Source organism: Thermodesulfitimonas autotrophica (genome assembly GCF_003815015.1).
GTDB lineage: Bacteria > Bacillota > Desulfotomaculia > Desulfotomaculales > Ammonificaceae > Thermodesulfitimonas > Thermodesulfitimonas autotrophica.
In genome coordinates this window covers 281,458-339,128 of record NZ_RKRE01000003.1, presented here as the reverse complement: position 1 = coordinate 339,128, position 57,671 = coordinate 281,458, and the positions used below count along the sequence as shown (strand labels likewise).

Annotated in this window: 55 protein-coding genes, 1 tRNA gene and 1 riboswitch (2 of these 57 only partly in view); of the genes, 12 read left to right on the top strand and 44 right to left on the bottom strand. The window is 60.6% G+C overall.

All coding sequences use genetic code 11. From position 1 onward, the window contains the following. From rpoB to EDD75_RS09130, 6 genes are all read right to left on the bottom strand, one after another. Positions 1-2,115, bottom strand: the 5' portion of a protein-coding gene (rpoB, locus tag EDD75_RS09155; protein ID WP_123931333.1) for a DNA-directed RNA polymerase subunit beta. The gene continues 1,311 nt to the left of window position 1, outside the view; the window shows 2,115 of its 3,426 coding nt (coding positions 1-2,115); it begins with the start codon at positions 2,113-2,115; its stop codon lies off the left edge, out of view. Positions 2,116-2,305: 190 nt separating this feature from the next. Beyond that, positions 2,306-3,382, bottom strand: coding sequence for a redox-regulated ATPase YchF (gene ychF, locus EDD75_RS09150; protein WP_123931332.1), 1,077 nt, complete (start codon positions 3,380-3,382; stop codon positions 2,306-2,308). 92 nt (positions 3,383-3,474) lie between these two features. Then, positions 3,475-5,568 carry a ferrous iron transport protein B gene (gene feoB / locus EDD75_RS09145; protein ID WP_123931330.1) on the bottom strand — a complete coding sequence of 698 codons (2,094 nt, stop codon included), beginning with the start codon at positions 5,566-5,568 and terminating at the stop codon, positions 3,475-3,477. Next, positions 5,569-5,814, bottom strand: a complete 246-nt coding sequence (locus EDD75_RS09140) for a FeoA family protein (RefSeq protein WP_123931328.1) — start codon at positions 5,812-5,814, stop codon at positions 5,569-5,571. Between the two features lie 442 nt (positions 5,815-6,256). Then, complete coding sequence (locus EDD75_RS09135) at positions 6,257-6,466, bottom strand: YlzJ-like family protein (RefSeq protein WP_123931326.1); 210 nt, start codon at positions 6,464-6,466, stop codon at positions 6,257-6,259. A 23-nt stretch (positions 6,467-6,489) separates the two neighbouring features. Continuing rightward, positions 6,490-7,206, bottom strand: coding sequence for a ClpP family protease (locus EDD75_RS09130; RefSeq protein WP_123931323.1), 717 nt, complete (start codon positions 7,204-7,206; stop codon positions 6,490-6,492). 271 nt (positions 7,207-7,477) lie between these two features. Between EDD75_RS09130 and EDD75_RS09125 the strand changes: the two genes are divergently transcribed. Continuing rightward, the gene (locus EDD75_RS09125) at positions 7,478-8,929 is read left to right on the top strand and encodes a metallophosphoesterase family protein (protein ID WP_170157788.1); all 1,452 of its coding nucleotides are present in this window, start codon (positions 7,478-7,480) and stop codon (positions 8,927-8,929) included. A 56-nt stretch (positions 8,930-8,985) separates the two neighbouring features. Here the strand turns inward: EDD75_RS09125 and EDD75_RS09120 are convergent, their stop codons facing one another. From EDD75_RS09120 to EDD75_RS09105, 4 genes are read right to left on the bottom strand one after another with little or no spacing between them, the layout of a single operon-like run. Continuing rightward, on the bottom strand, positions 8,986-10,413 hold the full coding sequence (locus EDD75_RS09120; protein ID WP_123931319.1) for a sugar transferase: 1,428 nt from the start codon (positions 10,411-10,413) through the stop codon (positions 8,986-8,988). Between the two features lie 31 nt (positions 10,414-10,444). Next, complete coding sequence (locus EDD75_RS09115; protein WP_170157787.1) at positions 10,445-11,611, bottom strand: glycosyltransferase family 4 protein; 1,167 nt, start codon at positions 11,609-11,611, stop codon at positions 10,445-10,447. A gap of 13 nt (positions 11,612-11,624) precedes the next feature. Further along, a complete protein-coding gene (gene rfbD, locus EDD75_RS09110; protein WP_123931315.1) occupies positions 11,625-12,464 on the bottom strand; it encodes a dTDP-4-dehydrorhamnose reductase in 840 nt (279 codons plus the stop codon). A 17-nt stretch (positions 12,465-12,481) separates the two neighbouring features. Further along, positions 12,482-13,306 (bottom strand): MqnA/MqnD/SBP family protein, encoded by an 825-nt coding sequence (locus EDD75_RS09105; protein ID WP_123931313.1) that lies wholly within the window; start codon positions 13,304-13,306, stop codon positions 12,482-12,484. A 152-nt stretch (positions 13,307-13,458) separates the two neighbouring features. Here EDD75_RS09105 and EDD75_RS09100 point away from each other — a divergent pair, with 152 nt between their 5' ends. Further along, positions 13,459-14,079 (top strand): hypothetical protein, encoded by a 621-nt coding sequence (locus EDD75_RS09100; RefSeq protein ID WP_123931311.1) that lies wholly within the window; start codon positions 13,459-13,461, stop codon positions 14,077-14,079. On the opposite strand, the gene EDD75_RS09095 is transcribed toward EDD75_RS09100, so the two are convergent. The 3 genes from EDD75_RS09095 to sigI form a co-directional block, all read right to left on the bottom strand. Beyond that, positions 14,076-14,735 (bottom strand): rhomboid family intramembrane serine protease, encoded by a 660-nt coding sequence (locus EDD75_RS09095; RefSeq protein ID WP_123931309.1) that lies wholly within the window; start codon positions 14,733-14,735, stop codon positions 14,076-14,078. The two genes, EDD75_RS09100 and EDD75_RS09095, sit on opposite strands and share 4 nt — an antisense overlap. 103 nt (positions 14,736-14,838) lie before the next feature. Continuing rightward, positions 14,839-16,047, bottom strand: a complete 1,209-nt coding sequence (locus EDD75_RS09090) for an anti-sigma factor domain-containing protein (RefSeq protein WP_123931307.1) — start codon at positions 16,045-16,047, stop codon at positions 14,839-14,841. A gap of 18 nt (positions 16,048-16,065) precedes the next feature. Then, positions 16,066-16,767, bottom strand: a complete 702-nt coding sequence (gene sigI / locus EDD75_RS09085) for an RNA polymerase sigma factor SigI (protein WP_123931305.1) — start codon at positions 16,765-16,767, stop codon at positions 16,066-16,068. 252 nt (positions 16,768-17,019) lie between these two features. Between sigI and EDD75_RS09080 the strand changes: the two genes are divergently transcribed. Then, positions 17,020-18,105, top strand: a complete 1,086-nt coding sequence (locus EDD75_RS09080) for a DUF763 domain-containing protein (RefSeq protein ID WP_123931303.1) — start codon at positions 17,020-17,022, stop codon at positions 18,103-18,105. Here the strand turns inward: EDD75_RS09080 and EDD75_RS09075 are convergent. After that, entirely contained in the window at positions 18,100-19,248 is a 1,149-nt protein-coding gene (locus tag EDD75_RS09075) for an iron-containing alcohol dehydrogenase (RefSeq protein WP_123931301.1), read from the bottom strand. The two genes, EDD75_RS09080 and EDD75_RS09075, sit on opposite strands and share 6 nt — an antisense overlap. A 62-nt stretch (positions 19,249-19,310) precedes the next feature. Beyond that, a complete protein-coding gene (locus EDD75_RS09070; protein WP_123931299.1) occupies positions 19,311-19,835 on the bottom strand; it encodes a nitroreductase family protein in 525 nt (174 codons plus the stop codon). A gap of 136 nt (positions 19,836-19,971) precedes the next feature. Between EDD75_RS09070 and EDD75_RS09065 the strand changes: the two genes are divergently transcribed. The 4 genes from EDD75_RS09065 (at position 19,972) to EDD75_RS09050 (ending at position 24,712) form a co-directional block, all read left to right on the top strand. After that, complete coding sequence (locus EDD75_RS09065; protein WP_123931297.1) at positions 19,972-21,441, top strand: hypothetical protein; 1,470 nt, start codon at positions 19,972-19,974, stop codon at positions 21,439-21,441. Beyond that, positions 21,431-22,441 (top strand): glycosyltransferase family 2 protein, encoded by a 1,011-nt coding sequence (locus tag EDD75_RS09060; RefSeq protein ID WP_123931295.1) that lies wholly within the window; start codon positions 21,431-21,433, stop codon positions 22,439-22,441. Before EDD75_RS09065 ends, EDD75_RS09060 begins: the two co-directional genes overlap by 11 nt. 89 nt (positions 22,442-22,530) lie before the next feature. Then, complete coding sequence (locus EDD75_RS09055) at positions 22,531-23,571, top strand: lysylphosphatidylglycerol synthase transmembrane domain-containing protein (protein ID WP_170157786.1); 1,041 nt, start codon at positions 22,531-22,533, stop codon at positions 23,569-23,571. Positions 23,572-23,575: 4 nt separating this feature from the next. After that, positions 23,576-24,712, top strand: coding sequence for a mannosyltransferase family protein (locus EDD75_RS09050; RefSeq protein WP_123931291.1), 1,137 nt, complete (start codon positions 23,576-23,578; stop codon positions 24,710-24,712). Between the two features lie 1,930 nt (positions 24,713-26,642). Here the strand turns inward: EDD75_RS09050 and EDD75_RS09045 are convergent. From EDD75_RS09045 to EDD75_RS08975, 15 genes are all read right to left on the bottom strand, one after another. Continuing rightward, the gene (locus tag EDD75_RS09045; protein ID WP_123931289.1) at positions 26,643-27,008 is read right to left on the bottom strand and encodes a DUF192 domain-containing protein; all 366 of its coding nucleotides are present in this window, start codon (positions 27,006-27,008) and stop codon (positions 26,643-26,645) included. Positions 27,009-27,026: 18 nt separating this feature from the next. After that, entirely contained in the window at positions 27,027-27,956 is a 930-nt protein-coding gene (locus EDD75_RS09040) for a type II secretion system F family protein (RefSeq protein WP_123931287.1), read from the bottom strand. Positions 27,957-27,967: 11 nt separating this feature from the next. Further along, positions 27,968-28,921, bottom strand: coding sequence for a type II secretion system F family protein (locus EDD75_RS09035; protein ID WP_123931285.1), 954 nt, complete (start codon positions 28,919-28,921; stop codon positions 27,968-27,970). Between the two features lie 12 nt (positions 28,922-28,933). After that, positions 28,934-30,268, bottom strand: a complete 1,335-nt coding sequence (locus tag EDD75_RS09030; protein ID WP_245963165.1) for a TadA family conjugal transfer-associated ATPase — start codon at positions 30,266-30,268, stop codon at positions 28,934-28,936. Positions 30,269-30,301: 33 nt separating this feature from the next. Then, positions 30,302-31,504: a response regulator gene (locus EDD75_RS09025; RefSeq protein ID WP_123931283.1), complete on the bottom strand. Its 1,203-nt coding sequence runs from the start codon at positions 31,502-31,504 to the stop codon at positions 30,302-30,304. Between the two features lie 41 nt (positions 31,505-31,545). Next, positions 31,546-32,322 carry a Flp pilus assembly protein CpaB gene (gene cpaB, locus EDD75_RS09020; protein WP_170157785.1) on the bottom strand — a complete coding sequence of 259 codons (777 nt, stop codon included), beginning with the start codon at positions 32,320-32,322 and terminating at the stop codon, positions 31,546-31,548. Between the two features lie 12 nt (positions 32,323-32,334). Beyond that, on the bottom strand, positions 32,335-33,237 hold the full coding sequence (locus EDD75_RS09015) for a pilus assembly protein TadG-related protein (RefSeq protein ID WP_123931279.1): 903 nt from the start codon (positions 33,235-33,237) through the stop codon (positions 32,335-32,337). A 12-nt stretch (positions 33,238-33,249) separates the two neighbouring features. Further along, positions 33,250-33,636, bottom strand: a complete 387-nt coding sequence (locus tag EDD75_RS09010; RefSeq protein WP_123931277.1) for a TadE/TadG family type IV pilus assembly protein — start codon at positions 33,634-33,636, stop codon at positions 33,250-33,252. A gap of 5 nt (positions 33,637-33,641) precedes the next feature. Continuing rightward, positions 33,642-34,193, bottom strand: a complete 552-nt coding sequence (locus EDD75_RS09005; protein ID WP_123931275.1) for an A24 family peptidase — start codon at positions 34,191-34,193, stop codon at positions 33,642-33,644. A gap of 97 nt (positions 34,194-34,290) precedes the next feature. Further along, positions 34,291-34,455, bottom strand: a complete 165-nt coding sequence (locus EDD75_RS09000) for a Flp family type IVb pilin (RefSeq protein WP_123931273.1) — start codon at positions 34,453-34,455, stop codon at positions 34,291-34,293. Between the two features lie 69 nt (positions 34,456-34,524). Continuing rightward, on the bottom strand, positions 34,525-34,686 hold the full coding sequence (locus EDD75_RS08995) for a Flp family type IVb pilin (protein ID WP_123931272.1): 162 nt from the start codon (positions 34,684-34,686) through the stop codon (positions 34,525-34,527). A gap of 207 nt (positions 34,687-34,893) precedes the next feature. Then, the gene (locus EDD75_RS08990; protein ID WP_123931271.1) at positions 34,894-35,532 is read right to left on the bottom strand and encodes a response regulator; all 639 of its coding nucleotides are present in this window, start codon (positions 35,530-35,532) and stop codon (positions 34,894-34,896) included. Between the two features lie 62 nt (positions 35,533-35,594). Then, positions 35,595-36,737 (bottom strand): sensor histidine kinase, encoded by a 1,143-nt coding sequence (locus EDD75_RS08985; RefSeq protein WP_123931270.1) that lies wholly within the window; start codon positions 36,735-36,737, stop codon positions 35,595-35,597. Then, positions 36,728-37,906, bottom strand: a complete 1,179-nt coding sequence (locus tag EDD75_RS08980) for a glycosyltransferase family 4 protein (protein ID WP_245963164.1) — start codon at positions 37,904-37,906, stop codon at positions 36,728-36,730. Before EDD75_RS08980 ends, EDD75_RS08985 begins: the two co-directional genes overlap by 10 nt. 203 nt (positions 37,907-38,109) lie before the next feature. After that, complete coding sequence (locus tag EDD75_RS08975) at positions 38,110-38,478, bottom strand: CGGC domain-containing protein (protein ID WP_245963163.1); 369 nt, start codon at positions 38,476-38,478, stop codon at positions 38,110-38,112. 159 nt (positions 38,479-38,637) lie between these two features. After that, positions 38,638-38,771: riboswitch (SAM riboswitch) on the top strand. An 82-nt stretch (positions 38,772-38,853) separates the two neighbouring features. Here EDD75_RS08975 and EDD75_RS08970 point away from each other — a divergent pair. The 3 genes from EDD75_RS08970 to EDD75_RS08960 are packed head-to-tail and all read left to right on the top strand — an operon-like array spanning position 38,854 to position 41,233. Continuing rightward, a complete protein-coding gene (locus EDD75_RS08970) occupies positions 38,854-40,071 on the top strand; it encodes a homocysteine biosynthesis protein (RefSeq protein WP_123931267.1) in 1,218 nt (405 codons plus the stop codon). Further along, a complete protein-coding gene (locus tag EDD75_RS08965; RefSeq protein ID WP_123931266.1) occupies positions 40,072-40,473 on the top strand; it encodes an NIL domain-containing protein in 402 nt (133 codons plus the stop codon). Between the two features lies 1 nt (position 40,474). Next, complete coding sequence (locus EDD75_RS08960; protein ID WP_123931265.1) at positions 40,475-41,233, top strand: UPF0280 family protein; 759 nt, start codon at positions 40,475-40,477, stop codon at positions 41,231-41,233. Here EDD75_RS08960 and EDD75_RS08955 read toward each other — a convergent pair. The 3 genes from EDD75_RS08955 to EDD75_RS08945 are packed head-to-tail and all read right to left on the bottom strand — an operon-like array spanning position 41,190 to position 46,611. Next, a complete protein-coding gene (locus EDD75_RS08955) occupies positions 41,190-42,371 on the bottom strand; it encodes an HD domain-containing phosphohydrolase (protein WP_170157784.1) in 1,182 nt (393 codons plus the stop codon). The two genes, EDD75_RS08960 and EDD75_RS08955, sit on opposite strands and share 44 nt — an antisense overlap. Continuing rightward, entirely contained in the window at positions 42,368-43,561 is a 1,194-nt protein-coding gene (locus EDD75_RS08950; protein ID WP_123931261.1) for a response regulator, read from the bottom strand. The genes EDD75_RS08955 and EDD75_RS08950 overlap by 4 nt, the downstream gene beginning before the upstream one ends. Then, positions 43,558-46,611: a PAS domain S-box protein gene (locus EDD75_RS08945; RefSeq protein ID WP_123931259.1), complete on the bottom strand. Its 3,054-nt coding sequence runs from the start codon at positions 46,609-46,611 to the stop codon at positions 43,558-43,560. Before EDD75_RS08945 ends, EDD75_RS08950 begins: the two co-directional genes overlap by 4 nt. A gap of 233 nt (positions 46,612-46,844) precedes the next feature. On the opposite strand from EDD75_RS08945, the gene EDD75_RS08940 reads away from it, so the two are divergent. Continuing rightward, positions 46,845-46,929, top strand: a tRNA-Leu gene (locus tag EDD75_RS08940). Positions 46,930-47,117: 188 nt separating this feature from the next. On the opposite strand, the gene EDD75_RS08935 is transcribed toward EDD75_RS08940, so the two are convergent. The 7 genes from EDD75_RS08935 to tgt form a co-directional block, all read right to left on the bottom strand. Further along, the gene (locus tag EDD75_RS08935; protein ID WP_123931257.1) at positions 47,118-48,479 is read right to left on the bottom strand and encodes a PFL family protein; all 1,362 of its coding nucleotides are present in this window, start codon (positions 48,477-48,479) and stop codon (positions 47,118-47,120) included. 87 nt (positions 48,480-48,566) lie between these two features. Continuing rightward, complete coding sequence (locus EDD75_RS08930) at positions 48,567-48,848, bottom strand: ACT domain-containing protein (RefSeq protein WP_123931255.1); 282 nt, start codon at positions 48,846-48,848, stop codon at positions 48,567-48,569. A 13-nt stretch (positions 48,849-48,861) separates the two neighbouring features. Next, positions 48,862-49,764 carry a protein translocase subunit SecF gene (gene secF / locus EDD75_RS08925; protein WP_123931253.1) on the bottom strand — a complete coding sequence of 301 codons (903 nt, stop codon included), beginning with the start codon at positions 49,762-49,764 and terminating at the stop codon, positions 48,862-48,864. 23 nt (positions 49,765-49,787) lie between these two features. Next, positions 49,788-51,029, bottom strand: a complete 1,242-nt coding sequence (secD, locus tag EDD75_RS08920; RefSeq protein WP_245963140.1) for a protein translocase subunit SecD — start codon at positions 51,027-51,029, stop codon at positions 49,788-49,790. An 18-nt stretch (positions 51,030-51,047) separates the two neighbouring features. After that, positions 51,048-51,707, bottom strand: coding sequence for an HD domain-containing protein (locus tag EDD75_RS08915; RefSeq protein ID WP_123931251.1), 660 nt, complete (start codon positions 51,705-51,707; stop codon positions 51,048-51,050). Positions 51,708-51,735: 28 nt separating this feature from the next. Further along, entirely contained in the window at positions 51,736-52,020 is a 285-nt protein-coding gene (yajC, locus tag EDD75_RS08910; protein ID WP_123931983.1) for a preprotein translocase subunit YajC, read from the bottom strand. Positions 52,021-52,096: 76 nt separating this feature from the next. Next, positions 52,097-53,230: a tRNA guanosine(34) transglycosylase Tgt gene (gene tgt, locus EDD75_RS08905; protein WP_123931249.1), complete on the bottom strand. Its 1,134-nt coding sequence runs from the start codon at positions 53,228-53,230 to the stop codon at positions 52,097-52,099. Between the two features lie 240 nt (positions 53,231-53,470). Between tgt and EDD75_RS08900 the strand changes: the two genes are divergently transcribed. Then, positions 53,471-54,025 carry an HPP family protein gene (locus EDD75_RS08900; RefSeq protein WP_211328165.1) on the top strand — a complete coding sequence of 185 codons (555 nt, stop codon included), beginning with the start codon at positions 53,471-53,473 and terminating at the stop codon, positions 54,023-54,025. A 50-nt stretch (positions 54,026-54,075) separates the two neighbouring features. On the opposite strand, the gene EDD75_RS08895 is transcribed toward EDD75_RS08900, so the two are convergent. The 4 genes in view from EDD75_RS08895 to EDD75_RS08880 are tightly spaced (at most 19 nt apart) and all read right to left on the bottom strand, a layout consistent with a single transcriptional unit that may run on beyond the window. Then, positions 54,076-55,284: an ABC transporter permease gene (locus EDD75_RS08895; RefSeq protein WP_123931245.1), complete on the bottom strand. Its 1,209-nt coding sequence runs from the start codon at positions 55,282-55,284 to the stop codon at positions 54,076-54,078. Beyond that, positions 55,281-55,961: an ABC transporter ATP-binding protein gene (locus tag EDD75_RS08890; RefSeq protein ID WP_123931243.1), complete on the bottom strand. Its 681-nt coding sequence runs from the start codon at positions 55,959-55,961 to the stop codon at positions 55,281-55,283. Before EDD75_RS08890 ends, EDD75_RS08895 begins: the two co-directional genes overlap by 4 nt. Then, positions 55,958-57,202, bottom strand: coding sequence for an efflux RND transporter periplasmic adaptor subunit (locus EDD75_RS08885; RefSeq protein ID WP_123931241.1), 1,245 nt, complete (start codon positions 57,200-57,202; stop codon positions 55,958-55,960). The genes EDD75_RS08890 and EDD75_RS08885 overlap by 4 nt, the downstream gene beginning before the upstream one ends. A 19-nt stretch (positions 57,203-57,221) precedes the next feature. Beyond that, positions 57,222-57,671 carry the 3' portion of a YIP1 family protein gene (locus tag EDD75_RS08880; RefSeq protein ID WP_123931239.1) on the bottom strand. Its footprint extends 258 nt past the window's final position, so 450 of the gene's 708 nt are visible here — the last part of the coding sequence; its start codon lies beyond the right edge, outside the window; its stop codon occupies positions 57,222-57,224.

Here is a 57,671-nt window from a genome sequence, read left to right as displayed (position 1 = left end):
TATCAGGATGGCGTCTTCGTAGTTATAACCCTCCCAGGGCATGAAGGCTACTAAAAGATTCCTCCCCAAGCTAAGCTCGCCGTTACTCGTGCAGGGGCCATCGGCGATCACCTCGCCCGCTTTCACCCTGTCCCCTACGTTCACAATCGGCCGCTGGTTGATGCAGGTTCCTTGGTTGGACCGGTTGAACTTCAGCAGCGGGTAGCGCGCCACAGTTCCGTCGTCACAAGCGATGCTGATCTCCGTTGCCGTCACCTTTTTGACGACACCATCTTTTTCAGCCAGAACCACCGCTCCCGAATCACGGGCCACCCGGCCCTCGATGCCCGTGCCGATAAGCGGCGCTTCGGCAACGAGTAAAGGCACCGCCTGACGCTGCATGTTGGCGCCCATAAGCGCCCGGTTGGCGTCGTCGTGCTCGAGAAAAGGAATCAGTGAGGTGGCAACACTGAAGACCTGTTTAGGCGAAACGTCTACATATTCGACCTCTTCAACCGGAACTACCAGGATTTCGCCCTTATAACGCGCATTGACGCGCTTTTCGAGGAAATAGCCGTTCTCATCCAGGCGTACGTTCGCCTGGGCAATTACGTGTTCCTCTTCTTCATCGGCAGTCATATAAACGATCTCGTCCGTAACCCGCTTATGCTCTCTATCCACCTTGCGGTACGGCGTCTCAATGAAACCGAACTCGTTTACGCGTGCGTAAGTAGTGAGCGAGCCGATAAGACCAATGTTCGGACCTTCAGGTGTCTCAATCGGACAGATCCGCCCGTAGTGGGAATGGTGCACATCCCGCACTTCAAATCCGGCCCGCTCCCGGCTGAGCCCCCCCGGACCTAACGCCGACAACCGCCGCTTATGGGTGAGCTCGGCGAGTGGATTGGTCTGGTCCATAAACTGGGAAAGCTGGCTTGAACCCAAAAACTCCTTGATCGCCGCAACCACCGGCCGGATGTTGATGAGGTGCTGGGGGGCGACCGCCTCGATATCCTGGATAGTCATGCGCTCCCGGACGACCCGCTCCATCCGCGCCAGGCCGATGCGAAACTGGTTCTGCAAAAGCTCGCCAACCGAGCGCAGCCGCCGGTTGCCTAAGTGATCGATATCGTCCGTCTGCCCCTCGCCCCGCATCACCTTCAAAAGGTAACGGATCGTGGCGACGATATCTTCCTTGGTCAGCTCCCGGATAAACTCGCGGTCCCGCGGCACCATCTTCTTGAGGTACGGGTCGAACTCTTCCGGCCCCTCGCCGCGGTAACGGTAGAGCACGCCATGGCCGAGCTTCTTATGGAGCTTGTAGCGCCCCACATTTCCAAGATCATAGCGCTTCGGATCGAAGAAAAGGCTCTCTAAGAGCCCACGCGCGCTTTCCACCGTTGGCGGCTCGCCCGGGCGGAGGCGCTTGTAAATCTCGATAAGCGCCTCCTCATCGGTTCTGGCGGTATCCCTGCTCAGCGTCTCCTGAATGACCTTATCATTGTCGAAAAGCGCCAGAATCTCCGCATCGGTAACGTAGCCCAGCGCCCGGACGAGAGCGGTCACCGGGACCTTCCGGGTCCGGTCCACCCGGACCCAGAGCAGGTCGTTCACGTCCGTCTCGAACTCGAGCCAGGCACCCCGGTTCGGGATGATGGTGGCCGTAAAAAGCTTCTTACCGCTTGGATCAAGCTGCTCCCCGAAATAGACACCCGGAGAGCGGACGAGCTGGCTTACTACCACCCTTTCCGCGCCGTTGATGATAAAGGTTCCTTTATCAGTCATCAACGGGAAATCGCCCATAAAGACGTCCTGTTCTTTTATCTCGCCCGTCTCGGTATTTATCAGGCGTACCTTCACCCGGAGAGGCGCCGCGTAGGTTACATCCCGGTCTTTGCATTCGGAAACGGAATACTTGGGTTCACCAATACTCGACGCCAAAAACTCTAAAACCAGATTGCCCGTGAAATCCTTAATCGGCGAAATATCGGCGAGCGCTTCCTGCAGGCCTTCCTCCAGAAACCAGCGGTAAGACCTCTTCTGAACCTCGATGAGATTGGGGATCTCCAAGATCTCCTTGAACTTGGCGTACGTAACCCGGTCACCGGCAGTCGGGACTGCAACCGGCACTCCCATACCTCAACCTCCTGAAAGTTTTTAAAAAAGAAAATAGCTACCTGACGCTTCCCTTTCTTAAAAATTTTTAAGAACGGGCGCTCGGTGAAAGCAAGTGTGGGTTAAGTTCCTGCGAACCAATTTTCTTAAGCAATGCCTGAAGATTTTAACATAAGGGGTTATGAACTGTCAAGAATTATTAACAAAAGTTTTAAACCTTAAACCGGAAGTGAATAACGTCCCCGTCGCGCACTACGTAATCCTTACCCTCAAGGCGCAAGAGCCCAGCCTCCCGTAGCTTAGCAGGCGAACCGAGCTGCCGTAAATCATCGAAAGCAAAAACTTCCGCCCGGATAAATCCCCGCTCGATGTCCGAATGAACCTTGCCCGCCGCTCTCTTCGCCACGGTTCCCTCTCTTACCGTCCAGGCTTTGACTTCGTCCTCCCCAACGGTAAAGAACGAGATGAGCCCCAAAGCCCGGTAAGCCGCCCGGGCCAGACGCGCAATCCCGGGCTCTTGTAACCCCAAGTTGTCCAGAAACTCTACCCGGTCCTCAGGAGGTAATTCCGCTATTTCCGCCTCTATCCGGGCGGCAACTTCCACAACCGGGATGCCCCGCTCCGTCGCATAACGCAGCAGCGCTTCCTGCTGCGGGTATCCCCCTTTAAGGCCGTCCTCATCAACGTTAACGGCCAGCAGAAGGGGTTTTAGCGAAAGGAAGCCGTAGCCCGCGAAAAGTGCCTCTTCCTCCGGCGTCCGGGTGACTTCCGTTAACGGCCTCTCCTCGTTCAGCGCCGCCAAACAGCGCTCGAGCAGGGCGACTTCCGCGGCCGCCTGCTTCGAAACCTTCTTTCCGCTCCGGATTCGCTCCAGCCTCCGTTCCACCAGCATGATATCGGCCAGTAGGATCTCGGCGTACAGCTCCTGAAACTCCCGCAGGGGCAGCAAAGCGTCGAAATAGGTCGGCACACCCGCCGCGGTAAAGGCACGCACCACGCAACAGAGCGCGTCTGCGCCCCGCACCTCCTCAAAGAAACGGACGGCGGCCCCTTTTTCGCCCCCGCGCAAGTCAACTCCCGGAATATCTTTAAAATTGACCCGAGCGTAAGTTACCTTCTGGGGCCGGTAAAGCGCCGCTAAAAAGTCCACCCGCGCGTCGGGCACCGGCGCCGAACCGGTATGGACCTTGGTTTCCCCTAAAATACCCGTCGGGTAACTCGCACCGGTCAGCAAATTAAAAAGGGTGGTCTTTCCCACCTGTGGCAGTCCGATCAGACCGATTTCCACCGCGCAACCTCCGTTCAGTAATCACTGAAAAGAGGAGTTTCAACGCGCAGCCGCAAATTCCTCTTGCCGGCCGCGTTTTTCTTTGGGCACGGTCAGGCGAAGAAGAGCATCAGCCGGTGGACGATAAAAGTAAGCAGGAAAGCCAGGCCGAGCGGCAACAGAATACCTAACAACGTATAGCGCAAGCTTCCGGTCTCCTGGTAGATCGTGCAGGCAGTGTAGGCGCAAGGCGAATAGAGCATGTAGAAGAGAAGGAACTTGAACGCCGTCAGGGGAGACCATGCGGCCGCCAGATATTTTTCCACCGGACCGTGCTGCGCCAGACTAGTGCCGAGATCCCTCGCTACCGCCAGCGTCCCGATAACCGTTTCCTTGGCCGGCAGGGCATAGGCCAGAGCAACCAACGTGGCGCCGTCAAGGCCTATAAAGCGCCCTGCGGGCTCAAAAAACCGGGCCAGCCTGGCGGTGATGGTGCCATCCGGCGCACCGCCCGGATAGTTCGAAAAAAACCAGACGCTGAGAACCACCGGCGTGGTCACCAGGACGGCCCGTACCAGTACGTGGGCCACCTGTTCGCGCAGCACCCGGCGGGTGATGGTAGACAGCCGGGGTAGGCGGTAAGACGGCAGTTCGAGTATAAAGCCCGGAGCCGGACCGCGAAGGACGCGGTTCAGGATCACGCCGGAAAGCGCCACGGCAGCCCCGCTCAGGATGAGCAGGCCGAGCACCACCCAGCTACCGTTTTTACCGAAGAAAAGGAGCGCCAGCGGCAGCATCACCCCTAGGCGACCATTACAAGGTACCAAGCTGTTTGTGAGGATGCCGATCAAGCGGTGCTTCCCGCTCATTATCCGGCAGGACATGATCCCGGGTATGTTACAGCCTAGGCCCATCATGCAGGTGACGCTGTGTTTCCCCTGCAGCCCTACGGCCCGCAGCGGCCGGTCGAGATTAAAGGCGAAGCGCGGGATAAAACCGCTGTCTTCGAGAATAGCAAAGAGGATGAAAAAGATGGTCATTGTCGGCAGCATCACCGCAACGACCGCACCGACTCCGCCCAACAGGCCATCAACCAGTGCTCTCTTGAGCCAGAAGGGTACACCCCCCGTTGCCAGCACCACTTCGAACCGGTGCGCTACCGCAGCAAAGAACTTCTGGAGCAATGCCGTAAGCGGTGCCGCACCAAACATGGTGAGCGCAACCACCGCCGCAAAAAAAGCGGCCATTACCGGGAAAGCCCAGAAACGGTGGGTGACAACCGCATCGATCCGGGACGAAGTCAGGATCTCGGTTCGCTTACTTTTTACCGGCGTCAGCACCGCGGTACTCAGTTCCTGGGCCTGCCGGTAAAAAGCGCGGGCAATAAGCAGGGCGGGCTCTTCTACCAGTCTCTCTCTCAAGGCAGCAGCCAGCGCCGCTACCCTCCCGCCACCCGGTAGCGCCAAAAGGGCTTCGGCCTGCCCGTCCCCCGCAAGCAGCCGGGCCGCCAGCCAGCGGGCTTGGTACCGATCGAGCGCGACGCCCCTGGCCGCGGGATTCGCTACGGCCCACTCCCGGAGCGCACCCGCAAGCGTCTCCACCGCCGCCTCTAACTCGCCGTAATCCACCCGCGGGCTGACCCTCGCCTTGCCGCAGGCTACGGCTAACGCCGTCGCCAGAAGGTCACGAACCCCTGCCTTACGGGCGGCCGATAGAGGGACAACCGGGACTCCCAACAGGTCGGCAAGTTTCGCGGCGTTGATCTTCAAACCCCGGGCGACCGCCGCGTCCATCATGTTGAGGGCTATTACCACCCGGCCGGTAAGCTCCAACACCTCAAGTACAAAATATAGGTTCCGCTCGAGATTCGTAGCGTCCACAACGACGATCACCACGTCCGCCAGCCGCTGCAACAGGAACGCCCTGGCGATTTCCTCCTCCGGTGACCCCCCTGCCAGACTGTAGGTGCCCGGCAGGTCAACCACCTGCAAGGAGGTCCTGCCGACCCGCAGTCTCCCTTCGGAAACCGCCACCGTCTTTCCCGGCCAGTTACCGGTATGCCGGTTCTGGCGTGTCAAGAGATTAAACAGGGTGCTCTTCCCGACGTTGGGGTTGCCGGCCAGCGCCACAGTGAGGAACTTTTCAGCCACCCTCTCCCGGGCGGCCAGAATGGCACTCAACCGGATGCGCGCGACCCCTGCCTTCATTTAACCAATCTCCTCGACCAAAATCGTCGCCGCCTCCTGCCGCCGCAGCGCCAGGCAGTACCCCCGCACCAGATAAGCCACCGGATCCCCGAACGGTGCCCGGCGGACCACCGCCACTACCGTCCCGGGGACAAGCCCCAGCGCCAGTAGGCGCCGGTAAAGTACCCCCTCTTTAACCGCCGCGATCCTTCCCCGCTTACCGGGCGAGAGAGTATCAAGCGTTACCAGACGCCGCAAAGCTGCCATCCCTCCGTTTCCCCAGTAGCAAAATTTTCGGCGCCATAGGGGACGCTCTATCCCCCAACCTCCCACTCCTTTCATCCATCTTATGTCCTAATCTGGGGACCGTGATTTGTCCGGAAGAAAAAGCAAAAAGGCCCCCTTCGGAGCCTTTGGCTATGCGTGCGTCCGCAGTGATTGAAGAAGCTCTATTCTTTGTGGTTTTACGACTGCAAAAGCAAGCTAGCTGCCCTGGCTCTCGTCATGCAGGTAGTAGGCTACAACCGCAGCTACCACACCTACAACCGCCAGAACTGCCGGGAAAATTACACCAACCAGAACCGCCGGGCCGCTCGTTTCCATTATCTGCCCCACCTCCAAAAGTTTGCCCTGTTCTCCTGACGTTGGCGAAAAGTTTTCTTGCGGTAAAAATTTTTTTCGCCACCGGCAAAATTTTTCCTGCCTCACCTTAAGAAAAATTTACTTCGGTGCCCGGCGCCAGCCCTGGCGCAAGGTAATCGAAAGGATCGGTGCTTAACAGCCGCACCACGCGGCCACGACCGGGCGCCGTTTCCTCTACCAGCACCGGGACGCCGCGGATGACAGCCTCCCGGTACCGTCTTACTGGTTCCGTCCCCGCGAGAACAAGCTCCAGCGGGATGGGCGTATACAGGACCATTCTATCCGCCTCCACCACGTAAATCACTGGATAGGCACCGGCCTCTGCTGCCGCGCCGCGTCGATCAGCTCCCGGAGTTTCGCCATCGCCCGGCCAATACCGCCCACCTCGTCAATCAGGCCGCACTCGACCGCCTCCCGGCCGATGAGGACCGTCCCGATATCCCGCGCCAGCTCCCCGCTGCGGAACATCATTTCCCGGAGGCGCCACTCGTCAATCTGCGAGTGCTTCACCACAAAGCGGATCACCCGGTCCTGCATCTTCTCAAGGTACTCCCAGGTCTGCGGCACGCCGATCACCAGTCCCGCCAGCCGGATCGGGTGGATCGTCATGCTGGCCGTCTCCGTAATGAAAGAGTAGCGCGCCGCCACGGCCACAGGAACACCTATTGAATGTCCCCCTCCTAAAACCAGGGAAACGGTCGGTTTCGACAGCGAGGCTACCATTTCGGCGATCGCCAAGCCGGCCTCCACGTCACCCCCGACGGTATTCAGAATGAGGAGCACCCCTTCGATGTCCGGGTGCTGCTCAAGAGCCACGAGCTGCGGCAGGATATGCTCGTACCTGGTGGTTTTGTTCTGCGGCGGCAGCACCATGTGCCCCTCGATCTGCCCCACAATCGTCAGGCAGTGGATGTTGCTCCGAACCTGCGGGATAACCGCGCTACCTAATTCCTTGAGCAATGCCAGGGCCACATCGCGCTCGCGATCGGGCTGCTCCCGGACCGGCTGAACTTCCACTTTTCCCCTCCTTAAGGCTTTAGGCGGTGGTCCCCCAACCCCAGTAATCTCAGGAACAAATTCGTCTATTATTATGACCCGATAAAGACCAAAAACTCTTCTTTCTCGCCGGCAGGGAGATGGCCGGCCTTTACCCCCAAACACTTATTACCATAATAAGGGCTTATCTTTTTCGACAGGAAGAGGCGCGGACCTGCCGAATCATTTACATAGGGAGTCGTTGCCCATCAAACCAACTGCGGCGAAACATTTTGATTAGGTGGTCCTGCCGGTGAACGCCAAAGCCTTTGTTCCTAAGCTTTTACAGCTGATCTTGCTGGTCGGAAGTGCGCTGGCCGGTGCCATTATTTTTATCTGGGCCTTCGGGCCAGCCCAGTACCAAATCGACGGCTTCCGGGTAGCGGCTGCCGTGCGTCCCGCGAAAACCGGGCAGACGGTCGTGGAGTTGCCGCCGCTCGGGACGCTCACTGCGCGGACCCACGCCTTCCCGGTTGAGTGCCGTCTCACTCTCCTTAAGGTGGAAGAAAGGACGGTGACCGCCGCCCTCCAGAACCCCGACCTCTCCCTGCTCTGGGAAAAGCTCCGGCATGATGCCGGAGACGCGCTTAAGTCCTTCGTGCTCCGCCAGTTCGCTTGCGGAGCTCTGGGAGCCCTCTTTTTCACCTGGCCGCTTCTGCGCCTTCCCCTGCGCCGGCTCTGGCTCCCGCCTTTAACCGGGCTTCTGACAGCCGCCGCGTTATTGGGCCCGGTTTATCTCACTTACCAGCCAGAGGCCTTCAAGCACCCTGCCTACAGCGGCATCATCGAGGCCGCTCCCAGGATTCTCGCGCTCAGTGAAAACCTGGTAAGCGGTTTCCAAGAACTCAACGCCCGGGCCCCAGAACTGATCGCGAACCTCCAGGAACTCTTTCAGCGCGCCGACACGCTGAATAACTTTTCCCTGCAAGACGGCGACACCCGGCTGCTTCTTGTCTCCGACATCCACAACAATCCGGTGGCGCTGGTGCTCGCCCGGGAACTGGCCACCCGCTTCGCTGTGAGCGCCATCCTTGATGCCGGCGATTTAACCGATCTCGGCCTGCCGCTGGAGCTCAACCTCGTCGAAGGGATTGGCAAGCTGCCGGTCCCTTACGTTCTGGCGCCCGGAAACCACGACTCCCCCGCGGTAATGGAGGCTCTGGCCGCCCGGCCGCACGTGTACGTCTTGTGCGGGCGGGTAGTAAACATCGCCGGCCTTAAGATTCTCGGCGCCCCCGACCCGTCAGCCTACCGCCCCACGCCCAAGGTCAACAGCGCCGCGCAGGAGGAGGCGGAACTTAAAGCCCTGGCCGCGCAGCTAGCCGCAACGCTTAAGCGGTCTCCCACCCGGGTGGATGTGCTCGTGGTCCATAACCCAGCGGTGGCCCGCCGCTTCCGCGGCCAAGTGCCGCTCATTGTCTGCGGCCATACCCACGAGCCAGCGGTAGAAGGAGATACCGCTTCGCTACTCCTTAACCCCGGAACTACCGGCGCCGCCGGCATCAGGGGGTTGCAGAGCGCCACCGAGGTTCCTTATACCGCAATGATCGTGCACCTTAACCGCCAAAAACAGCCGGTGGCCGTAGACATCATCACCTACGGCCCGCGCGCGGGAAGCTTCCGCGTCGAGCACCGGCTTATCCCCGCCCCCACGCCACCCTGTGCCTTGCCGCGCCAACCGCAAGTATCGCTTTGGCACCGGTAAGCGTAAGACCGCCGCTACGGCCGGGGAGAAAAACTGAAAAACGCTCGCCTTACCCCTTAACCGGCAGTTTGACCGGCTTTCCTGCCGTCTTCTCCTGCCGCGGTTTCTTGCATACCGTTCAGCAGCGCGTGGATCACCGCGCTTTTCTCCGGTGCGCCCGCAGCCTCTCCCCGGGCCGCACTGGGGGTAAACGCTACCGGGATCGTACGTAACAGAATCTTGAGGTCCAGGAGGAAGGAGTAGTTGCGAATGTAATAAAGGTCGTAGCGGAGCTTGTCCTCGGGCGACGTGGTGTAGCGCCCGTAGATCTGCGCCATTCCCGTAAGACCGGGTTTGACCAGGTGGCGGTAGTGGTAGGCGGGATGGGCCCTGACAAATTCGTCCACGAAAACCGGCCGCTCGGGACGCGGCCCTACGAGGCTCATCTCTCCCTTCAGCACGTTGACCAACTGGGGCAACTCGTCGAGTCGCGTAGCGCGCAAGAATTTTCCGATACGGGTTATCCGTGGGTCGTCGGCCTGCGCCAGCACAGGCCCGGTCTCTTTTTCAGCGTCGGGGATCATGGTGCGAAATTTGAGCAGCCTAAAAACCTGGCCCCGGTAACCGACCCGCTCCTGAACGTAAAAAACGGGCCCGGGGGAAGATAAGCGTACGAGCAGCGCGGTTACCAAAAGGAGCGGAGCGGTAACCACTAAAAGGAAGAGGGCCACACCAAGATCGAAGATCCGTTTGCCGCCGGCCTGCAGGAGCGACAGCCGCAATTCTTCAACCTGAAGCACCGGGAGGTCGTCAAGCTCGATCACCCGCGCGCCGGTCAGCATCACCTCGTAAAGCTCAGGAACCAGGTAAACCTCCCGCCCGGCCTCAAGCGCCGCGGCCACCGCTGCCGCCTTTACCGTTGCTGGCACCCCTGGCGCTACTACCACGCCCTCAGCCGCCGCGAGCGCTTCTTTCAAAGCCGGGCTTTCAGGCCCGGTCACGCTCCGGATGTAAAAAAGGCTCCGGGGTAGGCCGAGCAGCTTCTCGAGCACAGGGCGGACCGCCTCGCCGGCGCCCACTACCACCAGCCCCCGCCGCCCGTGCAGGTAACAATCTATCCGGTAGCAAAGGCCGCGCCAGATTAAAAGCCCCGCAAACTGGCCGCAGGCCCCGAGCAGGAGAACACTCCGCGGGAAGGCGAACCCCCGCACCCAGAAGGCAACCGCCGCCGTTGCCAGGGCGACCCCTACAACCGCCGGGATGAGGGCCCGCATCACGGAAACCAGACCGTTCAGACGCCGCTCGTATAGCCCGAGCCCCGCAAAAAGCAAAAGGGCCGTCACGCTCACCCACGGCAGGGTGCTGCGCCAGGCTGCTATGTTCGCCTGGGGGAGAGAACCGCCAAAACGCAGGTAAAAGACGAGCAGAAGGGTTAAGTGCAAAACCGCCAGGTCTCCAGCAGCAACCACCCAGATGGGTAGCCGCCGCAGCAGCCTCTTTTCCATTGACCTCGCCGCCGGTTTTTTCGTGAATTTTCTACATAAGTTCGCCGCCGGAGCCCGCTTTTCCTCCCGGCGCTCCGGCAAGATACCGTTGGTAAATCTGGGCCACCTGCGCGACCACCTTTTCTATCGCGTAGGGTTCAAGTCGCCGGCGCCCCGCCGCGCCCATCCGGAGGGCGCCCTCGCGGTTGCGCAGCAGACGCAGCACCGCCGCCGCCGTTCCCGCCACGTCGCCCACCCGTACCAAATAGCCGGTTTCCCCGTCCACCACCAGGTCCCTGTTGCCACGCACATCCGTCGCCACCACCGGTCTACCCGCCGCCATCGCTTCGAGGATCACCCGCGGCAGGCCCTCCCGCTTCGAGGTAAGCACCACCGCGTCGGCCACTGACAGAAGCGCGGGGATATCGCGGTAAAAACCCAAAAACCTTACGTGCGCCGCTATGCCTAACTGCGCCGCCAGCCCTTCGAGCACGCGGCGCCGCTCCCCTTCCCCCGCAACCAGCAGCACCGCTTCGGGGAGCTCCCGGACCACAAGCCGCCAGGCGCGGAAGATCTGCTCGTGGTTTTTAACCCTGCTCAGCTCGGCGACCACTGCCGCCACGGGTGTTTCCGGCTGCAAACCAAATTCCTGCCGCCGTTTTACCGCCTCGCCGGGCGGAAGCGTGAAAGCGGCGGCATCTACCCCTACACCGGGAACCAGGAAAACCGCGCCCCGCACGGGGAGGCGCTTTGCCCTCGCGTAGTCCTCCGGGTTTAAAAGGATCAACCCGTCGGTCCACCGCGCCGCCAACCATTCCAACGGAAAATAAAGGAGCCAGTTCACAAGCGGCGCCCCGCGGAAAAAGTGAAAGCCGTGCGCCGTGTAGAGAACCGGGCGGAAACGGCGCAGCCGCAGCACGAGCCGCGCTATAAACGCGGCCACGGGGGTGTGGACGTGAACCAGGGCGTAAGACTCCTGTCGGCAAAGCCGCCAGAGTGCTACGCCCGCCCGCAGGTTCTGGCGGGAGAAAGGTCGCCGCTCGAAAGGGACGGGGTGAAGCCGCACGCCCAAAGAAGCAAAGGACGCCGCTTCCCCTGCCGGGTTGCAGGCAACGTCAACCGCGTAGCCCCATTCCTGCAAGAGGCGGAAATAAGGCTGGTGAAAGGCGAGCAGGTGGCGGGCCACCGTCGCCACGAAAAGAACCCGGGGCCTACCCATAAGGACACGCCTCCTACCGGCGGGCGAGGTAGCGCCGGAGCGCATCCTCCCAAGGCGGCAACTGGTAACCGATAACCTCTTTCAGGGGGAAATTATCGAGGACGGCGTAGCGCGGGCGCCGCGCCGGGCGGGGAAAGTCGGCAGTAGCGCAAGGCACCAACTTCGCCCGGCTGCCGCTCAACTCTAAAATCGCCCGGGCAAAGCGGTACCACGTGGTCTCACCGCTATTGGTGACGTGAAAAGTGCCGCGGGCACCGGCCAGGATGAGATCCGCTATCGCCCGCGCGGCGTCGGGAGCGTAGGTCGGCGCCCCGTACTGGTCGTCCACCACCTTGAGTTCTTCCGCCTCACCGGCACGCTTGAGGATTGTTCCCACAAAGTGCCTCCCGCCCGGCCCGAAAAGCCAGCTGATCCTCACAATAAGGTAGTCACCGCCCGTCTCGCGGACAGCCGCCTCCCCCCACCACTTGCTCTCGCCGTAGCGGTTAACGGGGCGCGCCGGATCGTAGACGTGATACGGGCTGCCCTTTTCGCCGTCGAAAATATAATCGGTGCTTATATGCACCAGTCTCACCCCGTTCGCCCGGCACAGGGCGGCCAGCTCCTTAACCGCCAGCCCGTTTACTAAGAAGGCCTCCCGGGGATTTTCTTCCGCCCCGTCCACATTCGTATAAGCGGCACAGTTGACCAAGACCGCCGGGCGGTACTCCCGCAGCGCCTCGGCCACCGCCGGCGTAGAGGTGATGTCGAGTTGCTGGCGGGTGAGTCCCGCTACCTTGTTTCCCCGCGCCGCAAACTCAGCCACTACCGCCCGCGCCAGCATTCCCGCCGCCCCGGTTACAAGAATTCGCATTAAAAATTCACGCCTCCTTACCCGTCTACCCAGGCCAGCCGGGGCGGGGCTTCAATCAGCCCGGCCCGGTAGCCCCGGTCCAAAAGCGCCGCCACCGCTCGCCGCCCGACCTCACCCAGATCAAGCGTCCACTCATTCACGTACATCCCGACAAAACGGTCCGCCTCGTTCCGTTTCAGCCCCCGCGCGAAAGTGAGCGCGTGCGCCAGCGCCTCCTCCCGGTGCGCCAAGGCCCAGGCAATCGCCTCCCGTAAAATGCCGTTGATCAGGGCGGCCCGCGCCGCGTGGCGCCGGTGGATAACATTCCCCCCGAGGGGGAGGGGCAAACCCGTTTCCTCCCGCCACCAAGCGCCGAGATCGACAATCTTTTTTAAGCCCTCCCGGGCGTAGGTAAGCTGGCCTTCGTGAATCAAGAGCCCCGCTTCGACCGCGCCGGAGGCAACCGCCGGGCCGATCGCGTCAAAAGGCATGGCTACGGTTTCCCAGGCCGGCCGCCAGAGCTTCAGCGTTAGGTAGGCCGTGGTAAGTTTTCCCGGCACGGCTACCACCGCCGGCTCTTTTCCTTCCGGAAAATCTTCGCGCACCACGACCAGCGGGCCGTAACCGTCACCCACGCTCGCCCCGCAGGGAAGGAGCAGGTAATTTTCCGCCACATAGGGATAGGCGTGGAAGGAAATCGCGGAGACGTCGTAAACCCCCTCACATGCCGCCCGGTTAAGGCTTTCGATATCCTGGAGGACGTGCGTGAAACGGTATCCTTCCGTAGCGATCTTCCCGAGCGCCAAAGCGGAAAACATGAAGGCGTCGTCGGCATCCGGGCTGTGCGCCAGCGTGAGTTCCAAGAAAAACCGCTCCCTTCTTTTTACCCGACATTATAACACAGGCCCGCGCATTTTGAACTACCCACCAGCCTTCCCGCGACCGCCCCGGGGTTGACTGCCCCGGCGTACCCGCCCCATAATATAATCACCACCAAGCGCCTAAGGAGCAAATAATGTTTGGCTTTAACCCCTTCAGCGCGGAAAGCCTTGGCGCCATTCACCAGCGCATCAAAGAACTGCGGGCGCAGTTCCCGGAACTGAGCCGGGAAGAGCTCGCCTGGGGCCTCATCCGGGAAAAATGCTGGTGGTGCGCCATTGCCGGGGCGCTTACCGCCCTGCCGGCGGTTATGCCCGGACTCGGAACTCTGATCGCGCTGCTCAGTGGCGCGGCCGTGGACATCACCATTCTTGGCTTCGCCGTCACCCGCCTTGTTCTCGAACTGGCCACCCTCTACGGCCGCGACCCGGCAACCCTCGAAGCCCAGCGGGAAGCTTTTATGGCCTTTGCGCTCGCTGCTGGGATCCACACGGTCAACCAGCGCCTAAGCCGCCTGGCGGCGGCCCAGCTTTCCAGGCAGCTCACCGCCGAACTCACCGAAAAGGTCCTCCTGGGGCTGGGGGTACGCGCCAGCCAGCGCCAACTCGTCCCCCGCCTCTTGCCGTTCGCCGGAATATTCGTTGCGGGAATAATCAACTACTTTTTCGCGCGGGCCATCGGGGCCAAAGTCCTCAAGTTTTACCGCGAGAGGAGCGGTGAGGAAAACGGACCGGTGATCGACGTCACCGCCCTCTAACGCCGGAAGAACTTCACCAAAAGCGCCCCCGAAAGGAAGCCCCCGATGTGCGCCCACCAGGCAACGGTCTGCCCCGGTATCGCCAGGGAAGCAACGCCGTTCAAAAGCTGCATCGCGAACCAGAGGAAAAGGAAGAGCACCGCGGGCAGTTCGACCAGGGTAATGAAAAAGAAAATGGGGACGAGGCTTAAAACCCGCGAACGGGGGAAACTCACGAAGTAGGCGCCCAGGACACCCGCCACCGCCCCGCTGGCCCCGATCGTCGGGACCGTCGTGCCCGGATTGGCCAGGACGTGAGCAAGACTCCCGGCAAAACCAGCCAGCAAGTAGAAAAGAAGAAAGCGCCCGCGACCCATCGCATCCTCAACATTATCCCCGAAGACCCAGAGATAGAGCATGTTGCCGAGGACATGAAACCAGCCCCCGTGGAGAAACATGGCGGTCAGGAAAGGGATATAGGTGCCAAGACTCAAGGGATGGTAAATAAGGGCCGGCAGGTCTCGCGCCGGCACCACTCCGTAAGTCCGCGCTAACATCTGGAGCTCTGCTTCGGAAAGGGAAGCCTCATGGAGAAAGATAAGGATATTGGCGGCGATAAGCGCCACGGTTACGACCGGGAAGGTCCGGGAGCGAATGGTATCACGTAGCGGTATCATTTTCCCCTCCGCGAATTGCCGTTTATAAAATGATACCACCCCAGGACCGGGGTGTTACATAGAACTCGGGGAAAATTTTGGCCGGCATAACTCTTCGCGACCGCTAATCCCCAGCAGATCTTTGCCCGCAACTTTCTGGGCGCGAGGTTTCTACAGCCGCACCGTTTCCTACTTCCCCACCCTCGCTCCGGTAAACCTTCCCGGTGATGCTCCCACCCCCTCGGTCGGCACGCCCGCTTTTCCTTGTAACCTGCCGTTCGGACATCCCGGGACCGTATACCTTCTCCCGCACGCCTTCTTCCGGACGCAGCTTCGCCGCACCCCGTCTCTCTTCTAACCCCTGTTTTTCTTCTTGCAAACGCCCTCCGGTAACTCCCTCCGGCGGCTTTGCCCCGTCCCGAGACGGCCGCCGTAATCCGCCCGCGCCGCCGGGCTGTGCCTTCCCTGCGCCGGTTTTTTCTTCGACCGGATTCCCTTCGGGCGCCCCTGCCTCATCTCGCCCGTGCTCCTCTTTCTCCCGGACGGCAGCCCACCGCCCGATTTTTGCCGGCACCACGACTACCCCATCCTGCTGGCCCGCCCGCACCAGTTCCTCGACGGGAACCCGCCGGTGCGCCTCGAGCCGCGCCAGGCCCTCCCGCTTCAGTTCCTGCACCGTCACCGGCTTCCCGGCACGGGACGCACCCATTTTAAGCACGTATCTCCCCGGCGAGAGCCCCAACCGGTGGGCTTCCTCTCGGTATTTTGCCGGCACGGCCGTAGCCACCACCTTAACCTGTAGGTCTCTTTTCGCCACCGCCTGCCCGGCCGCTTGTGCCAGATCGGCCGCCCGCGGCACCGGTTCACCCTCCCGCACCGGCACCACCGTAAGCAACACCACGCCCTCCCGCCGGGCGCTCACATAACCCAGTTCCGCCGCACGGCAGATGAGCGCTTTAACCGCCTCGGTCACCGGCAGGCCGCGCAACTTTACCCCTGCCGTCAGGCGCACGGCATCGCCGTTCAAGGCCTCAACCCGAACCACCCGCTCCTGCCGGTCGAGCCCCAATTCAAGGCTCGGGTTGATATCGAGGGCCACGTAGGCCACGGGAGTAGGCAGGAAATAGCGGTACAGCCCCAGACCGATAAAAACGACCGTTAGCGCCGCCGCTATAGAGAGAAGCCACCAGCGTACCGCAGGGACACCAGTGAGCGTTATCTCCGCCCCCACTTCCGCTGCGGGAGAAGGAACAAAACGGAAATCGCCGTCGGGGGTAAGAACGATTCCGTTGCCGTTTTTCTCCAAAAGCAGCCCCTTTTCCCGGCGTCTCATCCTTCTCCCCCTTTCCTGTTAACAGTACTTGAGATGCCCGTAAAGGTAAGTGAACTCTTCCGGCTGTCCTAAAATCAAGCTTACCGCCAAGATGTACCGGCGTCCCCGTTCAAGGGTTTTGCGGGGTACGCCAGTCAAGAGCGCGAGCTCGTTGAGGGGAACGCGCTTCTTCTCCATTAAGTACCGGAAGAGCTCCCGGTTTTCCGCCAGCACCCGGGCCACCCGGAGAAGGTTGGCCCGGGCATCCCGGTGTTTGGGCGCCGCCGCTACCAGATCACGGAAGCTTAAGCCGAACTCGGCGAGCAGCTTGCGGTACCGCTCGATCTCTTCGCGCCGTTCCCTGAGCAACTCCTCCTCAGTGAAGCGTTCCCGCGCGACCTGTCCGACCGCCGCCCCTCCCGCCGCCGCGATTTCCTCAAGGCTTTCCGCCGCCACCCGCCCTTCCCGCCGGTAAAAATCTGCAATCCGGCTTCTAATGACCAGGCGAGCGAAGGCCAAAAAAGGCACCCCCCGGTCCTCATCGTAGGAATCGACCGCCTCGTTGAAGGCGATCAGGGCGATACTCGCCGCATCGTCACTCCACGTCAGCGGTTGTCGCGAGCACGCGGCGGCTACGCTCAAGATAAAGTGCCGGTGGCGCGCTAACAATTCCTCCCGCGCCTGCCGGTCGCCGCGCCGCGCCCGGTGCAGCAGTTCTTCCCTAATCCTTAGCTCCTCCACCCGGCTACACCTCGTTTGCCGTCACCGCAAACCCTCATTTCATCTTTTCGCCGGGCAGCGTCCATCTCCTTCCTTCCCAACGGACTCCGGGCACTCGCGCGGGCAACCGGTAAACCGCCTCTTTCTCCTCTCGACTCTGGAATTCGCTTGGCGGCTGCCGCTTTCTGGGGGTAGGCAGCCGCGAACCTGAAGGCTATTGTCCAGCAGCGGCAATAAGGGGTAAATTATTTCTTAGAGAGGAGACTTGCGTCCGTGCGCACCGGAATCGCTAACCTGCCACTTCACGCCGGGAAGTGCCCCCGCTGGCTCTTCGAGAAGATGGTGGCGCTCAGCCAGACCATCGTTGAACTCTTAGTGGTTGAAGCCGGACCAGCCGAAGTTTTGCGGCGGCTGAGCGACCCTTTCTGGTTCCAGGCCTTCGGCTGCGTCCTCGGCTTTGACTGGCACTCCTCGGGGCTCACCACCACCGTCTGCGGCGCCTTAAAAGAAGCCGTGCGGGGCTGTGAGCGGGACCTCGGCCTCTTCGTCTGCGGCGGCAAAGGAGCGACGGCGTTTAAAACCCCGGAGGAGATCCTGCGGCTTGGCGCCCGGCACCCCCTCAAGGCGAACCCGGAAGACTTGGTGCGTGCTTCCCGCCTCGCCGCCAAAGTGGACCAGGCGGCGGTCCAAGATGGCTATGACCTCTACCACCATACCTTCATCTTCTCGTCGCAGGGGACCTGGGTAGTGATCCAGCAGGGGATGAATGCGGCCGCCCGGCGCGCGCGCCGCTACCACTGGCTTTCGGAGGCCTGCCGCGATTTCGTCGTCGAACCCCACACAGCAGTTTGCTGCGACGTCAGGGGTTTAACCCTCAACCTCGTGGCTCAAGAAAGTGAAGCCGCCCGCCAGAGCCTGCCGGCACTCACGCGAGAGCGGCCGGAGAAGCTGGTGGCCGACATCAAACGCATCCACGACCGGATACTTGACCTGCCCGACCGGCACCAGTTGCTCCTCGAAGACCTCGACCCCGGGCGCCTGAAAACCGTCTTTGAAAAAAGCTACGATCGCGCGCCCCAAGACTTCGTCGCTTTGTTAGAAACTCCGGGTGTAGGTCCGCGGGGCATCAGGGCGCTCAGCCTCATTGCGGAACTCGTCTACGGAACGCCGCTCAGCTACCGGGACCCGGCCCGTTTCGCCTTTGCCCACGGCGGCAAAGACGGCACTCCCTACCCCGTAGACCGGGCCACCTACGAACACAGCATCCGGGTCTTGAAGCGGGCGGTGGAGCAGTCCCGCCTCGGGTACAGCGAAAAACGGCAGGCCCTGGCCCGGCTCGCCCGCTACGAAGGCTTATAAGGCCTGGTGCAAAATCTCTTTCAGCTCCGGACGGGTAACGCGCCGGGGATTTGTCTTGAGGGAATTTGCCGGCAGGGTGGCTTCCACCAGTTCGTCGATATCCGCCTCTTTCACGCCCAGCGCACCAATCCGGGACGGTAGCCCTAACTTCTCCACCAGCCGGCGGACGTACGCCACAAAACGGGTCGCCGCCGCAGTCGTATCCGTCCCCGGCGGCACCACACCAGCCACCACCGCCAGGGCGGCGTACTTCTCCTCCACTAACGGCAGGTTAAAGGCCATGATGTGGGGGAGGAGCACCCCGCAGACAAGCCCGTGCGGCTGATTATAGCGAACGCCGATCGTATGGGCGAGCGCGTGGACCGCCCCCACGCCGGCGTTCTGAATGGCCATTCCCGATAGGAAACTTCCCTGCATTACCCGCTCCCGCGCGTCCCGGTTCCTTCCCACGCGGTAGGCGGTATGGATATTCTGAACAATCAACCGGACGGCCTCGCAACTCACCGCGTTACTCAAGGGGTTGGCAAAACGGTAGGTATAAGCCTCAATCGCGTGGGTGAGGGCATCCAAGCCCGCCCGCGCCGTAAGCTCCCGGGATTGCGCCATCGTTAAAATCGGGTCCACCACGGCCACCTCAGGCAGCCAGAAGGGGTGGCGCAGGCTCTGTTTCTTCTTCGCTTCCCGGTCGATCAGCACCGCGTTGGTTGTCGCCTCGGAACCGCTTCCTGCGGTGGTGGGCACCGCAATCCAGGGAAACCTATGTTTCGTTATCTCGCGCCCGTAAAAGTAGTCTTTCACCGGGCCCTCTTCGTAAAAAAGACCCGCCGCCGCCTTAACCGCATCAAGCACGCTGCCGCCGCCAACCGCCACCATGACCGCACATTTCTCCTGGCGCGCGCACTCCCGCACCGCCTCAACCGTGTCGAGCGTAGGCTCCGGATCCACCTGGTCGAAAAAGGCAACCTCAATCTTCGCCGCCACAAAGGGCGTGGTCACCCGCTCGAAGTTTCCGGTTTCCTTGAGGCTGCGCCGCCCCGTCACCAGCAAAACCTTTTTCCCGAAACGTCGCGCTTCTTCGCCCAGGCGATAAGTGCTTCCGGGCCCAAAAAGAACGCGCTGCGGCAGGTACAGATCAAAAAGCAACTACACCAAACCCCTTTCGCCCCAGATATCAATCTTTTCTCGCGCCCCGCACTTTCTATCCCCTAAACATACTTCCTTATGTCTTCGAGGCTCCGCCGCCCGGGCCTCTTCTCCGCAGAAGCCTCCGGATAGCCGAGCGCCACCAGCGCCACCGGGCGAAGCTCCGCCGGTATCCCGATGCACTGGCGCACCTGGTTCTCGTCAAAGGCCCCAACCCAACAGGAGCCAAGCCCGTACGCGGTCGCCGCCAGCAAGATGTTTTGCGTCGCCGCCGCCGTATCCTGGATACAGTAAAGGTGCCGGCCCCGCTCCCCGTAATACTGTGCGGAGCGGGCAGGTTCAGCGCAGACCACGATCACGACCGGCGCCGCCGCGATAAAACCCTGATTCAGCGCCGCCGCCGCCAGGCAACGCCGCCGTCCGGGATCGGTAACCACATAAAAAAACCAGGGCTGCAGGTTTCCTGCTGAAGGCGCCCAGCGGGCAGCTTCTATGAGATTCTCGATCACCTCCCGCGCCACCGGCTCGTTCTTGAAACGGCGCACCGACGCCCGTTCCGTAATTACCCGCACCACTTTGGCGGGCATTTTCTCACCACCCCTCTTTCTATTATTTTGCACTCCGGGTAACTAGTCCTGCTAAAAGTTTCGCAACCCGGGGGAAAGAAACGCCAAAACGCGCCGATAACTATTTTGGAAACCTCGGAAGCAGGAGAATCTTGGTTTGAAGGAAACTCTTTGGCGTCACTTATTTCTCTTTCTGCTAATTTCTGGTCTTCTGCTCTTCATCGTGACCGCCTTTAGCGGCGGGATTAGCGATCCCGATACCTGGTGGCATCTGGCGGCGGGAAAGTATATTGTGCAAACCCGCTCTGTACCGCATGCGGACCCTTTCTCCTGGACCGTAGCGGGGAAGCCCTGGGTTACGCACGAGTGGCTCGCGGAGGTTCTTCTTTACCTCGCTTATGCTGCCGGGCAATTCTGGGGGGTGCTCTCCTTCCTCCTCGCGGTGGCCAGTGTGCTCTTTCTCCTTTACTGGCGGCTGTTGACCACGGCAAAAGGCCCTTTTTTCGTTGCCGCGCTGGTGCTGCTCATCACGGGCGAAATGCTCTATCCTTTCCTCGAGCTTAGACCCCAGGTAATCTCCTACGCCCTTTTCGTTGCCTTTCTTCACGTCCTCCACCGCTACGACCGGGGAGAGGACCGCCTCTTCCTCCTCCCGCTGCTCACAGCACTGTGGGCCAACAATCACGGCTCCTTTTTCTTAGGGCCGGCGCTTCTGCTTCTTTATACCTGCTGCGGCCTGGTCCCACTCCGGCACGAGAAACTCGCCAGGCGGCACCACGATAAAATGGCCCTGGCGCGGCTTCTTCTGGTATTGGCTCTCTGTGTGGCCGCTGCTGCCCTTAACCCGAACGGCGGCAAGCTTCTCGTTTACCCGTTCAGCACCATCGGCGCGAGTGAAATGATGGATAACATCCAGGAGTGGCTCTCCCCGGACTTTCACAACCCTTATAACCAGCTCTTCCTCGTTTACTATCTGGGCACCTTTTTGCTCCTGCTCCTCACCCCGCAGCGCATCCGCCTCTTTGACCTCGCGCTCTTCCTGCTTTGCGGCGCCGCCGCCTTCACTCACGCCCGCTTCATCGCCTACGCGCTGTTAGTCAACGGCCTCCTCTGGGCTAACTACTGCCGGCCCGAATTGCGCTGGAAAACCCACCTTAAAGGCGCGGTGAAATACGCTCTCCTTCCCGCGCTCCTCGTGCTCTACGCTGTAATTCTGACGGGCAGGACGCCGCCCCAGAACCCGGTTGATTACCGTTTTGCCAACCCGCAGGAATACCCGGTCAAGGCCCTCGCCTACCTGAAGGAGCATCCCCTGAAGGGGAAAATGCTCAACTACTACGGCTGGGGCGGCTACCTCATCTGGAACCGTCCTGGGGAAAAGGTTTTCATCGACGGCCGGGCAGACGTTTACTTCCCTAAAGTCTTTGATGATTACCGCCGGATTACCCGCCTCGAGCCGGAGGCACCGGCGTTGCTTGAAGCTTATGGTATCGACTACGTGCTTATGCCCGCTGCTGCAGCGCTGGTGCAGGCTTTACGCTTCGCGCCCGCCTGGGAAACCTACTACGCCGACAAAACGGCCGTAATCCTGGTCAAAAAGAAAGGGGGAGCGTCCCGTGCCCGCTGAAAAGTGCACCTTTTCGCTCGTCGTCCCCGTTTACAACGAGGGCCCCAACATTGGCCCTTTCTACGAACGGGTCGCGCGCGTCATGCAGGGGCTCGGCGAGCCCTACGAAATCATTTTTGTGAACGACGGCAGCCAAGACGATACGCTCGACCGGCTCCTTTCCTTGGCGGGAAAAGACCCCCGGGTAAAGGTGATCGACCTCTCCCGGAACTTCGGGAAGGAAATCGCGCTCACCGCCGGGATTGATCACGCCACTGGGGAGGCGGTAATCCCGATCGACGCCGATCTCCAGGACCCCCCCGAACTTATCCCGGAACTGGTGGCCAAGTGGCGGGAAGGCTACGATGTTGTCTACGCCACCCGCCGCGAGCGGGAGGGGGAAAGTTGGCTCAAACGCGCCACCGCCCACCTTTTCTACCGGGTGGTCGAAAAGATTACCCCTATCAAGATCCCGCGGGATACCGGCGATTTCCGGCTGATGAGCAGGCCCGTGGTCGAGGCCCTGAAGCGGCTGCGGGAGCGCAACCGCTTTATGAAGGGACTCTTCGCCTGGGTGGGTTTTAAGCAAACCGCCGTTTACTACCGGCGGGAACGGCGCCACGCCGGGAAAACGAAATGGAACTACTGGAAGCTCTGGAATTTCGCCCTGGAGGGGATTACCTCTTTCAGCTACATCCCGCTCCAGTTCGCCACTTATTTTGGCCTCACGGTCGCCCTTTTCGCTTTTATCTACGCTCTCTTCATTGTCGTGCGTACGCTCCTCTTCGGCCGGGACGTGCCTGGCTACCCCTCCCTCATCACGGTAATCCTCTTCCTTGGCGGCGTGCAGCTCTTCGCCATCGGGATCCTGGGTGAATACATCGGGCGGATTTACAGCGAAGTGAAGCAACGCCCGTTATACATCGTGAAGGGCAGGTACGGCTTTCACCGGATAAGAGAGGCCCAGCGAAGCGAGGGGCACAATAGGACCGCAAAAAAGATAGGCTCGCTCTCGGGGTAGCGAAAAGGTATCGCCCTTCCGGGCGCGAAGAAGAATTTACACGGGGTTACCCGCCGCAAGGTTACCAAATAACCGGAGAGGGTAAAGCATTGAAAAATAGGGCTTTAACGGTTGGCGGCGCCGTCCTCAGCCTCCTTTTACTGGCGGGAGTTTTTTACCGGGTGCGGCCCGCCGTCTTCTGGGCGGCGCTTAAAGAGACGGATCCGGTGGCGCTGGGGTCCTGCGTCTTCTTCTTTGGGGTAAGCTGTCTTGCCCGGGCCGTCATGTGGCGGGTCACGACGCGCCCGCTCCAACCGGTGGGCTTTTCCACCCTCTGCGGCGGCATCATTGTCGGCTACCTGGCCAACAACCTTCTCCCCGCGCGGGCAGGTGAAGTCGTGCGGGCCTACTACCTCGCGCGCCGCACGGGGATACCGGGCCCGGCAGCCTTCGCCACGGTGTGTGTGGAGCGCGTCCTGGACGCTGCCTCACTAGGACTGCTGGTAGCCGCCGCGCTTTTGGTCGGGGTGCGGGGCTTAAGACCGGAAACCGCCCGGCTCACGCTGCTGATTCTCTGCGGCGCCCTGACCGTAGGAGCAGCGGCCTTTGCCGGGTTGCTACGCCTGAGCGAGCGGGCAGTAGGCACGCCCGTGTTCCCCGCTCCCGTTCGCGACGCCCTCGCCTCTTTCACCGGCCCCTTGCGGCCCCTGGGCCGGCCGCGGACGCTGGCGCTTCTCGTTACCTTGAGCCTGCTCGCCTGGGGGGCTAATTACCTTTCTCTCTTGGCTCTGGTTCCCGACGCGGCAGCAAGCAGGCCCCAAGCCGCATTACTCCTCCTCCTTTTTATTAACCTCGGGCTCCTCGTCCCTTCCTCCCCGGGAGCCTTCGGGGTGATGCAGCTCGCCTTCTGGGCGGCCCTGGCCCCTTTCGGGCTGCCAAAAGAGGTCGCGCTGGCGTTATCGCTTGCCTACCAGGGCAGCCTTTACCTTTTCACGCTGGCCCTCGGGCTGCCTTATTACGCCCGGGCCCACATCAGCCTCGGCAAGATAGCGGCTGAGGCAACGGCGCAACAGAAAGAAGACCCTACCCCCGGTGAAGCTGCTACGACGGCGGTGGCAAAGGCGCCCCGCAGCCTTTTCCGGGAGCGGTGATCCTATGCGGCAACTCCTTGACCGGCCGTGGCGGGAAATCCTCCTGGTTTTCGCGGTAGCAAAGGTCTTCCAGGGAGTCTTCGTCTACGCGGGGCACCTCCTCCGCGGCCCGCTTCCTCCGGAAACCTGGCCGGGCGTAGCAAATTGGTGGCTCAACCCCTGGACCGCGTACGACAGCCAGTGGTACCTGGAAATAGCCGCCCGCGGCTACCGGGAACTCACCGCGCCTTTCTTTCCCCTCTACCCGCTCTGGCTCAAAATTTGCGGCCACACGGACGTTACCCGGGCCCTCGCGGGCGTTATCATCTCCAACCTCGCTTTTCTGCTCGCGCTCTACTTTCTGCGCCGCCTGACGCAAGAGGATTTCGACGCCCCAACGGCTAGAGCCGTTGTCTGGGTTGCCGCTTTCTACCCCACCGCGGCCGTCTTTGGCGCCGTGTACACCGAAGCGCTCTTTCTTCTCTTCCTGGTGCTCGCCTTCGCCGCGGCGCGGCGGGAAAAGTGGGCGGCCGCAGGCTTTTGGGGGCTCCTCGCCGGCGCGACGCGGAACTCCGGTCCGGTCATCTTTGCCGTACTCGTGCTCGATTACCTCCACGCGCGGCGCTACAAGCTCAAAGCGCTAAATCTGAAACCGGTGCTCTTCTTAAGCCTGACGCTGGCCGGCCCCCTACTCTTCGGGCTTTACCTTTACTTTCAGTTCGGCGACCCCCTTCTCCCCCTCAAGAGCCAGCATCACTTTTACCGCGACGGTTTTGCCTGGCCCTGGCAGCCCCTTTGCGCCGACCTTAAAGACTTTTGCACGGGGCGGAACCCCAACCCCGTGATTCCCATCAATCTCCTCTTTCTTAGCCTTACCGGCTATTGGGTAATTAGGCGCCGCCGGGCACTCCGGCCCGCCTACCTGCTCCTTCTCCTGGGCGTGGTGCTGATGCACCTCTGCTACCCGCGGGCCAACAGCCCCCACACCATCGGCCTCATCCGCTACCTTTCGGTGCTCTTTCCTTTTCTGCAAATCCTGGCCGCTACCTACCTCGCGGCAACCCGAAAGGTAAAAGGGGCGAAAATCCTCCTCCCCCTCACTTATTTTTTGGTTAACGCCTTCTTTGCTTTTGGTTTTGGGCTTAAAAGCTTCCTCGAATAAGCCGAAAAGAAAAGGAGAGGGATTTTTTCACAGGGGAGTCGTTCACGACGATTTTATCGTCGCCACCGGGAATGAAAATGGCCTTTCCTGCCGTTGTCCCCCGGCTGCGCTGTGCTCCAGTCCGACGAGACATCGGCTCGGTTCGTAGTGAACGACGACCCCGCTCCTGGCGCCGGATACAGTGCTTCTAAAGTACGGTTTAGGAGTAAAGGATCCGGTAAGCCTCGCTCGGGGGAAGGATTTAAAGAGAGGCGCTACTCGCGGGGTCTGTTCACTATACTCACCTTCGCCGTGTCTCGTGGACGGACTTTCGCAGAGCTCGCCTCAGGGACTAACGGCAGCGGCCTTATGAAACTTCGAACGTTGAACTATTAAACTTCGAACTATTTTCGGAGGAGATGCTCTTGTTTCCAAGTGGAGGGACCGTGACCCCACGGCGATACCCGCGCTTTTTCTGGCTTCTCTTCTTTGGTGTACCCGTGCTGACGCTCCTGCCTTACCTGATGCTCTACGCGGCCGCACCCCCCGGCACGACGTTCACCGGGTTTTTCTTTGCCAGCGACGACCTCGAAAGCTACCTCACCGACATGCGCATGGCGGAATACGGGTGGAAGTGGAATTTTATGTTCACCGCCGAAGATACGCGGGGCGGTTACATTTTCCTCTACTACATCTTCTGGGGCAAGCTCGCCCTGTGGCTTCACCTCCCCCTGATCGTCGCCTTCCACCTCGCCCGGATCACTGCCTCGCTTTTGCTCATCCTCGCCGCGTGGCGTTATCTGAACACTTTTTCCCTCCGCGAAGCGGAACGGCGGTGGGGTCTTGTCTTCTTCTGCCTCGCGATTCAGTTCCCCCGCTTCTACGACCGGGAGTGGGGCCTGCTCCTCATCTTTCACCCTGAGTTTTACCCCGCCGCTAACATGCTGCTGCTGCCGCACGTCGCCTTTTCCCAGGCGATGTTCTTATTTGCCGCATATTGCCTGCGGGAGTGGGCCCGCACGCGGAAGGTAAAGTACATTCTCTGCGGGAACGCAGCACTCCTCGGGCTGGTCCTGGTGCACCCGTACATGCTTCTTCCTTACGCGCTTCTCGCGTTACTCACCCTATATTTCCACCGGGGACCCCGGGTGGCTTCTGACCTGCGCGCCCTCGCATCCTTCCTTCTCCTGGCCACCCCCTACCTCGTCTACCTTTACTTCTTGATGCACCAGCCCGATATCCGCGCCTGGCAGGCCCAGAGCGCCACCCTTACCCCTTGGCGTGAAATCCTCACCCGTGACGCCGCCCTCCTCCTGCCCGCGCTCGCAGGGCTCCTGGTTCTGTGGCGCCGCGAAGGCCCGCGCCGCGAAGCGGCCTGCTTCTGGGCGGCCCCCTTTCTCCCGGTGCTCTTCCCGCTCAGCTTCCAGGAAAGGCTCTTGGAGGCGGCCGGCCCCGGTTTCTGTTTCGCCGCCGGCATCGCCGTGGCGGCAGTTGCTTCCTGGTGCCGGACCAGGTGGGGCCCCGTCGTTTTGACCTTAATCCTGCTCGCCCCCCTGTCCGCCGTCTGCCTCACGCCCGTGAACCGCCCTTCGGCGTGGTGCTTTATGCGCCGGGAAGAAGTGGCGCTGCACCGGTGGATAGATGCCCATCTCGGGCGGGAAGATGTGGTGCTGGCAGCGCCCCTTTATAGCCTGCGACTTCCGGCGCGCGCCGGCTGCCGCGTCTGGGCCGGCCACCACGACCAGACGCTTAACGCCAAGGAAAAGCGGCGCAAGGTGGCGCGCTTTTTTGGCGACCCCACCTTCGACCAGGAAGCCTTCCTGCGGGAAAATCATGTCGACTATGTCCTCTGGGATACGGAGAGATGCGCCCTGAAACCGCCAGCGGCACTTGTTCCCGTCGGCCGCTGGGGCAGTTTAATCCTCTTTCGGAACGAAAAGGAAGGCGCCCCTTATCCTCCGAAGCGCGCCGGGAGGAAGGCGAGCCGGTCGCCGGGTTGTGTTCCCGTAGCCGCAACCTTTCCTGCCGGCAGTTCTACTACCCCCTGCGCTTCGCGGACAAAAGGAGTGCAGCGGAAGGGAACCAAGTAGGGAAAGACGGCCACCACACAGCCCGCAAAGTCGTAGAAGACGGCATCTATGGGGAATAGCATAAAGAAGGTATGGATCGCGTTGCAGGGTTCAATGACCAAACCCTCGCTGGGCCCGAGCCCGCGCCGCAAGAGTAAGCCCTTAAGACGCCGCCCGAAAGAGCGCGCCACTTCGGCCTGCTCCGCAAGCACGTTCCCGGAACTCTCGTTCACCACCCGGACGAGCATCCTTGCTCCCTCAAGCTTCTAAAAACCGGAGCGGAAGGCCCGCGCCATGTTGAGGATGGCCGGCCCGAGAAGCACGATAAAGGTGGCGGGGAAAATGAAGAAGACCAAAGGGATCAGCATCTTTACCGGCGCCTTCATCGCCTGTTCATCCGCCCGCTGCCGCCGTTTGAGTCTGATCTCCTGCGCCTGCAGGCGCATCACGTTCGCAAGCTGCACGCCCATCTGCTCGGCCATAAGGATGGCCCCGATAAAAGAGGAAAGCTCTTCGACATCGAGTCGTAAAGCCATATCCCGTAGGGCATCCCGTCGCGGCTTCCCCACCTTTATTTCCTGAAGCATCTGGCGAAACTCCGCTGGCAGCACGCCCTTCATTTTTTCCACCACCTTGAGGATGGCGCCGTCAAAGCCAAGCCCCGCTTCGATGCTCACCGTTAATAAGTCAAGCACATCCGGAAGGGCATCCCGGACCGCCTCCTGGCGCTGCCGGACCTTCTGTCTAAGGAAAAAGTCGGGTAGTAAAAAGCCGAAAACGAGGAGTAGCGTTACAAAAAGAAAGCTTTGGGCCGCCGGCAAACCGCTCAGCCGCCCCAAAAGCAGCCCCACCGCTCCGGATAGAATGGCCATCAGGTACTTCAACACCATAAACTCGGCCGCCGTTAACCCCCCGGGCCTTCCGGCAATCAAGAGCAATTTCTCGATGTTTGCCGTCCTGCCCGCCGGGATATACTGCTTCCCGGCTGCCCCGAGGCGTCTGAGCAAGGGTTTCACTACCCGGTAGTAAAGCGGCTGGCGCAACTCCTGTTCCCTTAAGGTCGCCGGCCCCTCGCCGCCCAACAAAGCGGTTGCCCGGGTTACCACCGCTTCTTCCCCAGCCCGAAAAGCCTGGTAAACCGTCAGCCCCAGCGCGAGGACCGCCAAAAAAACCAGTGTCGCCGTCAGGGTGACCATTTTTGCACCCCCTACACCTTAATGTTCACGATTTTCTTGATCATCAGCGCACCCAGGATCTCCGTGCCGACGGCGATGCCAGCTAACATCATTCCAGTAGGCGTGCTCCAAAGAAACGAAATGTATCCGGGGCTAATGAAGAAAAGTAGTAATGCCAAGCCTACAGGTAACAACCCGATCACCAGCCCGGAGATGCGCCCCTGCGCGGTGAGGGCCCGGATCTCGCCCTTGATACGCACCCGTTCCCTGATCGTCTCCGCGATGGTATCAAGCACCGAAGCTAAATTGCCGCCGACAGTCCGCTGGATGACCACCGCCGTTACCACTAAATCGAGGTCGTCGCTCTTAATCCGGCGCGATAGGTTCATAAGTGCTTCCTCAGTTGCGATCCCGAGGTTCATCTCGGCCAGCGCCTGCCCAAACTCCTTGCTTATCGGGGGGGGCATTTCCCGCCGGACCACTTCCATAGCCTGAAGAAAACCGAAACCCGCCCGCAAGGTGTTGGCCATAACCACCAGAGCGTCGGCGATCTGGGCGTTGAAGGCGTGGAGGCGCCGGACCTGCGCCCGCCGGAGGAGAATGTATGGCAGCGCGGCGCCGATGGCGGCGCCCACCACCCCCGCCGCCAGCCGTTGCGTCATCGCGTAGCTGGCAACACCAAACAAAAACGCCACGCCGCAAACCGCAAGCAAAAACTCCTCCGCCCGGAGGAGAATGTCGGCGCGCGATAGCTCCGCATCGAGGCGCTTCATTAAGCCAAGCGCCGGCCGGAAACTCGTGATGCTGCTCCTGAGCCATTGTAACCCCTGCCGGCCTTTTGCACCTTCGGCGACCGGCAGCTTTCCGGCACCCGCTGCGGTCAACCCCTCAAGCCGCGCCGCAAGCAAGCGGCGCTTAGCCTCGAAGGTTTCCCACAAGGCGAGTCCCGCAAAGAGGCAGGCGAGAAAAACGAAGAGTATTACCATCCTTGGGCCTCCTCACCAGGTGGTCGGCGCAAAGAGGCGCGGGTCGAGGTGAATACCTGCCGCCTCCAGCCGGTCGATAAACTTCGGCCTGATTCCGGAGCTGACAAACCTGCCGAGTACCTTTCCTTGCTCGTTAACGCCAGTCTGCTGGAAAATAAAGATATCTTGCAGGACGATCACATCACCTTCCATTCCCTGAACTTCCGTAATGTGGGTCACCTTCCGTGAGCCGTCCTTAAACCGCCCGGTGTGGACAATGAGGTCAATGGCCGAAGCGATCTGCTCCCGGATCGCTTTGACGGGCAACTCCATCCCGGCCATGAGCACCATCGTTTCGATACGGGCCAGCATATCCCGGGGCGTATTCGCGTGGCCGGTGGTGAGGCTCCCGTCGTGCCCCGTATTCATCGCCTGGAGCATGTCGAGCGCCTCACCGCCGCGGACCTCGCCGACCACAATCCGGTCGGGGCGCATCCGCAGCGCGTTACGGACCAGGTCACGGATCGTGATCGCTCCTTTCCCCTCGATGTTCGGGGGCCGTGATTCGAGCCGGATCACGTGCTCCTGACGGAGCTGCAGCTCCGCAGCATCCTCAATGGTGATGATGCGCTCGTCAGGAGGAATGAACGAAGAGAGGATATTCAAAAGGGTCGTCTTACCGCTGCCCGTGCCGCCCGAAACGACGATGTTCAACCGCCCGCGGACGCAGGCCTCTAAGAATTTGGCGATCTCGGGGGTTAGGCTCCCAAACCGGATCAGATCGTCGATGGTGAGCGGGTCGCGGAAAAATTTCCGGATCGTGATCGTCGGTCCGTTAAGCGCCAGCGGGGGAATAATGGCGTTGACGCGCGACCCGTCCGGCAGCCGCGCGTCCACCATCGGCATGCTCTCGTCAATTCTTCGCCCCAGCGGCGCCACGATCTTTTCGATGATGTGCATCACGTGCGCGTCGTCCCGGAAGGTTACCTCCGTCAGCTCTAACTTGCCGCGCCGCTCAACGTAAACCTGGTACGGCCCGTTGACCATGATCTCGGTGATCTCCTCATCCTCAAGGAAAGGCGTTATCGGACCGAAGCCGAGCGCCTCCTGGACGAGCTCCGCTACGATCCGCTGCTTCTCGAGGCGCGGGATGGTCACCGGCTGCTTCTCTAAGAGTTCCCAGGCCACGCTCTCTACTCTATGCGCGTCAAGTGCCTGGTCATTACCCGCCCGGAGCATATCCCCAAGCTCCGCTACTAACAGCTTGTGGAGGTTAACCTTCAGCTCCTGATAGGGGTCACGGCGTAACACCCGGTCTGGACCGGTCGTTTTCGCCTTCTCTTTTTTCTCCTCAAAACGGGAGAACACCGTCAACGGTCACACCTCCTACGCATAAAAAGCTTACACGCTCAAAAGTTTACCGAAGAGAGAACGCCGCTCGCCCTTCGCCGGCGCCTCTTTCGCGACGAATCTTTCCGCCAGGCGGATAACGTCCTGGGCCACCCGGCTTCCCTTGCTCAAAGCGACAAAGGGTATCCCTTTGTTCGCTGCCACATGAGCCGTTTTCGGGTCGGCGGCAATGGAGTTGACCCCCTGTAAGCCAAGCGACCTTTCGATATCCACGAGCTTCAGCCCGGCTTCAAAGGAAGCGTTATTCAGCACAACCCGGATCTTCTCCCCAAGCTGGTGCATATTGAGAAACTCAACGTCCGCCTTAAGGCGGCGCAGGGCCACCACGTCCGTCTGGCCAACCACTACGATCTCGTCGGCCAGGTCAAGCACCCGCGCCACCGCCGCGTTCAGAACCGGCGGCGTGTCGATTAACACATAGTCCGCCTCTTCCTTCAGCACCGCCAAAACAGCCGGAATGCCGGCCGCCACCGTCGCAAAATCCTCCTCCCGCGACGGGATGGCCCCGATGACCCGCACCCCCGTAAGGTGGGTCACCTCATAACTTTTGACAATCTCCTCATTGATCTCGGGTTCCCGGACCAGCTCGGCAATACTACCGGGGAGGCTCAGGTTAAAAAGGGCGGCCACATCCCCGGCGGCGATATCGAGGTCAACCACCGTAACCCGCTGCTTGAATTCTTGGCTCAGGGCCACGGCTAAGTTGCAGCACAAAGTGCTACGGCCAGCACCGCCTTTGCTCCCGAAGAAAACTACTATCCGGCCGGGCACGACTTCTTCCGGCGCCTGCTGCAAACGGCACAGGGTATCCTGCCGTTTCTTCGCCTTTTCATAGACCCGGCGGATCGTATCTGCCAGTTCCTGAGAGGTGAAGGGTTTGATCAGGTAGTCACTGGCCCCGGCAGCCATCGCCTTTCGCAGGTATTCGTGTTCCCCCTGAATGGAAATGATAATTACCGCCGTCTGGGGCACGCTTTCGGTGATTTTCTCGGTAGCGCTGATGCCGTCGAGCCCAGGCATGTTGATATCCATCAAGACCACATCGGGCTTAAGTTCCTGCACCACCCGGATGGCCTCTTCCCCATCGCCGGCCTCACCGATCACCTTGATATCCTCTTCAAAAAATAGGAGGCGCTTCACGTCTTCTCTGGTATTTACAATGTCGTCGGCGATGACTACGGTAATTAAGCTCATGGTAACATCCCCCTTTAGCCCGTAAGGCGTCTCAGATGAGTTCAGCGGGGCTGTGACGTCTGCTGCACGGTAGCGGACTTAACCGGTTTTGGGACCTGAGCAACCAAATCCTCGGTCTTGGCCGGGGGTAGCTTCACTTTCTCCTTGTCCACCGGCGAACGCAGCACCAGCCGGATACTGCCTCGCTCCGCAGCCAGGATGAGCACCTGGGCCTCCGCCGGCGTTACCGCCAGGGTCACGTGCTGGAATCCCGTGTCTTTCTTATCCTTCTTTTCCTCCGGCGTCAGCATCTGGCCGGTAGCCAGGACCCTAATATCGCTCAAAATCGTAGTCGTATACGTAGTCTTGGGCTGATTAGGGTCTGCGGGCGCAACATCTAAAGTTGCCACCACGTCAACCCGGTCGCCTGGCCGCACCATCCCGCCTACGCTGGAAATCTCGGTTACAGCAACGGTTACCGCCCGTTCCCCGGCACCAAGGCTGAAAGCCAAACCATACCGGGCATCCTTCGCGGCCACCAACTTGCTCTTGAGAATGGGCTCCCCCGCCTTGATATCCGTCAGGCTAATCTTCCCGACCACTTCCCGGGCAGAAGTGGCCGCATCGGGATGTAAGTAGCGGGCCGGAATATCCTGGTATTTAAGCATTGCTGGCGTAATTCTCGTTCGTGAGGGAATATCGGCTCCGGCAACAACCGCCGTGACAAACCGCCCGGTTTCCCGGTAAGTCTTTTCTAACGCCTGAAGGTAAAAATAGGTGCTCACCGCCGCTGCGGCGGCAAAGATCAGGGCCAGCGCCAAGAAGATTTTGCTCCGCACCGCCATCGCTCCTTACTCGACAAGCTTCACTGTCCGCAAGCCGTAATCGTCCCCGCCTATCCCGCGGGCCCCGCTCACTAACTTTTGAATAAAGTAACCCTGCACGTAACAGTCGTTACCGCTGCCCGTCACCCCGTCAAGGAAGAAAGCCGCAAACCCTACAACCTCGACCTGGCTTCGCCCTTGCAACTCGCCTACCACCCGGTAAACCGGCGTGTAGATTACGCGCGGGCAGTCGCGGCAGTGGTGCTGCCAGGTGCAGCTCTCGTGGCCGCGGATGCGGTCTTCCACCGCCCGCCGGGTCGGCCCCGACATATTCCCCGTCTCGGTCTCGAGAATGTCCCCCACCTTAAGCCACCCCTGATAGCCTTCCCGGAGATTATCCTCGTAGTTATTGGCTCCGTGACCGCCTAAAGCCAGCGCCCCAAAGTTACCGTGCTCTCCCGCACCACCGCCGACTTTTAGGTTGTAAAGCCGGCCAAACTCAAGGCTCTGCTCCCGCACCCCCAAAGGGGCCGCCCCATAAAGCTCACTTACCGCCCCGACCTCAGCTCGAGCGTGCGCCGAAACGGTTGAGGCAGTGAAGCCCAGCGCGCGTGCCAGGGAAAAATTCACCGCGTGTACGGCATCCACGGTGATGCTCTTGCCGTCCGGACCAACGGTGACGTTAACCTCGCCCGGTTGGGCGCCGTTTTTTAGCGCGTATTCCTGCGCCGTGCTAACGGCAGCAGCCGGGTTCTCGGGAAGAAACGCGGCGCCCGCAAGTGCCGCCGCATCGGCCGCGTTGGCTACGCGCTCCCGGTTGAGCATAAGCAGCCCCACGTCGGTCACCAGCGCCCCAAAGCCCAAAAGCGCCACCAAGGCCGCTGCCACCAGGACCAAAACCACCCCTTTTTCTTCCCGAAGCCAAGCCATCCTCACACCACCTCACTCCACCCGCATTACCGCCCGGGCTCTCAGCGGAAAGGGGTTGGGGGCAATGCCGGTTAAGACCGGGGTTACGAGATAAACAGAGTAAGAGACGCTCACCCGCGCCTCCGTGCCGCTAAACCGGTTGCTGGCAGGCGGTTCGATATCCACGGTTAGCGCCGCAGGATCAAGTGAACCCGCAGCGTCCCGCACCCGCGCCACAATCGCCGCGTCGTCCGCACCTACTGCGGCCAGTCGCGCCCCCTCGCGGGCAGCATTGGTCACGACAAGGTAGGCGGAAAAAAGGCGGCCGAACTCCATAATCCCGAAGAGGATCAGGATCAGGACAGGGAGAACCAGCGCGAGCTCCACGGTGGCTTGACCGCGTTCCTCTCGCAGCCGCATAGGCATCACCTCAACCAAAGGGCCACAAAACTCCCGAGACAGAAGAGGACACCGTAGGGAAACTTAACGCCGCTCTCACCAAGCCAGAGCCGCACGCCCCCCGGAAGCACAAAGCTGAGACAAGCTCCTTTTAAAGCCAGCCATAGCCGCTTCTCGCGCGCCAAAAGAAAACCGGAAACCACACCACCTAACAGCGCCCCGGCGAGGAAGGTGTAAAGGACAAACTCCGGTCCGCCGCAGGCTCCCACTGCCCCCAGCAACTTCACATCACCAGCCCCGACGCCGCCGGCCGCGTAGGCCATAAGAAGGAGCGCCACCCCCGCGCCCAGACCGGCGACCCCTTCCCATAAGGAAGCCCAGCCGCCTGTCAGCCCCCGGTAAAGGAGCGCAAAAATAATGGCGGGGAAGAGAACCGCGTTATAGATCCGCCGCCGGTGAAGGTCGGTAACCAGCGAAATTGAAGCTACAGCCATAATGCAGGCTTCGAGAGGCTGCATAAGCATACCACCACTTCTAAAGCGTTGCGGCAAGCCCTTCAGAACGGTCAAAGCTTTCAAAGGTGGCCCCGCCCGGCCATCTATGAGCCGGGCAGGGCTTATATAGGGGTAGGAGGTGCCTTGGAAAAAGACGTCTTTAAAGTCCTGTCGTTTCCCTTTACTGAAGGTTGTTGGAAACTTCCTCGAACTTGTTCTTGATTCTACCCCCAAGAACTACCAGGGCCGCAATGGCCACCACTGCGATCAGCGCCAGGATCAACCCGTACTCCGCCATCCCCTGACCTTCTTCTTCTTTTAGCAGCCGCTTAAGGAGTCCCTTCATCCACATTCCCTCCCTTAGTACTTAATCTGCTTAGCTATTGTGAACACCCCGAAGGGCTTGCCTGCCGCGCTACATATTATTGGAGACGTGATAATATTTGTCGCGCACCTTAGTTCCGAGCACCACCAGCCCCACTATCGCTACCACTACTACCAGCACGAAGATTAACGCGTATTCCGCCAGCCCTTGCCCATCCTCCTCCCGGACCAGCCGCCATAGCAGCTCCCTCACCCGCGCCTCCCCTCCTCTGGACTTGCCGCCAGCTTAATCGTAACTCCGATCCCAGAGCACCGCCATCGAACAGCCGCCTCATTTTGTGGGGGCCTATAGGTCCCATTTTCGATAGGACTTTCGACCTATCTTGATAACATTCGACATTTGCAAGGACCAAAAAATTTAGGGCTCCCAGATTGAAACTAACCCTAAAAACGGCCGGCGCTACAACTCTACAAGCCGCTGCTTAATGGCGTAAAGCGCCGCCTGCGTCCGGTCGGTCACCCCAATTTTTTGAAAGATGTTCGACAAATGATTTTTCACCGTCTTTTCGCTGATAAAGAGCTTGCTCGCAATCTCCCGGTTGCTCGCCCCCGCCGCCACCAGGCGCAGGACCTCCACCTCCCGCTCGGTGAGGCCGTCAGGATTGCTGCGGGCGGCCAGCCGGTTGAACTCCTGAAAAACCTTAGCCGTCAAACGCGGTGGAATAAAGGATTCGCCCCGCGCCACGCCGTAAATAGTCTCTACCAGCTTGTCCGCAGACATATCCTTCAAAACGTAACCCGAAACACCGGCGCGGATCATCTCGAAAAGGTACTCTTCCTCGTCGTGAATCGTAAGGGCCACCACTGCCGTCTCCGGGCGCAGCCGTTTAATCTCCCGACAGGCTTCAATCCCGTTCATTTCCGGCATGCTGATGTCGAGGAGAACGACATCAATCGGTTGCCGCCGCACAAACTCGACCGCCTCCCGACCGTTAGCTGCTTCACCGACCACCGCGATACCCGGTTCTACCGAGAGGATCTTGATTAAACCCTCCCGGATCAGCGCGTGGTCGTCAACAACAAGAACCCGTACCGCCATCTAACCCCTCTCCCCAACCTCTGAAGAGAACGCTTGTAGAGTGTGGCATCTCCCGTGACTCCTTATTGTTCCTCTGTTGTAAGATCAATGCCTACCATTAGGGTTGTTCCCTTCCCGGGCGAAGAGATGATTTCTAACTCGCCGTTCAAAAGCTGCACCCGTTCTCTGATTCCGAGGAGCCCGTAGCCTTTCCGCTCCGGGTCTTTGAGCACCTTTTCCACATCGAACCCCCTACCGTTATCCCGCACTACCAGGTTCACCCGCGCCGGTAAAACCTCGAGCTTAACCAGGGCACTGGTGGCGTGGGCATGCTTGTAAATGTTGTTGAGCGCCTCCTGAACAATCCGGAAGAGAGCCACCTCCACCGCCGGCGGTAGCCTTTTCTCCGGGCCGAAGTACTGGTACTCCACCGGTAACCCGTATTGTTCCTTGTAGTTGGCCACAAACTTCTTGAGCGCCGCCGCCAGCCCTAAATCGTCAAGCGCCATCGGCCGGAGGTCGAAAATTATCTTGCGCGTGTCCTGCAGGCTGGTACGGACCAGGTCCTGAAGCGCCAGGAGCTCGCCGCGGAGTTTCGCCGGGTCCCGGTCCAGCAGCTTCAAGCAGAACTCCGCCCGCATCACCACGTTGGCCATCGACTGCGCGGGCCCGTCGTGGATCTCCCGGGCCACCCGCCGCCGCTCTTCTTCCTGCGCCTCCAGGATCCGGAGCGCCATCTGCTGCCATTGCTGCATCTCACCCATCCGCTCCGCCGCTCCCTGAAAATCGGTGCGGAGGTAGTCGAGGATCACCCCTATCCGTGACGCCAGGCGCGTTGCCCGCTGCCGCGTTTCTACCAGCCGTTTGAGCGACCGTTCCATATCGTCCCGGCGCAGGCGGAGCATCGCCTCTTTTTCCCGGAGGGTCGCCAGTTCTAACTGCAGCCGCTGGGCGTTCTCGTAAGCCTCTTTGATATCCGCTTCCGTATATTTCCTGAAGTCGGCGCTTACCTCCATCAACCGCAGGCGCGCCGCCTTCTCCGCTTTTTGGAGGCTGTCGACCCGGGCAATTACCTCCAGCGTCTCCTGGCGAACCGCTTCCACCTCTTGCTGGAGACGCTTAATTTCGGTTTCGGTCGCCTCAGCAATCGAAAAAATCTCCTCTCTATTCTTTTCGATTAGACTTATGATTTCTTTAATGATTTCTTCAAGCGTTTTTACTGCCACCGTTTCTCCCCGCCTTCAGCAGTAAAGTCGCCGCCGCGCTTTTTCTCCGCCAGCGCCCGGTAATGCCCTAAAAGGACCTCTGCGAGCCGGCCGATGGATAACTCCGCGGCCTTCGCCACCGCCCCCTCCTTTAGGTTCTGGTAAAGGTGCGGGTCCTCGAGCACCCGGCAGACCACCGTAGCAAAAATCGCCTCGTCAAGCGGCGTGAGGAACCCATCCACCCCTTCATTGACCATTTCGCTTACGCCCTGGGCCCTGACGGCCACGACCGGCAGGCCGGCCGCCTTGGCCTCCCCGATCACCAGACCCTGTGTCTCCGTAAGTGAGGCCATAACAAAGAGATCGGCCGCCGCGTAACAATCCTTAACCCGCTCCGGCGGTACCGGCCCCGCGAAAACCACTTTCTCGTGGATGCCAAGCCTCCGGGCCTCACCGTGAAGTTCCTCCCGCGCCGGGCCGCCCCCCACCAAAACCAGCCGCACCGCATCAAGACGGGCGGCGATATCGCGAAACGCCCGCAGCAGAAAGGCGATGTTCTTTTCCCTGCCGAGCCGGCCTACGTAGAGGAGCACCCTCTCCTCCGGGTCGATACCCAGGCGCTTCCGGAAACCGGCGCCGTCGCCGCCCCGGAAGGCTGCAAGCTCAATACCGGTCGGCAGAACGGCTACCGGAACGCTAACTCCGGACCGCAAGAGGTACTCCCGGATAGCTCCGGTCGGCGCCAGCACCAAATCACAACGGTTACAGAAATTTACCGTATAACGCCGCGTCGCGACCCGCGCCGGCTGGCGCAGGAAGGGGAAATAGTGGACGTACTCTTCGTAAAGGGTGTGGTAGGTAAAGACGAGGGGCAACCCCAGACGCCGCGCCCAGCGCGCCCCTAAGCCGCCGAGAAAAAAGGGGGAGTGGACGTGAATGAGATCGAGCCCCAGCGATTTGAGCGTCCGCCCGAGGCGGACCGAAAGCGGAATAGCTATGGCAAAGTCTGGGTTGGTCGGGGCCGGCAGGGAAAAGAACCGGAAGACTTTTTCCTCAGGCTCGCAGTTCGGGTAGCGCGGGGCGAAGATAAAGAAAGAGACGCCCCTCGCGGTAAGCGCCAGACGAAACGTCTCGATGGACCGGACCACACCGCTGGTGTAGGGTCGGTAGCTGTCCGCAAAGACTCCCACGCGCAAAAAGAGCTTCGCCTCCCGTTTTTAAAAACTTGGCAGCGGCACATAATCTATCCGCTGCTACTTCAAGCGCCGATCAGCTCAAGTATTCCCCGGCAGTTTCTCTATTCGCCCCTCTTCCGCCCACCTCCTTTTTGCGCCATTCCCCGCAAAGAAAAAAGCCCGGGGGCCGTGTCCCGGGCAGCCGCTGGAGGTATATCCTACCACGGATGGGTGCCGATAATCACCTCTTTCCCGAACTTCCCCTTAATCTTTTGGGCCAGTTCTTCGGGGTTGATCGGGCATTTCGCGGTAGTAGAAGCCTTGACGATACAGGTTCCGAGATATACCACGTCGAAGTCGCGCCCGTAAGCCTTTGCAATATCGCTAATGATACCCAACTTAGGCATCACCAGCCCTGGACAACCGCCGCAATCCCCCATACCTACGATTTCGAGCGGTTCATCCTTGAACCTTTCAAACTCTCCTGCCCGCTCCGCCACGGCTTTAAAACACTTGATACACGAAACGCAGGTAATGTCTCTGATTTTTTTGCACGACAGGATCACGATCCGTGCCAAACCGAACACCTCCTGGCAAAATTTTTGAGCAAATGTATTATAAACAAAAAATGGCATAATGTCTACCCTCTTAATCCTACCCGGGTTCATTTTTCTTGCCAACCGCCTCTTGACAGGCCCGCCAAAACTTGATAACTTTAAGGGCAAACTAAATAACGTGTTCCCGGGCTCTTATCAAGAGTGGCGGAGGGACTGGCCCTATGAAGCCCGGCAACCAGTCGGGGGGTGGCCACAAAGGCTGCGGCCCGGCCAGGTGCCAATTCCAGCAGAAGAGCTCACCCATCTCTTCTGACAGATAAGGGTGCCTGAAATTACGGCCTCTTCATGTTAGAAGAGGCCTTTATTTTGCCTGCAGGCGGCATACCGGGAAAAGGAGGAGATAGGATGCGTGATAAAACTTTCGCCGTGATCAACGAGAAAATCAAAGCCGGCAAAGCGGTGGTCGTTACTGCCGAGGAACTGATCGCCCTCGTCCAGGAAAAGGGGGTTAGCCGGGCGGCGCAGGAGGTCGACGTGGTCACCACCGGAACCTTCGCGCCGATGTGCTCTTCGGGAGCCTACTTCAACTTCGGGCACAGCGCCCCACGGATAAAGTTCAACCGCGTCTGGCTCAACGGCGTGCCCGCTTACGCGGGTCTCGCCGCGGTTGACTGCTACTTAGGCGCCACCGCACTGCCCGAAGAGGACCCGCTCAATAAAAACCACCCCGGTGAATTCCGCTACGGCGGCGGGCACGTCATCGAGGACTTTGTAGCCCGCAGGCCGGTGCGCCTTAAGGCTCTTGGCTACGGAACCGACTGTTACCCGCGCCGGGAGATTGAAACGGTAGTGACTCTCGATGATATTAACGAGGCGGTCCTCTTTAACCCGCGCAACGCCTACCAGAACTATGCCTGCGCGGTGAATACGGGGCCGCGGACGCTCTACACCTACATGGGGGTCTTAAAACCTAACCTCGGGAACGCGCACTACTCCACCTCCGGGCAGCTGAGCCCGCTCTTAAAGGACCCGTACTTCCGGACCATCGGCGTCGGTACCCGCATTTTCTTAGGCGGCGGCGTCGGTTACGTAGTCTGGAACGGCACGCAGCACTTCCCGAGCCTCCCGCCGCTTCCGGAAGGAGCGCCGCGCGTTCCGGCAGGGGGGACGCTCGCGGTTTTAGGGGACTTGAAGCAGATGAGCCCCCAGTGGCTGCGCGGCACAAGTATGCTCGGCTACGGCGCCACCTTAAGCGTAGGCATTGGGATACCCATCCCGATTCTGAACGAGGAGATATGTTACTACGCCTCCCGCACCGACGCCGAACTTTACGCGCCGATTATTGATTATGCTGAAGCTTACCCGAACCGCAAACCCGGTAACCTGGGGTTCGTTAGCTACGCCGCGCTTAAATCGGGCCGTATAACTGTTGGGGGTAAAGAAGTGCCGACAGCACCACTCTCGAGCTACGTGAAAGCTCTGGAGATATCTGCGATTTTGAAACGCTGGATTAGCGAAGGCAGGTTCCTGCTTGGTGAACCGGTCCAGCTTCTCCCGGGCCCGGATGCCGGCATCGTGGCCCGCACCCTTGAAATCCGCGACACCGAAAGGAGCGAGAGGTAAATGGCACCGAGCAAGGTAGTGCTGCGCTTTCCGGCAGCGATTGCCGATAAACCGATCATCTTTCGCCTGGTTAAGGACTACGACCTGATGATCAACATCCTGAAGGCGAACATCAACCCGCACAAGGAAGGGACGATGGTCCTCGACGTTACCGGCGCGAAAACCGAAGAGGGTCTAGAATTTCTCCGGCAGCAGGGCGTCGGGGTGCAGCCGCTCACCGAAGAGGTGGTGCGGAATGAGGAGCGGTGCACCCACTGCGGCGCCTGCACCGCCATCTGCCCCACGGGAGCGCTCTACATCGAGCGGCCGTCGATGCTGGTTCGCTTCGATAGCGAGGCCTGCGTCGTCTGCCAGCTCTGCGTGCGGGCCTGCCCGATGAAGGCGATGGAGGTCCGGTTCTAATTTGGCCCGCCGCACCTACCGCGCGCTCTTCCGCGAGGAGGACCTTTTCTTTTTCGAGGTCAAGGTAAAGGAGACCGACCTCTGCCTCGGGGTCCGCGCGGAGCGTTTTACACCGGATCTCGTCTGGCTGGTCGAAAAAAAGGTCAAACAGGAGCGGGCCCTGCTGGAGGCCTATATTGAAAAGGACCCCGTCTTCTTAAAAACCCTCCAGCCGCACCGCCCGCTTCCGGACGCCCCGGAAATCGCGGTGGCTATGGCCGAAGCGGGAGCAGCTTGCGGTGTTGGCCCCATGGCCGCGGTGGCCGGGGCTTTCGCCGATCTGGTGGGCCGGCTCCTCACGCGCTACTCCCGGGACGTCATCGTCGAAAACGGGGGCGACATCTTTCTTAAATCCACGCGGAAGCGCCGGGTCGGCATCTTTGCCGGCAACTCGCCCCTGTCACACCGGATGGCCATTGAGATACCTCCGGACTACACCCCACTCGGCATCTGTACCTCCTCGGGGACCGTAGGTCACTCCTTGAGCTTCGGGCGGGCCGACGCCGCCGTAATCCTCGCCGGCACCGCCACCCTCGCCGACGCCGCGGCCACCGCAGTGGGCAACCGCGTGCAAACCCCGGCAGACATCGAAAAGGCGCTCGCCTTTGCCCGGGAGATACCGGGCGTCGCGGGCGCCGTCGTGATCATCGGCGACGCCTTGGGCGTCTGGGGCAAGGTCAAGCTTGTTCCCGTGCTCCCACCTGAGAACCCTTCGCCTTAACCGGCTCTAGCACCTTCACCGGTTCGGCAATCACGCTGAACCGCGCAAAATTGAGGAGCCTCGTTTTTAGAACATCCGTCACCTCGTAACCTTTGGGCACCAGGATCACGCCCCGCCCATCCCGGATATCGTCCGCTAACACCATCCCCGGCAAGAGCTCGTCGAGACTCAGCGCCCGCACGATGAAGCCTTCTTCCGCACTCAGCACCTCCGCCTCAAGCGCCCCAAGAACTTCAGGGTCGTACCAGTGGCGCCGCTCCTGCATTACGGCAACCGCTTCGGCCGGGGTTTTCCCCGTCTGCAGGAGCGCGTCGTAGTCGTGCACCACCTTGAGCACCCGCCCGATGAAGGGGATCGCTCCGGCCTTTCGGTTGTCGGCGGGGAAACCGCCCCCGTCGTACTGCTTAAGCTGGTACGCAATCCCCGCGGCAATATTCTCAAGCCGGGGGATGTTGGCAAGTAGCTTCTGCCCCACCTGGGGATAGGTAAGGAAAACCTTCTCCTCTTCCTCCGTTAAAGCCTCACCCCGGGCCTTCTTCTCTAAGATTTTCTGGGGGATCGTGACGTAACCGACCTGGGCCAGCATCGCCGCCAGCTCCAGCTCCCACAGCTTCGCGACCTTGAGGCGGATGCCTATCCGGCGCGCAATGTTGCGGCGGCGGGAAGCCTGGTTTACCGCCACCGGGTTCAGGAGCGACAGGATTTCAATGAGCATTTTGATGCTGCCCCAGAGCGTCTTCTCCAAAAGCTCCCGCTCCGCGGTAACGAGCCGGTACTGTTCGACTGCGGCATTGAGCACCCTCAGAAAATCCTCGGTTGAGCAGGGTTTAGTGAGGAACCGGAAGATGTTCCCTTCGTTGATCGCGTCCATCGCCACCTGCAGGTCGGCGTAGCCGGTAAGCATCACCCGCACCGTGTCCGGCGCAACCTGGCGCGCCAGGGAAAGAAATTGGATGCCGTCCATCTGGGGCATTCGCAGGTCGGATACCACTACGGCAAAGGGCCCCTGTTCCTTGAGCATGCCGAGCCCCTCCGCGCCGCTCTCGGCCGTCGCGATCTCAAAGTGGTGGCGCAGGTTGCGCTTAAAACCGGCAAGGATGTTGGGATCATCGTCAACAAGAAGGATCTTCTCTTTCACCGCGCTTGTCCCCCTTTGATCTCCCGGCACAATTCCGCCCAGCGCGTAACTTTTTGCTCCAGACCCAGCCGCCTCAAGTAGTCCAGGTCGACGGTCTGAAGCGAGCAATCCCCTTCCTTAACCAGCCCGTTCGCCACGTGTACGGCCGTCAGAACCGTAAAACGGTCGGCGACCGAGTTGCCCGGCTGGTGGTGGAAGGCCACCGCTTCCACCACCGTATCGGCAATTCCCCACAACCCTAAGAGGTAGGCGCCGAGTTCGGCGTGCGATGTTCCTATAAGCGCGTACTCGTCCGCCGGCGACCAGTCGCCTTCGCGGTCCGCCAGCCCTTTAAGCTTCTCACAGCAGTCGGGAAGCCGCAGCAGCAGGAGCTTGCCGATGTCGTGCAGCAGACCGGCCGTCAGCGCCTCGTCCGTCACCTCCCGGTCCGCTTTTTCCAAACGGGCGATTTCCCGCGCGAGGCTGCCTACCGCGACGCTGTGCTCCCAGAGGGCTTCTATCACCCGACCGGATCCCGGAGTGGTTTCAAAAGCCTCGAAGAGGTGGATGTAGAGAACGAGCGGCCTTAAATTGTTGAGGCCGAGGAGCGTTACCGCCTGCACCGGGTTGGTGACCCGCTGGGGTAGGCCGAAAAAGGCCGAGTTGACGAGTTGCAGCACCTTCGCCGTCATCGCCATATCCTGCGCCACAATCTCCCCGATCTTTTTGAGGGAGGCGTTTGGCGCTTCCATCTCTCTGATCAGCTCGCGGTAAAGACTCGGCAGGCTCGGCAGCACGGTTATTCCGGTGACCACTTGTAGCAGCTTCTCGTCGCGCAACAGCTCACGCAGCTGACAGGTGCGCTCGATCGTGTACCGCAGCGTTTCCCCGTCGCACGGCTTGGCAAGGAACTGGTGCGCGCTTTTGGTGGAGCGCAACGTCATCTCTTTGTCCGAATGACCGGTCAGCATGATTCTGACCACATGGGGGTAGCGTTCCTGGACTCTCGCCAGCAGCGTGGCCCCGTCCATCTGCGGCATCCGCATATCGGCTACGATCACGTCGATCGGCGTCGTCTCTAAGATCTTAAGCGCCTCCTCGCCGCTTCCGGCGAAATACATCTCCCATCTGTCCCGCATGTTACGGAGCATCCGTCGCAAGCCATCGATCACGTTGGGCTCGTCGTCGACGAAGAGAATGGCCCGTTTCACGTCACCTGCTCCCTCCTTTCCTCTTCCGGAGGATTCAACGGCAGATAGACGGTGAAGGTAGTTCCTTTCCCAACTTCCGATTCCACGGTAATATTGCCCCTGTGCTTGTTCACAATGATGTCGTGGGCGATGGCTAACCCCTGGCCGGAGCCTTTGCCCACCTCTTTGGTGGTGAAAAACGGGTCGAAGATCCGGTCAATAATGGCCGGCGGAATGCCGGTGCCGGTGTCGCTGATTTCGATCTTAGCAAAATCGCCTTCTCTCCGGGTCCGAATGATAATCTTACCCTTCTCACCCGCTTCCTTATTTACAACCGCCTCAATGGCGTGAACGGCGTTAATAATCATATTGAGGACCACCTGGTTGATCTCATCAACCACACAGGGCACAGGCGGCAGGTCTGGATCCAGGTCCATTTCGAGGTCCGCCACGTACTTCCACTCGTTCCGCGAAATGGTCACCGTGCTCTCCACCGCCCGGTTGAGGTTACAGGGCGCTTTTTCCTTCTTGCCGGGATGCGCGAACTCCTTCATCGCCAAGACAAGCTTCCGCACCCGGCCAATCCCTTCCAGAGATTGTTCCAGGGCCTTCGGGATTTCCGTACCTAAAAATTCCCAGTCAAGCGCCGCCAAGGCTACCGCCAACTCATCTGCCGGCACGACGCCACTCTCCCCCTGCGCTACGAACTCCTGGCAACGCGCTACAAACTGGGAGAGCGTCGCAAACGCATCCCGCAAGAAGGTTGTATTATCGCCAACATACTGCATCGGCGTGTTGATCTCGTGGGCGATCCCCGCCGCCAATTGTCCGAGTGACTCTAACTTTTGCCGTAAAACACGCTGGGTCTCCTCGTTTTTCCGTTCGGTAATATCGGCAGCGAGAATAACGTAACCTAAGTGCTTCCCCTCCTCGCTCACCAGCGGCGTCACCGTCAGCCCCAAAAAACCGGGCTTGCCGTCCCGCCGCAGGTAACGGACATCATCCACCCGTACCGGTTCCTGGCGCTCGCGGCACGCGGCGATGCCCCGCGCCACCTTCTCCCACTCCCATTCGATGCCGCTGGCACTGAGCGGGCGGCCAACTACGGCTGCCGCCGCCAACCCAAAGGTTTCGGCCGCAGGACCGTTCCAGTGTTGAACGCAACCAGCCGCGTCTAAACCGATCAGGATGGAGGAGATGGAGGCTACCAGTTGCTTGATTTGCGTGTGCGCTTCCCGCAGCGCCTGCTCGGCCCGCTGCCGCGCCGTAACATCGCGGAAAACAACGACGGCACCCACAATCTTTTCCCCTTCCCGCACCGGCGTGCAGGTGTAATCCACAGGGAAGCTGCTCCCGTCCTTCCGCCAAAAGACCTCGCCGGTAACCGAGCGCGGTCGCCCGTCCCGCAGGGTAGCGTGGACCGGACACGCCGCTTCCGGATAAGGGGTGCCGTCCGCCCGCGTATGGTGCAGCATGGCGTGCTGCTGCAGACCGATTACCTCCTCCGCCGCATAACCCGTCATCTGGAGCGCCGCCGGGTTAACAAAAGTCGTTTTCCCTTCCGGGTCAACACCGGATATCCCTTCGCCGACGGCCTCCAAAAGCAGCTCGTTCTGGCGCTTGGCCCGCGCCAGCGCTTCCTCCGCCTTTTTCCGGGCCGTGATGTCGAAAAGGTACCCTTGAAGCTGAAGCAGCTCGCCGCGCTGGTCAAAGGTTCCGATCACGTTCTGCACCACGGTAATCAGTTGCCCGTCCCGCCGGCGGAAAGTAGCTTCGTGGAGCTCAAGCCTTTTCTTTTCGCGCAGGAGCCATAGGAACGCCTCTTTTGCCGCCTCATCCGGAAAAAGGCTGAAGAAATCGGTCGCCAGCGCCTCATCAAACGAACTGAAGCCGAACATCCGCACGTAAGCCGGGTTGCAAAGGAGGACCCGGCCGTACGCCAAAGCGATATAGTTGCCGGTCAGCGCCTGGTCAAAAAGGGCGCGGTAGCGTTCCTCGCTCTCCCGCAACTGCTTCGACTGTTCGAGGGCGGCAAGCATCTTGTTGATCTCGCGGGCAAAGTCGGCAAGCTCGTCGTCCCCCGCCACGGTGACCCGGGTTGTGAGATCCCCCTCCATCCCGATTCGCCGCACCGCCGCGCTCAGATGCGCCAGGCGGGAAAGCACCGTCTGGTAAAAAGCGAAAATGGTTATCCCGCCTAAAAGAGCCCCGACGGCCACAAGGATCACAAAAAGGTAGAGGAGACTGCGCTGGCCCTGCTGGTAAACGGTTCGCGGTGCGGTAACCCGCAAAAGGAGTACCGGTTTGCCGCAAAGCCCCGTCACCAGCGTGTAACCGGCAATTGCCTCCGGGCTGAGAAGCCGGGTATAAAGTTTCTCTGGGCCTTTAAGCAAAGCCTGCGCCGCCATCGCGGCGTCGGGCGGCATTTTTTCAATAGGGGTAAGCGCCCACACATCCAGGGCTAAACCGGCTTCCCGGGCCAAGTGTTTAACCTCTTCCGGGTCCAGGTAACGCCCCGCAATGACCGCCCCCGGACTTGGTCCGGTACCGGTGCCCGGCATAACGGGAACCGCGGCTACCAGCGCCGGGCCTCCCGGTAAAAGGCCGAGTCCGGTGAGCCCCCCGGAGGCTTTAACCATGCGGGAGAAGCAGCCTTCTCCGGCGGCGAGGCTTCCTGGAAAGCCTTCTGGGAGTACCGGCCGCCACCCCTGACCACGGTAAAAAGCCTTCCCCCAAACTACTTTCCCGGTGCTATCGATAAAGGCGATCAGGTCAAGCCGCTGCGCCGCAAGCACCGCATCCGGGAGGTTCGAGCGCACGTAGTCCGGACTTGGCCGTTTGACAAAGGCGCAGGTATCATCCCGTTGCGCGAGAAACGAAATTTTGGCCTGAAGTTCCCGCCCCTCGTCGCCGAGCAGGTGCAGCACGCGCTCCACATCTGCCGCCAGGTGCATCTCCTCGTGGGCCAGCAGGCTGTTCAAAACGATCGTCTTGAGCGCGACCATAAAAACCACACCCATGCAGACGGCCGTAAGCCCGAAAAGCTGCAGCGTCTTCTTTTTCAGGGTCATCCCTTCGCCTCCCAGACCATTTCCCGGTTAAAATTTCCGCCCCCGGTCCCCACCGGAACCCTTACCACAACAGCATAGCGCCTGTAGAGACCTCTACTTCCTTTTTCGGCGTTAAGTAAGCTCCTCTTGAGAAACAGTCTCCCGGTCGCCCCACCACCTGGCGATAAAAAATAACCACCGCCGGATACTTGCATGCCCGGCGGCAGTTGAGTATAATAATTTCTGCAAGGAACGTCGGAGTGGCGGAACTGGCAGACGCGTACGTTTGAGGGGCGTATGGGGTATCCCGTGGGGGTTCAAGTCCCCCCTCCGACACCATGTAAAGAATAAAAGCCCGCAGGCCGTAAAGGTTTGCGGGCTTTCTGGTTACCTCTGACAAAACCCTCCGCACCCCGCACTAAAACACCGAATCGTTTGAGTCTGAGGCAACCCTTACCAACCCAAACGATACCCTCGCCCTTACCCCTCCGTGGAAACACCAAAAACGAGGTTTCCTAAAGTAAAACCTAATTCCCCAAACTCTGGATCGGGGCAGGGATGCGGCCGCCGCGCCGGATAAAACCGGTAGCGGCAAAACGGCTCACCGGCATAACCGGCGCGCCGCCGAGGAGCCCCCCGAACTCTACCCGGTCACCCGGTTTTTTCCCCGGCGCCGGAATAATGCGGACGGCAGTGGTCTTGTTGTTGACGACACCGATTGCGGCTTCGTCGGCAATGATGGCGGCAATCGTTTCGGCGGGGGTATCACCCGGGACCACAATCATATCGAGGCCCACCGAGCAGACGGCGGTCATCGCCTCGAGCTTTTCTACGGTGAGCGCACCGGCCTCGACCGCCCGGACCATTCCCGCATCCTCGCTAACCGGAATGAAGGCGCCAGAGAGGCCACCGACGTAGGAGGAGGCCATCGCACCACCCTTCTTAACCGCATCGTTCAACAGCGCCAAGGCGGCCGTAGAGCCCGGCCCGCCGCAGCGCTCGAGCCCCATCGCCTCGAGGATTTCGGCCACGCTATCGCCCACCGCCGGAGTCGGCGCTAGCGAGAGATCGACAATACCGAAGGGCACGCCCAGCCGCCGGGCCGCTTCCCGGCCCACAAGCTCACCCATCCGGGTGATCTTGAAGGCCATCTTCTTGATTTTTTCCGCCACAAAACCTAAGTCCGCATCCGGCGGCAGCGCTGCCACCGCCTGTTTCACCACCCCCGGGCCGCTCACGCCGACGTTAATGACGCATTCCGGCTCGCCGACCCCGTGAAACGCCCCGGCCATAAAGGGGTTGTCCTCTGGCGCGTTGGCGAAAACCACTAACTTGGCGCAGCCGATGCCGTCGCGGTCGGCGGTCTTTTGGGCCGTTTCGCTGATAATCCGCCCCATCAACGCCACTGCGTCCATATTGATCCCGGCTTTGGTAGTGGCGACGTTGACCGACGCGCAAACCCGCTCCGTTTCGGCCAGCGCCGCCGGGATCGCCTCGATGAGCAGCTTATCCCCCCGGGTGAAACCCTTGTGGACCAGCGCCGCAAAGCCGCCGATGAAGTTGACCCCGACTGCCGCTGCCGCTTCCTCGAGCGTCCGGGCAAAGGCCACGTAGTCCTCCGTAGCCGCACTTTCCGCCACCAGCGCCACGGGCGTCACCGCGATCCGCTTGTTCACGATCGGAATGCCGTACTCCCGCTCAATCTCCTCCCCTACCGCCACCAGGCGCGCCGCACACCGGGTGATTTTGGCGTAGATTTTCCGGCAGGCCGCCCGGGGATCCGCATCGGCGCAGTCGCGGAGGTTGATGCCCAGCGTAATGGTGCGGATGTCCAACTTTTCTTCCTGGATCATCTTGATCGTCTCGAGAATCTCGTGAATGGTTAACATACTTCTGTGCCGCCGCCCTCCTTAAACGATACGAGCCGCCTCCCCGCTGCGGCTCGATCAGCATGCGCCTACCGCCACACACATCCCTCAGATTCGGTGCATATAAACAAAGGCGTCCTCGTGCTGTGCGTCGATCCGCACCCCGAGCTCCGCCCCCTTTTCTTCAAGGCGGGCCTTCAGGGTGCCAAGATCGACCGTGGCGCGACTTATATCGCAGATCATGATCATCGCCAAAAACTCCTGGAGGATCGTCTGGCTGATATCGAGAATGTTTACGTTGTGTGCCGCCAGCACCCCCGCGACGCCGGCGATAATTCCCACCCGGTCGCGCCCCAGCACCGTCACGATGATGCGCTTCGCGCCTTCCATAGCCAACCGCCCCTCAGGCCCGCGCCCGAGCCGAAACTTTACCGCCGGCCGGAGCTTTCTTTTTGTCCCCCAGGCGTTTCAAATCGTACCAGAGGGGGCTGGCGTTGCAGATGGAGCTGTAACAGCCGCTCGAAACGCCGACGATCAACGCCAGGACGAAGTTCTTGATGGTGCTGCCACCGAAAAGGTAAAGCGCCACCAACACAAAGAGCACCGCCAGAACCGTGTTGATTGACCGGGCCATCGTCTGCCAGAGGCTTACGTTGATCACGTCCTCCAGGGGGCCGGTAACCCTCTTGGTCTTGATATTTTCCCGGATGCGGTCGAAGATGATGATCGTGTCGTTGATCGAGTAACCTAAGATGGTCAGGACCGCCGCTACAAAGGAGCTGTCCACCTCGATCTGAAAAAGGGAAAAGACACCGAGAACCACGAGTCCGTCGTGCAGCAGCGCCGCCACTGCTGCCACACCCTGCTTAAATTCGAACCTGATGGCGATGTAGACCAGCATCAGTACGGAGGCGATAAGCACCGCCAGGATCGCTTTCTGGGTCAGCTCCTTGCCAATCACCGGCCCGACCTTCTCGTTCCGGAGCAGCGTCATCCCGCCTAAGCGGCTATTAAGCGCCGCTACTACCTTCCCGCTCTCATTTTCGTCGAGCGCCCGCGTCCGGATGATAAAGCTGCTCGGGCCGCTCTTCTGAATTAGGCTCTTCTCCAGCCCAAAGTCCGCAAGAACCTGGCGCACCTCCCGTGTTTCTACCGCCCGCGTGAACTTAACGTCTAAAAGGCTGCCCCCGGTAAAATCGATCCCCAAGTTAAGCCCCCGCGTAGCCAGGCTGATGATGCCGGGCAGAATAACGAGAAGCGACAAAGCATACCAGATGAAGCGCAACCGAATAAAGTGGAGCCGCAAACGCCTCTACCTCCCTCGAAAGGTCACGCGCCGTAAAGCTTCGGGTTCTTAATAAGCCCCGTCCCCGCCACCAAGTGCAGGAGCCACCGGGTCATCGTAATCGCGGTAAACATACTGACCGCGATACCGATAGTCAGGGTGACCGCGAAGCCTTTAATCGGCCCGGTGCCGAAATAGTATAGCACAAGGGCTGCGATAACTGTCGTCAGGTTGGCATCAAAAATCGCTACGAAAGCCCGCTTGAAACCGTCGTCAATCGCCGCACGCAGGGTTTTCCCCGTCCGCAGCTCTTCCTTGAGCCGCTCAAAGATGATGATGTTCGCGTCTACCGCCATCGCTAAGCTCAAGATGTAACCCGCGATGCCGGGCAGGGTCATGGTCACCTTCAAGGCCGTAAAGATGAAGAGGACGAGGAGAGCGTAAACGGTGAGGCTGAAATCGGCTATAACTCCCGGCACCCGGTAGTAGAGAACCATGAAGAGCAGGATCGCCAGTAGCCCCACAGCACCGGCATAAAGCGACTTGTGCAGGGAGTCCGCACCAAGCGTTGGCCCGACCGTCCGCTTTTCCAGGACTTCGAGCTTGACCGGCAAGGCGCCCGATTGCAGGAGCACCGCGATCCGGTGTGCCTCCTCCAGTGTAGCGTAGCCGGTAATCCGCGCCCGGCCGTTGGTGATCGGCTCCTGCACGACCGGGTTCTGAATCATCTGCCCGTCAAGGTAAATGCCAATCCTACGGTTCACGTTAGCCGTTGTCGCGTCGGCGAACTTTTTCGCCCCCACCGGGTTGAAGGTCAGATCGACCTCCGGCTGGTTGGACTGAGGGTCAAGTGCTTCCCGTGCCTCCTTAAGATCCCGGCCGGTGACGATCACCTCACCGCCCTCGGTCTTAAACTCGAGGTAGGCGGTCTTAATCAGCGTTCGCACCACCTCATCCGGGTCTTTTACGCCGGCAATCTCCACGATCACCCGCCGCGAGCCCTGCTGTTGAATCACCGGCTCGGTGACGCCGAACCGGTTGATCCGCTCCTCTAAGATGCCGATCACGCGCTTCATCGCCTCGGGCGTCACCTTCGCTTCGGGCGTATCGACCGCTTGCAAGACCACGTGCACACCGCCCCTGAGGTCAAGCCCTAACCGCACAAACTTCGTAACCGGCAGCCAGGCAACCTTAACCGGCGGTTTTAGGGCAAACCAGGCCACCAGTCCCACCACAGCCACCACTGTTAAGAGCTTTAAAACCTTATCCCACCGCACTTGCGTCACCTCAAACCTTTTAACACGTTAGAGGAGCTTGGCTCCGTTAATCATTAGCTCAAAATCAGCTTTTAAAAAGTTGGCCGCCCGGCGGCAGAGCGCCATCCGGGTCAAAAAAATCTCGAAGTACTCCATCACCGGGCAGATCTCAATGTCAATGGTCAGGTCCAGCGTAATCACCCGGCGTTCTTCCTTCACCCAAAGGAAAGAGTGTTCCACAGCGTAGTTAACCCGGTCGTGGATGTCGAAACTCGAAAGGTCGGGGTTGCGGACGCGGGAGCGGTGCACGTCGGATTTATCCGCGAGGATCAAAGCCGCCGCCACGTTACTCACCGGATGGCCGTACTCCTCCTCGTGGTTGGCGATCGCCGAAATAACCAACGCCACTTCGTCCGGCGGCATTCCCATATCACTTAGAATCCGGTAGGCGATGACGGCCCCGGAAATGCCGTGGTTGTTCCGGCTCACCACGTTACCGATATCGTGCAGATACCCCGCAATGGCCGCAAGTTCCGCCTCCCGCGGGGGAAAGTTGAGGCGTTCCAAAATATTGCGGGCGATGGTCGCCACTAAGTTTACGTGACGGAAACCATGCTCGGTGTAGCCCATCGCCCCGAGGAACTGGTTACCGTAACGGATAAAAGTCTCCACTACCGGGTTTTTCTTGACGTCGCTCGGGCTGATCACGGCTGCTCCTGCCCCTGCTCCAGCTCCTTTAATCTCTCGCGTTCTCCTCGCCCTTCTCCGCTACCTGGGCGATAGCCTGTTTCAGAACCTCAATGCGTACGTTATCGGCAACACGCAGGATAACCGAGTCTTCCTTTATCTTAACAACGCTGCCGTAAATACCGCCAGCAGTGATCACCCGGTCGCCTGTCTTGAGATTCCGGATCATTTCCTGGTGCCTTTTCTGCCGGACCTGCTGCGGCCGAATGAGCAGGAAATAGAACAGGACAAAAAGGCCTATCAGGTAGAGAATCGAAATCAACTGCTGGTTCATCACCGGCCTCCCCCCTTTCTGGCTTCGAAATCTAATTCGCGCTCCGCCTCACGAATCCTTTTTTCTGCAGAAATTTTTAAGTGTCACCTTCTGCCTCCAGTACCGTCCGGTTCCCGCCGCACCGCTCGCGCCAACGGGCGCGGAGAAGCCCCAACTCGCCGCGGGCAATGGCCGCGCGGATTTCCGCCGTTAGCTTCAGGAGAAAATGAAGGTTGTGGGTGGTAAGCAGCCGCAACCCCAAGATTTCCCCCGCCCGGACCAGGTGGTGAAGGTAAGCCCGGCTATAATTTTGGCAGGCGTAGCAGTCGCATCCCGGCACCAAAGGGCCAAAATCGCGCGCGTAGCAGGCGTTACGAATGTTGAGCCGGCCAAAAGGCGTCAGCGCCCCGCCGTGCCGCCCGAGCCGCGTTGGTAGGACGCAGTCGAACATATCCACCCCGCGCGCGACCGCTTCGATGATGTCGTCAGGGTGGCCGACACCCATAAGATACCGGGGCTTTTCCGGCGGCAAAAGCGGCACCGTCCAATCGAGCACCTGGTACATAAGTTCTTTAGGTTCCCCCACGCTCAAACCCCCGATGGCGTAGCCCGGAAAATCGAGCGCCACCAGTTCGCGGGCGCTTTGCTCCCGCAGGTCCCGGTAGACCCCGCCCTGAACGATGCCGAAAAGGGCCTGCGCCGCACTTTGGGCGGCCAGCGAGCGCTCTGCCCAGGCCGTCGTCCGGGCCACTGCCGCCGTAACCTCCTCCCGTGAAGCCGGGTAAGGCGGACACTCATCTAACACCATCGCGATATCTGAACCGAGGGCCTCCTGAAGCGCCACCACCTTCTCGGGGGTGAAAAGGTGTTCCGAACCGTCAAGGTGCGAGCGGAAGATTACCCCTTCGGCGGTCAGCCGCCGCAAGGGCGCCAGGCTGAAGACCTGGTAGCCGCCGCTATCGGTGAGGATGGGGCCGTCCCAGTGCATAAACCGGTGGAGCCCCCCGGCCTCCCGGATGATTTCCGTCCCCGGCCGGAGGTAAAGATGGTAGGTATTGGCTAAGATCATCTGGGCACCGAGCGCCCGGAGTTCCTCCGGGGTCATCGCCTTGACCGTCCCCTGCGTCCCCACCGGCATGAAAACCGGGGTGTCCACCACCCCGTGCGGTGTGTAAAGCCTACCCAGGCGCGCCGCACCGTCCTGCTTCAATATCTCAAAACGCAACGCCATCTTTTTCCCGCCGTTTTACTCTTAGGATTCACCTGCCATTGGCCGGTTACACATTAACCCTATTTTCTCCGCCTCTCTTTTCCTTTGTCAAGGATTTTGCCGGCCGCCAAGCTTTAATCCGGGGTGCTCCAGAAGCGTCACCTTCCTTAATAAAAAACGCAAATCGGGGCTCACAAGATGCCGCAACATCCTATAAAATTTATTTGTAGTAAAAATCCCAACCACCGGGAGGTAACGTTTTTGCCACAAGAAACCGCCTCACCGCTCCATCGCGAGTTGACCGTTCAAGAAAAGCCGAAGGAAATCGGCAGTCGTGCCGCGGCTGTCAAAGGAAACCATTTCCCCGGCCCGGTCGTCAAAAACTACCTTCTCCAGAGTCTTTTCGCTACTCTGGTTGTTTTTGTGGTCTTGCTCCTGCTAAGCCTGGAGCACGCCGTCATTATCGCCTCTTTAGGCGCTTCGACCTTCATCGTTTTCGCCATGCCGCAGAGCATCACCGCCCGCCCGCGGAACGTTCTCGGCGGTCACTTGGTAGGTACTCTCAGCGGCTGCCTGTGTGCCCTAATCCCGCACGCTGCGGGACTCTCTGCCATTCTTGTTTGCGCGCTGGCTGTGGGCATCTCTATCTTTGTCATGGTCCTTACTGATACCGAACACCCGCCTGCCTCGGGCACCGCCCTAGGTTTTGCGCTCACCGGGTTTGCGCCGCCCGGGGTAATCGCCATCGTCACCAGTGCCGCCGTCCTTTCGCTGGTTCACTACTTTTTTAAGTCCCACCTCAGGGATCTCACGTAGGAGTTCACTGCAGCCCAGATGCAGCAAAGGCAACCGCATTTTGAGGGGCGTTAATGCTGGCGCAGCGCTTCAGCGGGGCTCAAAGCGGCCGCGCGGCTGGCCGGGTAGAGGCCGAAAAAGAGGCCGACCGCAGCGGCAAAGCCGAAGGCCAAAAGCACCGTCCAAAAGGAGATGAGCGGCGGCCAGTGGGCAAAGTGGGCGATGGCGTAAGCGCCCCCCGCGCCAAAGATCACCCCGAAAAAGCCGCCCACCAGGCAGAGCGCCACCGCTTCGGCCAAAAACTGCCTCAAGATATCCGCCCGGCGGGCACCGAGCGCCTTAAGCAGCCCGATCTCCCGGGTGCGCTCCGTCACCGCCACCAGCATAATATTCATCACCCCGACGCCGCCCACCACTAGCGCAATCGCCGCCACCGAACCGATGACGAGGGTCATGATCCCCGTAACCTTGCCGAAAAGGGCCACCGCTTCCTTCATCGACATCCCCTTGTAGTGGATGCTGCTCCCGGGATGGCGGCGCTGCAGGATCGCGACGCTGTCGGCGATCGCCTGGGGAACGGCCGCCTCGCTCACCGCCGCGCCGTGCAGCTCGTGGATCACCCGGGTATTTAAGATTTCCTGGGCAAAGGTTATCGGGACGAAGGCGTACTTAGTCATTCCCATCGCGCTGAAGACCTGCGACGGCTGCTTCTCGGTCACCCCAATCACCGTTGCCGGGGTATCCTGGATGAAGACCTGTTTCCCTATCGCGTTGCCCTCCGGGAAGAGCGTCTCTGCCAGTCCGCCTTCCAAGACCACCACCCGGCGGTGGCCAGCCACGTCCCCTTCGGAAAGGAAGCGCCCCGCCGCGAGGGGCAGGTTCATCACCGCGGTCATATCGGGCGTGGTGCCGGCAAGCTGGCAGTAAACCGGTTTCCCGTGCTCCCCGGGGCGGCGGATGCTGATAAACATCCCCGAAGTGGTCGGCGCTAACTTCGCCACCGCGGGAGAAAGCTCCTTGATCGTAGTGACATCCGTCATCGTAAAGGTGCCGGTCGTTGGCGCCTCCCCGCGCTGCACATCCACCGAAACGTTAAAGGCGCGGCTGGAGCCCATCCGTTCAATGTCCGCCAGCAGTACCGCCTGGCCGCCTTGGCCGATCGCCACCACCGCGATCACCGCGGCGATACCGATCGCGATGCCCAAGGTGGTGAGCAGCGCCCGCAGCCGGTGCGCTAACAAGTTTTCCACCGTCAGCCAGGCAAGGTCCTCGACCCTCATTCCCTTACAGCCTCCTCCCGCACCACCACGCCGTCTAGGAAGTGAAGGATGCGTTGGGCGTAGGCAGCGATATCCGGTTCGTGGGTAACCATCACAATTGTCCGGCCTTCGGCGTGCAACTCCTGGAAGACCGCCATGATCTCGTGGCTCCGCCGGCTGTCTAAGTTTCCCGTCGGTTCGTCAGCCAAGATCACGGCCGGATCGTTGACCAGCGCCCGCGCGATCGCCACCCGCTGCTGCTCCCCGCCGGAAATGTTGGGCGGCTTGTAATACAGGCGGTGCTCCAGCCCCACCCGCCGCAGCAGCGCCGTTGCCCGCTCGCGGCGCTCCTTTTGCGGCACACCAGCGTAAATCAAGGGCAGTTCCACATTCCGCAACACATCGAACCGGGGCAGGAGGTTAAAGGTCTGGAAAACAAAGCCGATCTTTTCGTTCCGCAGGGCCGCCAGTTCCTCCTCGTCGAGAGAAGTAACTTCGCGCCCGTCAAAGTAGTATTTCCCCGCAGTAGGCCGCTCCAGGCAGCCCAAAATGCTCAAAAAAGTCGATTTTCCGGAGCCGGAGGGCCCCATTACCGCTACGAACTCGCCGGTCTTAATCTCTAAGGTAACGTTATCGAGCGCCTTAACCGCCGCTTCCCCGTGCCCGTAAATCTTCGTGAGCCCTTCGACCCTGATCACGGCTGCGCACCGCCAGCCGCCCGGACCGGCTGGCCGTCCTTGATTTCTTTGGGGTTCAAGATCACCGTAGCGCCCGGACTTAGCCCCGCAAGAATCTCCGTATAAAGCTCGTTGGCACCGCCTAACGTAACCGCCCGCCGCCGCGCCACACCTTTTTCTACGGTGAAGACGGCTGCTGTTTTCCCCGCCCCAACCACGGCGTCGTTTGGTACCACCACCGCCCGGTGGGGTTTCACCCGGTGGATCACCACGTCCACCGTCGCTCCCGGCAGCAAGCCGGCGCCCTCCGGCTTTACGTAAACCCGCACCACGTTTTCCGCCTGCTGCTGCTCAATTTTCTTCGTCACCGCAGGGGCCACGCGGGAAACCTTTCCGGGCCAAGTCTTCCCGGGGCGCCCCGCCCAGGTAACCACCGCCTCCTGCCCGGCCGCCACGCCCGCCACGTCCTGCTCGTTTAGATCCGCGACCACCCGCAGCCCCGCCGGGTCGCCCACCGTCAAAACCAGCGCGCCCGGCTGCAGGAAATCCCCCTCCTTCGCCGCTATCTGGAGCACGACGCCGCTAATCGGCGCCGTAACCCGCCCTTTGGTCGCCATCCGGCGGGCGTTCGCCAGCGCCACCCGCGCCTGCGCCACCCGCGCCTTAAGCGGCGCGATCCGCCGCGCATCCGGCTCTTTCAACGCGGCCAGCCGCGCCCCCGCCGCCGTTACCTCCGCCTGCGCCCGGGCGTAATCGGCCTCGGCCGCCTCTAACTCTGCCGGTGAAGCTGCTTCCTGTTCAACCAAGTACCGGTAGCGCTCCACCCGCTTCTGCGCGGCCTGCGCCGCCGCCTGCGCCGCTTCCAGGGCGGCTTCAGCCTGCACAACCTCCTCCGGTCGCGCCGGGGCGAGCGCCGCCGCCAGCTCCGCCTCCGCCGCCTTGAGCGCTGCTTCGGCCTCTTTTACCCGGTCGTCCGCGTCGGCCGTGTCGAATACCGCTACCACCTGCCCGGCCGCAACCCGGTCGCCTTCCGCCACGTCCAAGAGCAGCAGCCGCGCCGCAAAGGGAGCGACTACCGCCGCCTGCCGCAAGGTTTCTACCCGCCCGGTGGCCAGCACCTTGTCTTCGAAAAGCCTTTCTTCCGCTACGCCGGTCTTAACCGCCACCGCCGGCGGGTGCATCCCGCGCCAGACGGCGGCCGCCACGACCGCCGCCACCAGCACCCCGGCGGCCGCAGCCAGCCAGAATTTCGCCCCGCGCAAAATTATCCCTCCTAAACCGCTATACGCCAGGCGGTGCAGGCGCCAGGCTGCTCAACCCCGCCAGAGCCAGGGCCAGCAGCAGCCAGAGCGCGAAGAGATAAGCAGTCACGGTGCCCGGCCGCGCCTTCATCACCGCCGCGCCGCCGACACCCCAGAGAACGAGGCTCCACCAGGTGAAAGGACTGCAGTTGGCCAGAAAAAAGTATAAAAAGCTCTTCTGCGGCGGCAAGAAAACCGCCAGACTGAGCTGCGACCGCATGGTAAGGTTTTCGAGGGGAGTAACGAGAAACAAAAGGTTGGCGATAACCGTGCGGAGAAAAACCGGCAGGTAACCGTAAACCGCCACGGTGAAGAGCGCACCAAATGAAGCCTCCCGGGCACTCAACGCCGCAAAAAGCTGCAACAAAGCCGCCACCGCGACCCAGGTAACCCAAGGAACTACCAACGCGCCAACGAAAAGGCCGCTAAC

Excerpts from the sequence above, each read along its gene's own strand:
- feoB (WP_123931330.1), bottom strand. The coding sequence starts at position 5,568 with ATGAAGGCAGGGGTCGCGCGCATCCGGTTGAGTGCCATTCTGGCCGCC.
- EDD75_RS09140 (WP_123931328.1), bottom strand. The coding sequence starts at position 5,814 with ATGGCAGCTTTGCGGCGTCTGGTAACGCTTGATACTCTCTCGCCCGGT.
- EDD75_RS09135 (WP_123931326.1), bottom strand. The coding sequence starts at position 6,466 with ATGGTCCTGTATACGCCCATCCCGCTGGAGCTTGTTCTCGCGGGGACG.
- EDD75_RS09120 (WP_123931319.1), bottom strand. The coding sequence starts at position 10,413 with ATGGAAAAGAGGCTGCTGCGGCGGCTACCCATCTGGGTGGTTGCTGCT.
- EDD75_RS09115 (WP_170157787.1), bottom strand. The coding sequence starts at position 11,611 with ATGGGTAGGCCCCGGGTTCTTTTCGTGGCGACGGTGGCCCGCCACCTG.
- rfbD (WP_123931315.1), bottom strand. The coding sequence starts at position 12,464 with ATGCGAATTCTTGTAACCGGGGCGGCGGGAATGCTGGCGCGGGCGGTA.
- EDD75_RS09100 (WP_123931311.1), top strand. The coding sequence starts at position 13,459 with ATGTTTGGCTTTAACCCCTTCAGCGCGGAAAGCCTTGGCGCCATTCAC.
- EDD75_RS09095 (WP_123931309.1), bottom strand. The coding sequence starts at position 14,735 with ATGATACCGCTACGTGATACCATTCGCTCCCGGACCTTCCCGGTCGTA.
- EDD75_RS09090 (WP_123931307.1), bottom strand. The coding sequence starts at position 16,047 with ATGAGACGCCGGGAAAAGGGGCTGCTTTTGGAGAAAAACGGCAACGGA.
- EDD75_RS09070 (WP_123931299.1), bottom strand. The coding sequence starts at position 19,835 with ATGCCCGCCAAAGTGGTGCGGGTAATTACGGAACGGGCGTCGGTGCGC.
- EDD75_RS09050 (WP_123931291.1), top strand. The coding sequence starts at position 23,576 with ATGCGGCAACTCCTTGACCGGCCGTGGCGGGAAATCCTCCTGGTTTTC.
- EDD75_RS09045 (WP_123931289.1), bottom strand. The coding sequence starts at position 27,008 with ATGCTCGTCCGGGTGGTGAACGAGAGTTCCGGGAACGTGCTTGCGGAG.
- EDD75_RS09040 (WP_123931287.1), bottom strand. The coding sequence starts at position 27,956 with ATGGTCACCCTGACGGCGACACTGGTTTTTTTGGCGGTCCTCGCGCTG.
- EDD75_RS09035 (WP_123931285.1), bottom strand. The coding sequence starts at position 28,921 with ATGGTAATACTCTTCGTTTTTCTCGCCTGCCTCTTTGCGGGACTCGCC.
- EDD75_RS09025 (WP_123931283.1), bottom strand. The coding sequence starts at position 31,504 with ATGAGCTTAATTACCGTAGTCATCGCCGACGACATTGTAAATACCAGA.
- EDD75_RS09015 (WP_123931279.1), bottom strand. The coding sequence starts at position 33,237 with ATGGCTTGGCTTCGGGAAGAAAAAGGGGTGGTTTTGGTCCTGGTGGCA.
- EDD75_RS09010 (WP_123931277.1), bottom strand. The coding sequence starts at position 33,636 with ATGCGGCTGCGAGAGGAACGCGGTCAAGCCACCGTGGAGCTCGCGCTG.
- EDD75_RS09000 (WP_123931273.1), bottom strand. The coding sequence starts at position 34,455 with ATGAAGGGACTCCTTAAGCGGCTGCTAAAAGAAGAAGAAGGTCAGGGG.
- EDD75_RS08990 (WP_123931271.1), bottom strand. The coding sequence starts at position 35,532 with ATGGCGGTACGGGTTCTTGTTGTTGACGACCACGCGCTGATCCGGGAG.
- EDD75_RS08970 (WP_123931267.1), top strand. The coding sequence starts at position 38,854 with ATGCGTGATAAAACTTTCGCCGTGATCAACGAGAAAATCAAAGCCGGC.
- EDD75_RS08965 (WP_123931266.1), top strand. The coding sequence starts at position 40,072 with ATGGCACCGAGCAAGGTAGTGCTGCGCTTTCCGGCAGCGATTGCCGAT.
- EDD75_RS08945 (WP_123931259.1), bottom strand. The coding sequence starts at position 46,611 with ATGACCCTGAAAAAGAAGACGCTGCAGCTTTTCGGGCTTACGGCCGTC.
- EDD75_RS08935 (WP_123931257.1), bottom strand. The coding sequence starts at position 48,479 with ATGTTAACCATTCACGAGATTCTCGAGACGATCAAGATGATCCAGGAA.
- EDD75_RS08930 (WP_123931255.1), bottom strand. The coding sequence starts at position 48,848 with ATGGAAGGCGCGAAGCGCATCATCGTGACGGTGCTGGGGCGCGACCGG.
- yajC (WP_123931983.1), bottom strand. The coding sequence starts at position 52,020 with ATGAACCAGCAGTTGATTTCGATTCTCTACCTGATAGGCCTTTTTGTC.
- tgt (WP_123931249.1), bottom strand. The coding sequence starts at position 53,230 with ATGGCGTTGCGTTTTGAGATATTGAAGCAGGACGGTGCGGCGCGCCTG.
- EDD75_RS08895 (WP_123931245.1), bottom strand. The coding sequence starts at position 55,284 with ATGAGGGTCGAGGACCTTGCCTGGCTGACGGTGGAAAACTTGTTAGCG.